Here is a 56,570-nt window from a genome sequence, read left to right on the forward strand (position 1 = left end):
CTGAAATACGGATCACGCACCTCGCCGGACACCGCCAGCGGCAAGGCCTGCGCCTGCTGCCAGCGGCCGTCGACCACGCGCGCCTGCCACAGCCCCCAGCCGGCCTCGCCACGGCGGGCGAAGACGATGCGCTGGCCATCGGCGCTGATCGTGGCCCGGCCCTCGTCGGCACGGGTGGAGACCACGCCCATGCCCTCGATGCCGTACTCGTTCAACGCCATCGCCACCGGGGCAGAGAGTAGACTGGCGGCGAGCACCAGCAGGGTCGGGGCGATACGCATCATCCAGGTCCATGCACGAAAGAGCACCAGTCTAGCCAGCTTGAGGATTCCATGACCGATCGTTACGCCGTCTTCGGACACCCCGTCGCCCACTCGAAGTCGCCGCAGATCCATGCTGCGTTCGGTCGCCAGGAAGGCATCTCCCTCGACTACCGCAGCATCGATCTCGCCCCGGACGCATTCCTGGCCGGGCTGGAGGCGTTCGCCGCCGAGGGCGGTGTCGGTGCCAACGTCACCTCACCGCACAAGGAAGCGGCATTCTCCGTGTGCACCACGCTGACCGCACGCGCGCGCCGCGCCGGCTCGGTCAACACTCTGCTGCGCAAGGGCGACCGCTGGCACGGTGACACCACCGATGGCATCGGTCTGGTGCGCGACCTCACCGACCGCCACGGCCTGGACCTGCGCGGCCGCCGCGTGCTGCTGCTGGGCGCCGGTGGTTCGGCGCGCAGCGTTGCGCCGGCGCTGCTGGATGCCGGCATCACCGAACTGGTGGTGGTCAACCGCACGCCGGAACGCGCCGACGAACTGATCGATGCCATGGGCGAGCCGGGCCGCGCGCTCAGCCGCTACTGGGACGATCTGCGCGACCTCGGAGATTTCGAGCTGATCCTCAACGCCACTTCGGCCGGCCGCGATCGCGACGCCGAGTTCAAGCTGCCGCTGTCGCTGGTCAATTCGATGACCACGGCGGTCGACCTGAACTACGGCGAGGCTGCCATTGCCTTCCTGGCCTGGGCGCGCGCCGCGCAGTGCCGCAACACGGTCGATGGCCTGGGCATGCTGGTCGAGCAGGCGGCCGAGAGCTTCCTGCAGTGGCACGCCGTACGCCCACAGACCGACGCGGTCTACCAGCAGCTGCGCGCCGGAGCCGGTGCCTTCGCCGGGCAGGACTGATCGATGGACAGCCAGGCTCTGATGGTCTCCCTGCTGACCATGGTCGGCGTGCGCCTGCCGGTGCTGATCGCCCTGTGCGTCGGCCTGGTCTGGGTGATGGGCGCGCCGCGCGATCCGGCACGCACCGGCGCGCTGACCGGCCTGCTGCTGTTGCTGGCGTCCAGCATGGGCAGCCTGCTGGCCAACCTGGTGCCGATGTGGATGGTCAGCAAGGGTGACTTCAGTGCGATCTCGCAGCTGAGCACCGTGCTGGGCGTGGTCCACTTCGGCCTGGCCATGCTGGATGCCGTCGGCACGGTACTGCTGGTCTGGGCATTGGTACGGCTGCTGCGGCAGCGCGCTGCGACGCCCTGACCGTGATGGCGGCCTTGGCCGCGTCGGTGGCGTTGCGGGGCGCTCATCCAGCCATGGCGCGACGCTGCTGACCCCGTTCAGCGCCCGCGCATCGGAGCCCGTGGCCGGCCATGCGACAATGACCGGCCTGACCCCGCTACGGTAGTTCTGGCGTGACCGAAACCGTCGCCGCCCCACGCAAGCTCGATGACACCTTGAAGGACGCGATCCGCAAGGCGTACACGACGCTGCAGGCCAATACCCCCGGCTTCTCCACCCGCCGCTCGCAGAGCCAGATGATCGGCGTGGTGTCGCGTGCGCTGTCCACCAGCGGCGGTGTGGGCGTGGTCGAGGCGCCGACCGGCGTGGGCAAGAGCCTGGGCTACCTGACCGCCGGCGTGCCGATTGCCCTGGCCAGCAAGAAGAAGCTGGTGATCAGCACCGGTACCGTGGCGCTGCAGTCGCAGCTGGTCGAGCGCGATATCCCGAACTTCCTCAAGGCAACCGGCCTGGAGGCGACCATCGCCCTGGCCAAGGGCCGTACCCGCTACCTGTGCACGCGCAACGCCGCCGAAGCGCATGGCGAGGGCGCGCAGAACGGCATGTTCGACGACGAGCAGCCGCTGTTCGACCGCCCGCTGGCGCCGATCGAGATGGACATCGCCAAGCGCCTCACCGTGGCCTTCAGCAACGGCAGCTGGGACGGCGACATCGACAACGCACCGGAAACCATCAGCCCCGGTCTGCGCGGGCGCATCACCACGCCGGCCTCGGGCTGTGCGGGGCGGCGCTGTGCATACTCGGCGCAGTGCGCGGTGCTGCGTTCGCGCAACACCGTGCGTGACGCGCAGATCGTGGTCACCAACCACGCGCTGCTGCTGTCGGCGCTGTCCATTGGTGACAGCGACAACGGGCAGCCGATGATCGCCGCGCCGTCGGACATGCTGCTGGTGCTCGACGAAGGCCACCACGTTGGCAATGTGGCCATCGATCAGGGCGCCGCCAGCCTCGCATTGGATGAAATGGCCAAGCGCACCGGCCGCCTGCAGATCCTGATCGCCGGCGCCTACCGCGCGGTCGACAAGGACCGCCTCGGCAACCTGCTGCCGAACGAAGCCATCGACGCGGCCAGCAACGTGGCCAAGGGCCTGCGCATGTTCCGCGACCACGTGGAAGCGGTGTGGATGCCGGCGCCGGCCGATGAGGAACCAATGTGGCGCGCGGCCAACGGGCGCCTGCCCGAGGCCTGGCGCGAGCCGATCGAGGCGCTGGCCGACGATACCCGCAGCCTCTACAACTGGGCGCACGCGGCCACCGCGCAGGTCGCCAAGGGCAAGCCGGACGATCCGGCACGCGAGCGCCTGCAGCGCAACCTGGGCATGGCCCTGGAGATGATCGAGCAGCAGTACAACCTGTGGCAGGTCTGGCGCCGCGAGGACAAGGAAGGCGCGCCGCCGATGGCGCGCTGGGTGACCGCTACCCGTGATGGCGACCTAGTGCTGCATGGCTCGCCGGTGTCGGCCGCGCACGTGCTGCGCAAGCTGTTGTGGGATGAAGTGGATTCGGTGGTGCTGACCTCGGCGACGCTGACCGGCGGCGGCGATTTCCAGGCGCTGGCGATCGACAACGGCATCCCCGAAACCGCCGAGATGGTCTCGTTGTCTTCCCCGTTCGACCTGCCCAACCAGGCCGAGCTGATCGTGCCGCCGTTCCCTGTCACGCCCGATGACCGCGAAGGCCATCCGCGTGAAGTAGCGCGCTACATCGGCAAGGAACTGGACTGGACGAAGGGCTCGATGGTGCTGTTCACCTCGCGCTGGAAGATGGAGAAGGTGGCGGGCCTGATGCCGGCCGCCAAGCGCAAGCAGGTGCTGGTGCAGGGCGAGATGTCGAAGACGCGCATGATCGACGAACACCTGCGCCGCGTGGCCGCCGGCGAGGGTTCGGTGCTGTTCGGGCTCAACTCGTTCGGCGAAGGCCTGGATCTTCCGGGTGAGGCCTGCACCACGGTGGTGATCACCCAGGTACCGTTCGCGGTGCCGACCGATCCGCAGACCGCCACGCTGAGCGAGTGGGTGGAAGCGCGTGGCCTCAATGCGTTCAACCTGATTGCGATTCCGCATGCGCTGCGCACGCTGACCCAGTTCGCCGGCCGCCTGATCCGCACCTCCACCGACACCGGCCGGGTGATCATCCTCGACTCGCGGCTGCTGACCCGTCGTTACGGCAAGCGCATCATCGACGCGCTGCCGCCGTTCAAGCGCACCATCGGCTGACCCTCCTAAAAGGGGACGGAGGGGATTAAGTCGTTTGTGGCACTTACGACTTAATTCCCTCCGTCCCCTTTTCTGTCAATCGCCGAGCAGGGCGGTGTTGCGCACGGCGCCCTTGTCGGCGCTGGTGGCTAGTAGGGCGTAGGCCTTCAGCGCGCTGGTGACCTTGCGCGGGCGCGGTGCACGCGGCTTCCAGCCACGCGCATCGGCGTCGGCGCGGCGTTGGGCCAGCGTGGCGTCGTCCAGCAGCAGGTCGATGCGCCGCGCCGGGATGTCGATGCGGATGCGGTCGCCATCCTCCACCAGACCGATCACACCGCCGCTGGCCGCTTCCGGAGAGACATGGCCGATCGACAGGCCCGAGGTGCCACCGGAGAAACGACCATCGGTCAGCAGCGCACATTGCTTGCCCAGCCCCTTCGACTTCAGGTAACTGGTCGGATACAGCATTTCCTGCATGCCCGGGCCACCCTTCGGGCCTTCGTAGCGGATCACCACCACGTCGCCGGGCTTCACTTCATCGGCGAGGATGCCGGCCACCGCCGCGTCCTGGCTTTCGAACACGCGCGCATTGCCTTCGAACACGTGGATCGATTCGTCCACGCCCGCAGTCTTCACCACGCAGCCGTCGACGGCGAGGTTGCCGCGCAGCACGGCAAGCCCACCTTCCTGCGAATAGGCATGCTCCAGCGCACGGATGCAGCCTTCGGCGCGGTCAACATCCAGCGACGGCCAGCGTGTGGCCTGGCTGAAGGCTTCCTGGGTGGGAATGCCGGCCGGGCCGGCCTTGAAGAACGTGTGCAGGGTGTCGTTGTCGCTGCGCATCACGTCCCAGCGATCCAGTGCTTCGCCGAGCGTGGCGCTGTGCACGGTGGGCACGGAGGTATCCAGCAGCCCGGCGCGGTCCAGCTCCCCGAGGATGCCGAACACACCACCGGCGCGATGCACATCTTCGACGTGGTACCTGGGCGAGTTCGGCGCCACCTTGCACAGTTGTGGCACGCGACGCGACAGTGCGTCGATGTGGGACAGGTCGAAGTCGACCTCCGCTTCCTGCGCGGCAGCCAGCAGGTGCAGGATGGTGTTGGTGGAGCCGCCCATGGCGATGTCCAGGGTCATCGCGTTGGCGAACGCGGCCTGGGTGGCGATGCTACGCGGCAGTGCGCGCGGATCCTCGCCGCCATACCAGCGGTGGCAGAGCTCGACGATCAGGCGGCCGGCACGGCGGAACAGCGCTTCGCGGTCGGCATGGGTGGCCAGAGTGGTGCCGTTGCCGGGCAGCGACAGGCCCAGCGCTTCGGTCAGGCAGTTCATCGAATTGGCGGTGAACATTCCGGAGCACGAACCACAGGTGGGGCAGGCGCTGCGCTCGTACTCGGCTACTTTCTCGTCGCTGGCGCTTTCGTCGGCGGCGATCACCATCGCATCAACCAGATCCAGCTTGTGCTCGGACAGCTTGGTCTTGCCGGCTTCCATCGGTCCGCCGGACACGAACACCACCGGAATGTCCAGGCGCAGTGCGGCCATCAGCATGCCGGGGGTGATCTTGTCGCAGTTGCTGATGCACACCAGCGCATCGGCGCAGTGCGCATTGACCATGTACTCCACCGAGTCGGCGATGATCTCGCGGCTGGGCAGCGAGTACAGCATGCCGTCGTGGCCCATGGCGATGCCGTCGTCCACGGCGATCGTGTTGAATTCCTTGGCGACGCCGCCGACCTGTTCGATCTCGCGCGCGACCAGCTGGCCAAGGTCCTTCAGGTGCACGTGACCGGGCACGAACTGGGTGAAGGAGTTGGCGATGGCGATGATCGGCTTGTGGAAGTCGCCATCCTTCATGCCGGTGGCACGCCACAGGGCGCGGGCGCCGGCCATGTTGCGGCCGGCGGTGGAGGTGCGGGAGCGGTATTCAGGCATGGCTGGCGGAACGGGCGGGCCGTACGACGTGGGGGTCGGTTGATCATGGCCAATTTTTTCGGTTGCTGCTGCAACCACCGGTGGTGGTCCGGCAGGGCTGCGCCCTGCACCTGCCGAATCAACGGCAACGGCAACGGCGTGCATTCCGTGGGATGGCGGGGTGGGTCCGGTGGCGGGGGACGCCGTAAATACGTCCATGTAGGCTCGGTCGCGCCATCCATGGCGCTCACGCCCCCGCAACCGGACCCACCCCGCCTTCGACAGTTGTCCGCGATCTGACAGGGTCGGATCCCGTTGCTGCACAGTGGGCTCTGACCCGATTCTTGCTGTTGGTAGGTGTCGACCTTGGTCGACACGTGGATCCACGCCATGCGTGGATGGAGCGAGGGAGAGAACGACGAAAATGAAAGATCGTTCATCTTTCCCACTTTGCCGATTCCGGTTGTTGGCCGGGATTTGGCATGATGGGGCATTGTTCCGACTTGAAGGCATGAGGCCATGAAACGTTCCCGCACCACCGCGCTGCTGCTGATGAGCGCTGCGCCGCTGCTGTTCACTGCCTGCCAGAAGGAAGAGCAGGTGCAGGTGCAGGAAGGCCTGTATACCTCGGTGGAGGCCTGCACCACGGCTACCGCCGATCCTTCTGCCTGCCGCAATGCATTTGCCGAGGCGCAGAAGAAGTCCGCCGATGCAGCGCCGAAGTACGCGACCAAGGAAGCCTGCCAACAGGACTACAAGCCTGAGCAGTGCGTGCAGCAGCACACCTCGGCCGGTACCTCGTTCATCGGCCCGATGATGATGGGCTTCTTCATGTCGCAGATGCTGAGCAACCGCGGTGGCCTGGCCCCGCAGGCGCCGGCGTCGGCGCCGGCCTACCAGGACAAGAGCGCCGGCTGGGCGCGTCCTGCCCCGGGTGGCAGCGGCGGCCTGAACACCGCCAGCGGCATCGGCGCGGGCAAGGCCGGGCTGGCCCCGGTCAGCAGCGAACCGAACCGTGCGGTGACCGCCAGCCGCAGCGGCTTCGGCAGCACCAGTGCGCGCCGTAGCGGCAGCAGCGTCGGCGGCTGATCAATCCATGCAACGTATCCGTATTGCCGAGCGCGCCCAGTGGCGGGCGCGCGCGGAGGAAGCCGGTTTCCGCTTCCACACCATCGAAGGCCAGCCGTACTGGGATGAAAGCGCGTATTACGCGTTCACCCTGCGCCAGATCGAACAGGACATCGAAGACCCCAGCGCCGAGCTGCATGCGATGGCGATGGACCTGGTTGGCGATGTCATCGGCAGCGAGCGCCTGATGGACCAGCTGGCGATCCCCGCGCATTACCGCGACTGGATCGCCGACAGCTGGCGCCAGCGCCAGCCGCATCTGTACGGGCGCCTGGATCTGGCCTACGACGGCACCGGCCCGGCCAAGCTGTACGAGCTGAACTACGACACGCCGACCTCGCTGTTCGAAGCCAGCTTCTTCCAGTGGCAGTGGCTGGAGGACCAGCGCAATGCCGGCCGCCTGCCGCAGCATGCCGACCAGTTCAATGCGATCCATGAAGCCCTGGTCGAACGCTTCGGCGAACTGGCCACGCAGCTGCCGCCGCCGCTGTACTTCAGTGCGGTGGGCAGCTCGGACGAAGACCGCGGTACGGTCGATTACCTGCGCGACTGCGCCTCGCAGACGGGCCTGCACGGGCAAGCGATCGCCATCGAGGATATCGGCCTGTCCCAAGATGGGCGCTTCACCGCGCTGGACGATACGGTGATCGGCACGCTGTTCAAGCTGTACCCGCTGGAAGACCTGATGGCCGAGGAATTCGGCCGCGCGCTGCCGGGCTCGGGCGTGCAGCTGCTGGAACCGGCGTGGAAGGCGGTGCTGAGCAACAAGGGCATCCTGCCGTTGCTGTGGCAGCGCAACGTTGGGCATCCGAACCTGCTGGAAGCACATTTCGATGACGGCAGCGCGCTGGCCTCGGGTTGGGTGCGCAAGCCGTTGTTCTCGCGCGAAGGTGCCAACATCGAGATGCACCTGGCCGACGGCAGCACGCAGCGCAGCGACGGCCCGTACGACGGTCCGGCCATCCTCCAGCGTGCGCACCCGCTCACCCGCTTCGAAGGCGGTTACCCGCTGATCGGCAGCTGGGTGATCGGCGACCACGCCTGCGGCATAGGCATCCGCGAAGACGACAGCGCGATCACCCGCGACAGCGCGCGCTTCGTGCCGCACGCGATCGTTGATGAGGCGCCGACGCGGATCTACGTCTGATGGCGTCCCCGGTGTGCAGCAACGCCGTTGGTAGATGCCGACCTTGGTCGGCGCCGTTGATTGTGTGCCAACCGAGGTTGGCAACTACCAGAGCAACGGGCCGGTAGCGCCGGGCCATGCCCGGTGTCCACGGCGCTACCGCTCAGAGCAACCCTTCGCGCTTCACCGCCAGGTAGCGTTCCACCAGCGCGGCGGGCAGCGCATCTGCGGTCACATCCAGCACCATCACCCGTTCGGCACGCAGCGCGTCATGCGCCTGCGCGCGCTGTTGCAGGTACAGCGCGGCGGCACCGGCCTGCGCGGCATCCTCGACCGTATGCACCTCGCCCTCCAGCGCGGCATCCAGCTCGCGCTCGCGCAGGCTGGCCACGCACACCAGGTGGCGGCGCTGCAGCAGGCGCACGGCAGCAAGCAGGTCTTCGATGTCTTCATCGCGCACGTTGCTGACCAGCATCACCAGCGCGCGTCGACGCTGGCGCAGTGATACTTCGGTGGCGGCGGCCAGGTAATCGGTGGCCACGGCCTGTGGCTGCAGGTCGTAGCTGGCGCGCAACAGGTGCTGCACCGTGCCCATGCCGCGCTGCGGCGCCACCCAGCGGCGCTCGCCGCCCACCGCGAACAGGCCGGCGGCATCGCCCTGGCGCAGCGCCAGGTAAGCCACCACCAGCGAGGCGTTCAAGGCATGGTCGAAATGCGAGAGCCCGCCTTCGCTGGCCAGCATGCGGCGGCCGCTGTCGAGCATCAGCAGCAGCTGCTGGTTCTTCTCGTCCTGGTACTCGCGCGAGATCAGCTTGCGCGCGCGTGCGGTGGCCTTCCAGTCGAGCTGGCGCAGGCTGTCGCCGATGCGGTACTCGCGCATCTGGTGGAAGTCGGTGCCCTCGCCACGCCGCCGTTTCACATGGGCGCCCACCAGGCGTGAGGCCTGGTCGGCACTGAACAGTGCGAAGCGGGTGAGCGGCACGAAGTTGGGATAGACCCGTACCTCCAGCGCCGGTGGCAGCGTGCGTTGCTGCCACCACAATCGCCACGGCGAGCGGATGCGCAGCTGCACACCCTCGAAGGCAAAGCGGCCGCGCTGCTGCGGCTGCACGTGGTAATGCAGCGAGCTGACATGGCCGGCCCGCAACTGCACGCGCTGCGGCATTGATTCCAGTGGCCAACCGCCCGGCACCAGATCGAACACATGCACGTGCATGGCCTGTTCGCTATGCAGGCGCAGGCCGATCTCGCGACGCACGCCCAGTGCCAGCGCTTCGGGCGCGTCGCGTTCGACGCTGGGCGACGGCCGTCGCCGTTGTCGCCACAGATCAACCAGTGCCAGCACCGCAATCAATGCGCCGGCCAGCGCCCAGCTCCAGCGCGGCAGCGGGCCGCCCAGCACCACGCCACCCAGCACAGCCCAGGCCAACAGCAACGCCAGCAGCAGCGGCGCAGGCCTCATCGGCGCGGCGCTTCGACCTTGGCCAGCAGCGCACCCAGTACGTCGTCGGCATCCTGGCCTTCGATCTGCAGCTCTGGTGCCAGTGCAATGCGGTGGCGCAGGGCAGGGCGGGCGATGTCGCGGACATCATCGGGGGTGACGAAATCACGCGCGGCCAGCACCGCCTGCGCGCGCGAGGCACGTACCAGGGCGATGCTGCCGCGCGGTCCGGCACCAACGGCGATGCCGGGCCACTGCCGGGTGGCGGCCACGATGCGCACCGCGTAGTCGATCACTTCGTCATCGACGGTGATCGCCGCGGTGGCCTGCTGCAACGCCAACAGTTCACCGGCACCGAGTACGCGGGGCACCTGGCTCAGGTCGAAATCGCTGGCGGCACGGCCGCTGGTGATCGCCGCGACCATGCGCTTCTCGTCTTCCAGCTGCGGATAGTCGATCAGCACCTTCAGCAGGAAACGGTCCAGCTGCGCTTCCGGCAGCGGATAGGTGCCTTCCTGTTCCAGCGGGTTCTGCGTGGCCAGCGCCATGAACGGCGGCGCCAGGGTGAAGGCCTTGCCTTCGATGGTGACCTGGCCCTCCTGCATCACTTCCAGCAGCGCGGACTGGGTCTTGGCCGGGGCACGGTTGATTTCATCGGCCAGCAGCAGGTTGGTGAACACCGGGCCACGGCGGATCTTGAAGCTCTCGCTCTTCGGGTCGTACACCGCATGCCCGCTGACGTCGCTGGGCATCAGGTCGGGGGTGAACTGCACGCGGCCATAGTCCAGTTCCAGCGCCTGCGCCAGCGCGCGCACCAGCAGGGTCTTGCCGAGGCCGGGCACGCCTTCGATCAGCACGTGGCCACCGGCCAGCAGGGCGACCAGGATCTGGTCAAGCACATCGGCCTGGCCGATGAAGGCGTGGCCGACGGCCTGGCGGATGGCGTCGACGCGTTCGATCAGGCGGGCGGTGGCGGCCGCCGGAAGTTCAGGGGCATCGGTCATAGCAGGGATCTCATCTGGAGCAGCAAGCGGATGCGCTCGCGCAGGGCGGAGGAATCATGCGGCGAAGGCGGCGTGAGTGCGCTGGTGACACGACTGACCGGCCATTGCAGCACTGCGGCGATGGCCTGGTCACGCGCGGCACCGTCGAGCGCGGCAGCCACGGGTGCACGCAGGCGCAGGCGATGCAGGAACAGCGCCTGCACGGCCTGGTAAAGACGCGCGCCATGGCCGAAGCGCAGCAGCAGTTCGCCACTGGCGCGGACGTGTTCCAGCAGCGAACGGCGCTCGATCACCGGTGCTGGCAGGGCACTGCCGAAGCGTTGCGCACGCGACCACAGCCAGCCGAGGATCGCCAGCAGCAGCGGCACCCACAGTGGCCAGCCCTGGTAGAAGATGCGCGCGCCCAGCGAGGGCGGGCGACTGCCGTACACCAGCCAGACCGTGCCCCGCCCATAGTTGGGATCGAGCAGGTAGCGCGTCAGGTCGCGGTGCGAGAGGTCATGCAGGCCATCGCGGGCGACGGCATCGACTGTGCGGCGGCGCGTTGATGCGTTCGGTCCTTCACCACGCATGACGTCCATGTCCGCCAGCACGTCGATGCGGCCCTTGCCGTGCGGCAGGCGCGCGAACACCAGCCCTTCGTTGCCGCCCCACCGGCGCTCGGCCGTGGCGTTGGCCTGGAAGCCCAGGCTGAAGCGCCGGCCGCCGCAGAACTCGACGTGGCTCGGATCATCGACCACGTGGAAGGGCTGGCAGTCGCTGCCATGGAACAGGCTGTCCACGCCGATCCTGTCCAGCAATGGCCCCTGCGTGCTGCCGGCATCATCCTCGGCCGGAGGTTGCGTGCGCAGCAGCAGATGGCCACCGGTATCCACCCAATCCAGCAGGGCCTGCGCAGTGCGCGGCGGCATGTCGGCGGTGTCCTGCAGCAGCACCAGCGTATCGGTGGCGGCCAGTGGCATCTGTGCCAGGTCCAACCGCTGCCTGGACTGCACCTCGATGCCGTCGGCGCGCAGGGCCTGGCCCAGCACATACAGCGGGTTGTAGCTCGCTTCGCCCTGCGGCGGCAGCACGACGGTCTCGGTCACCTTTTCGTGCGTGCGCAGGAAAAGGATCGTCAGCGGTACCCCGAACAGGACCAGCGCGCCCAGCAGCAATGACCAGAACAGGCGCGGATTCATGCCTGCCACCCGTACTGCTGGCGCAACGTGCTGGCCAACGCGTCGAAATCGCTGCGGGCAGGCAGGCGCCCACCGTAGGCGGCGTACTGCCACATGCGCACGATGCGCGCGAACAGTTCACGGTCGGTGCTGTCGGTCAGACGCCGCGAGGCACGCAGGCACTGTGCTTCGGTCGCACCAGGCGGCAAAGCGATGCCGGTGCGCTCCACCAGCGTGCGTACGCTGGCGCGATACAACAGGGCCAGCGCCTGCCGCGGTCGTCCCTGGTCCCACAGCAGGCCGGCCTGGGTCGCCACATCCGGCGGCAGCACCACCGGCATTTCCACCTGTTCTTCAGTGACCTGCGGTGCCTGCTTTTCTTTGCGGCGGCCGGAACCGCGCAACCACGGCAGCCACAGCCGCGCGGTCAACAGCAGCACCAGCAGCAGGACACCCAGCAGCCCCCACAGGCCCCATTCGGCGATCCGGGCCAGCCACAGCTGGCCGCTCTTGCGCGCCTTGCGGTCTGCGTCGCTGCCGCTGTCCTTCTGCAGATCCTTCTTGTCTTTCTTCTTCTCGGCCGCTTCTTCGATCGGCTTCCATCGGCTGACCTGCCGCGTCGGCCGCTGCAACGGATCTTCGTAAGCGCGGTTCACGGCCTGGCGGAAGCCAGCGGTATCCATCGCCTTGTCGCCGAAGATCACCGCCGGTGTATTGGCCGGATCGTTTTCCGCAGTGGCTGCTTCCTCGGCTTCTTCAGCGTCTTCGTCTTCCTCGGCGCTGGCCGTGGCGGTCTGCCCGGCGTCCGGCGTGTCGGCGTCCTGCGCGTGCGCGGGCGCCAACGGCAGCGCCAGGGACAGCAGCAGCACCAACGAAGAGGCGATGGGCAGCAAGCGTTCGCGCAGGCGGCGCAGGGCGATTTCCACGTCCCACGCTTCCATCTGCGTGCGCCGGTTCAAGTACAGGCCGAAGCCGGCGCCCACGTAGAACGGGCCGATCAGCGCCGCTGCCAGCCAGCACAGCAGGTTGAGGCCAAGCTTGGCCCACGCAGGCGCTTCCACGCTGACCATCGCCCACGCCGCGCGCCAGGATTCGGGCAGCAGTTCCAGGGGAATGAAGATGAAGATGGTTGCGATCGCGCCCACCACCAGCACCAGTTCGAAGGCCAGGCAGATCATCGCCAGCACCAGTGCAGGGCCTGCGGCGCCGGCAGCGACCGCTCGCCGGCGAGCACCGCGCTGTGCGGGCGCATTGCCCTCCAGCAGGTTGACCGGCAGGCACAGGCTGCGCAGACCGCTGAAGCGGCGCCAGCCCAGGTAGCCCCAGAAGCCACTGCCACCCCACTGCCGCTGCGCGCGCAGTGCAGCGCGCGGACCGACCCGCTCGCCGAAGATGCCGCGCGAAAGTACGTACAGCGGTGCGCGCTCGAACAAGGGCTTGCACCACCACATCGCCAGCCAGGCCCAGCCGAAGGCATCCAGCCACCAGGCCAGCGCATTGAACAGCACGAACAACGGCGCACTGGCCAGCAGCCAGCTGCCCCACACACCGCGTGCATGGCGGCGGGTCAGCGCGGTGCCCAGCTCCATTGCTTCCCAGCTGCTGCGCGCGCGCAGCACCACGTCCAGGTGGTCAATCCGCATGGCTGCCTCCGCGTCCACCGCGCCACAGCCACAGCAGCACGCCGGCCCACAGCACACCGGCCACGCTGAACTTCACTGCAGCCGGGATTTCGGCGATGGACGACCAGAACGCTTCCACGAACGCTGCCAGCAGCAGCATGAAGGCCGCGCCCAGGCACAGCCGCGCGCCGATGCGCCCCCCTTCAACCAGCGCATCCAGACGGCGGCGGCGCCCGGGCGCCAGCAGTTTCATGCCCAGCTGCAGGCCGGCACCGCCAGCGATCACGATCGCGGTCAGCTCGAACGCACCATGGCCGACCACGAAGCGCCAGAACGGGCCACCGTGGCCGATGTGCTGCAGATGGCCGGCCACCGCGCCGATGGTGATGCCGTTGAACAACAGCACCAGCAGCGTGCCCAATCCGGCCAGCAGGCCGCTGGCGAAGGTGCGCAGGGCGATGCCGATGTTGTTCATGATGTAGTAGCCGAACATCATCCAGTCGGTGCCGCTGTCGCGGCCCAGGCGCTCGGCGGATGGATCGTACATGCGTTCCATCTCGGCGATCTGGCTGTTGTCCATCAGCAGGTGGATGCTGTCCGGGTACACCTGCACCAGCACGAAGCAGGCCAGCGCGGGCACCGCGAACATCGCCAGCGCCGCCCACATGCTGCGCGCCTGGCTGCGTACCAGCAGCGGGAAATCAGCGACCAGGAATTCCAGTGCGCGCCGCCAGCGGGTGGGTGGCGTGCGGTACAGCACGCCATGGCCGTCCTGCATCAGCTGCTGCAGACGCTGCACCAGCTGCGGGCTGTAGCCGCGTTCGCGGGCCAGCGCCAGCTGCTGGCACAGCCGTCGGTAGCGCTGTGGGAAGCTGACATCGCCGGCCTCCTCTGCACCCGGCTTGCGCCGACGCCGACGCGAGGCACCGGCGCGATGCTGCAGCCACTGCTCCAGGTCATGCCATTCCTGTTGATGGCGGGCGACGAACTGTTCCTGCTTCATCGTCGACCCAGCAACCAGTTGGCCATCGCATACAGGCGCAGCACGCCGACCTGGCCGGACGCACTGGTCAATGGCTCAGCGATGCCGGCCAGCTCCTGCTGGCGCGCGGGAGACAGGCGTGGCGCGCGCTCGGCGAAGGCCATCACTGCCGCCTGTTCCTCCGGCCGCAGCGGTTGCGGCGGGGCCAGCACGCTGTCGATGGTGGCCGGCGGCGGCAGGTAGTGCGGTGGCGAATGCACCACCATCGTGCCGGCAACCAGATCGCCCAGGCGGCGGCCATGCGGATCGAACAGGCTGCTGATCAGGCCCAGCGCGTAGCCGAAGGGCAGCATGTCCACGGTGCGCAGCAGGTTGCGGGTGATCGAAGCCATCCAGCCCACCGGTGCGCCATCCTGTGCCAGCACCCGCAGGCCAAGAACACGTTTGCCGAGGGTGCGGCCCCACAGCGCTTCGCAGACGATGGGGTAGGCCCACATCAGCAGGAACATCAGCGCCATGTACAGGCCGCGGCCGAACTCATCGAGCAGGGCCAGCGGAATGGACAGCGCGGTCAGCGCGCCGAAGCGGACTGCCAGGTCGATCAGCCAGGCCAGGGCGCGCGGCATCGGTCCGGCCGCAGGCAACTGCAGCGGCACGCCTTCCGGCGTTACCACCTCGCGGTAGGTATCGAGCATCGGCGCGGCCATCAGCGCGATGGCCGCCGAAGTGGGCGCTGGAGTCCTCTCCGGCGTGCAGCCACGGGCATGGGGGTCTCGACGGTTCCTGGTCGGGCCCAGACTTTAGCAGAGCCCGGCCACCGGCGATGCGGCCTCAGCCCAGGTACTCGTCCTTCAGCCGCACGTAGTGGTCGGCCGAATAGTGCAGCGACTCGATCTCCTTGTCGCTGAGCGTGCGCGCCGGACGGGCGGGGTTGCCCACCCACAGTTCGCCTTCGCCCACCACCTTGCCCGGGCCGACCACTGCACCGGCACCGACGAAGCCATGGCGCTCGACCCGGGCACCGTCGAGGATGCACGCGCCCATGCCGATCAGGCTGTAATCGCCGATGCTGCAGGCGTGGATGATGCAGCCATGGCCGACAGTCACGCCTTCGCCGATCAGGGTCGGGTAGCCGGCCTTGTTGTACGGGCTGTGGTGGCTGACGTGGATGATGGTGCCGTCCTGCACGTTGGTGCGTGCACCGATGCGGACGAAATTGACGTCGCCGCGGATGACCGTGCCCGGCCAGACCGACACGTCGTCGGCCAGTTCGACATCACCGATGATGGTGCAGGCCGGATCGACATACACGCGCTGGCCGAGCACCGGCATCTTGTCGCGGAAAGGGCGCAGCGGGGTCATCGGTGTCTCCAGCAGATCAGGGCAATCGCGATGATGATACGCGCTCCGCCGATGCCGACCCCGCGGGCGCCTGCCGCGACCGGGATGCTTCATGCATCCGTGTCGACCAAGGTCGACACCTACCAGAGCGGACCGCGAGTAGATCCACGCCATGCGTGGATGGCATTTGCCGATCCCGCGTTACGCCACGCGTCCGCGCCGCGCGCGCTCCAGGTGCACCAGCAGCAGCGAGATCGCCGCCGGGGTCATGCCCGGAATGCGCTGTGCCTGGCCGATGGTCTGCGGACGAACGCGCTCCAGCTTCTGCAGCGCTTCGGCTGACAACCCGCGCACGATGGCGTAGTCGAAATCGCCGGCAATCGGGGTTGCTTCATGCCGCTGCTGGCGCTCGATCTCCTCGCGCTGGCGATCCAGGTAACCGGCGTACTTCACCCCGATCTCTACCTGTTCGGCCACCTTGCCATCGGCCACGGCGGGGCCGAGCGAGGGCACCTGCATCAGCTGCGCGTAATCCAGTTCCGGGCGCTTGATCAGGTCCAGCACGTTGGTTTCGCGGCTGACTGCCACGCCGAGCGTTTCCTGTACTTCGCGGCCCAGCGCATTGGCCGGGGTCGCCCACAGCGCGCCCAGGCGGGTGCGTTCTGCGGTTACGGCGGCCTGCTTGGTTTCGAAGGCACTCCAGCGATGGTCATCGACCAGGCCCATGTCGCGGCCGGCCGGGGTCAGGCGCTGGTCGGCGTTGTCTTCGCGCAGCTGCAGGCGGTATTCGGCGCGGCTGGTGAACATGCGGTACGGCTCGTTGGTGCCGTGGGTGATCAGGTCGTCCACCAGCACGCCGAGGTAGGCTTCGTCGCGACGCGGGCACCAGCCATCCAGGCCACGCACCTGGCGAGCGGCATTGAGGCCGGCCAGCAAGCCCTGCGCGGCCGCTTCTTCGTAACCGGTGGTGCCGTTGATCTGGCCGGCGAAGAACAGGCCGTTGACCAGCTTGGTTTCCAGCGAGGCTTTCAGCCCGCGCGGATCGAAGAAGTCGTATTCGATGGCGTAACCAGGGCGGGTGATGTGCGCGTTGGCGAAACCGCGGATGCTGCGCACCATCTCCAGCTGCACGTCGAACGGCAGCGAAGTGGAAATGCCGTTGGGATAGATCTCGACGATGCCCAGGCCTTCCGGCTCGACGAAGATCTGGTGGCTGGCCTTCTCGGCGAAGCGCACCACCTTGTCTTCGATGGACGGGCAGTAGCGCGGGCCGATGCCTTCGATCTGGCCGCTGTACAGCGGCGAGCGGTGCAGAGCGTCGCGGATGATCTGGTGGGTCTGCTCGCTGGTATGGGTGATCCAGCAGCTGACCTGCTGCGGATGCTCATCCACCGAACCGAGGAAGGACATCACCGGGCGCGGCGTGTCGCCGGGCTGCTCGTCCATCACGCTGTAGTCCAGCGAACGGCCGTCGATGCGCGGCGGCGTGCCGGTCTTCAGGCGGTCCACCTGGAACGGCCGCTCGCGCAGGCGCGCGGCCAGCGTGGTGGCCGGCGGGTCACCCATGCGGCCAGCGGCGTACTGGGTCGGGCCGACGTGGATCTTGCCGGCCAGGAAGGTGCCGGCGGTCAGCACCACGGCCTCGGCGTCGAAACGCAGGCCGGTCTGGGTGATGACCCCGCGCACGTGGTCGCCCTCGATGACCAGGTCATCCACCGCCGCCTGGAACACGGTCAGGTTGGCCTGGCCCTCGACGATGGCGCGGATCGCCATGCGGTACAGGTTGCGGTCGGCCTGGCAGCGGGTGGCGCGCACGGCCGGGCCCTTGGAGGCATTGAGCGTGCGCCACTGGATGCCGGCGCGGTCGGCGGCATGCGCCATCGCACCGCCGAGGGCGTCGATTTCCTTGACCAGATGGCCCTTGCCGATGCCGCCGATGGCCGGGTTGCAGCTCATCGCCCCCACCGTTTCGATGTTGTGGGTCAACAACAGGGTGCGCACGCCGGTACGGGCCGCAGCCAGCGCGGCCTCGGTGCCGGCGTGGCCGCCGCCGATGACGATGACGTCGTAACGATGGAAGGAATCGATCATGGAGGCTGTTCAGCAAGGGGCAGGCGCGGCCGGGGGGCCATGCCGGGGTGGCGATTTTAGCGCCAATCGGGGCAGGGACGCCGGCGCCGGTCGGCTGGCGTCGAAATCAACCCTAAAGTTGGCAGGATATTTGCAGATAACCCAATAGCACCCACCGTGGCTGGCGCCGCAGGCGCTGGTGACCGGAATTGGAACAGGGGCCGGTACAGGCGCACGGTGGGGAAGCAGAGGGGCCGGCAGTCGGGGGACTGTCCGGCCCTGTTTTTTTTTGTGGCTTCCGGGAAAGCGTCATCCACGCATGGCGTGGATCTACTGTCCTGGTGCCCGGGCTGCGACCAGACATGGCGTGAAAACGGCTCCCGCGCGCAGTGTCCAGGTAGATCCACGCCATGCGTGGATGCCGTTGCGGCGCCCCGGAACAACAAACGGCCCCGCAGTGCGGGGCCGTTCGTCTTCAAAGGTGCCGACATCCGACAGGGCCGGAACAGGGGGGATCCAGATGTTCCTGTCGGATATCGACGCAGAGCTGTTTGGGACGTGCCCTTAACGTTTTTGTCACTTTGTGACGCGGGCCGTCACCACCTGCGTAGATTGAGGCTTGGACCGTGTGAAATGCAAGACGGAACAGCCACAACTGTGCGCTATCTCTCTTGATCCATCGCACGCCAGGGGGAACTGTTCATCCTCGGCGCACGCGGAGCCGGAGCCGGTCGTGCCTGCGGCGGCGGCGACGGGCGCTCGACCCGCTGCGCGGGCTGCGGCGGACGACGCATTGAATCCATGTTGCGCCAGGGCGAGCCGCCATTGTTCTGGCGCGGCGGCGGCGGCGGGCGGTTCTCGCCGCCATTGCCCGGACGCGGTGGCGGGCGGTGGTTGTTGTGCGGCGGGCGGTAGATCGGCCGCTGGTAGTACGGGCCGCCGTAGCCGTAATAGCCACCGCCGTAGCCGCCATAGCCACCGTAATACGGGTAGCCGGCGTCATAGGGGTAACCATTGGGGTAGCGGTACTCCACCGACGGCGCACCGTGGTAGTAACCACCGCCGCGGCCACCGACATAGTCGTAAGTGGTGCAACCGGTCAGGGCCAGCAACAGGCCACCGGCAAGCATCAGGCGCGTTTTCATGATGGGTCCCCCCAGAGGACGGGTATGCAGGCAGCTTCAGCCGCCAGCGTTGAATCAGCCCTTAACTCCACCGCCCAGGATGAATGGCGGTGTACGCCAGCATGCTGGCATGACCGATGGCGCCCTCGCCAGCGCGGAGGCATAAGTTAATCTTGCGTCATGAGCGATTCACTGTTGCCCCGCGCTGATGACGTCCTTGCCGCCGCTGCGCGGATAGCGCCCCATGCCAGCGTGACCCCGGTGCTGCGCTCGCGCACGCTGGACGCATTGGCTGGTGCGCGACTGGCGTTCAAGGCCGAGCACCTGCAGCGGGGTGGCGCGTTCAAGTTCCGTGGTGCCTGCAATGCGGTGTGGTCGCTGGATGCCGATCACGCCAGTGCCGGTGTGGTGACCCATTCCTCGGGCAATCACGGCGCCGCCTTGGCGCTGGCTGCCCGCACGCGGGGCATCCCCTGCCACGTGGTGGTGCCCGAAGGGGCGGTGGCCGCCAAGCTGGCCAACATCGCCCGGCATGGTGCCACCCTCTGGCGCTGCCCGGCCACCATCGCCGACCGCGAGGCCACCTGCGCCAAGGTGCAGGCCGATACCGGCGCCACTCTGGTCCACCCGTACACCAACCCCGCAGTGATGGCCGGGCAGGGCACGGCCGCGCTGGAGCTGCTGCACAGTGAGGGTCCGTTCGACGTGCTGGTGGTGCCGGTGGGCGGCGGTGGCCTGGCCAGTGGGACCGCGTTGGCCCTGCAGCACGCAAGCCCGGGCACCCGGCTGGTGCTGGCCGAGCCGGCTGGTGCCGACGACACCGCCCGTTCGCTGGCAACCGGCAAGCGGCAGGAGGCATTTGCCCCGGACACGATCTGCGATGGACTGCGCACGCTGATCGGTGCACCCAACTTCGCGTTGCTGCAGGCCGCAGGTGCCGAGGTCATCGTGGTTGACGATGCCGCCACCGTGGCGGCGATGCGCCTGCTGTGGGACGTGCTCAAGCAGGTGGTCGAACCGTCCTCGGCGATCGTGCTGGCGGCGGTGCTTGCGCAGCCTGCGCGCTTCGCCGGCCTGCGCGTGGGGCTGGTGCTGTCCGGTGGCAATGTCGATCTGCCTGCCCTGCGTTGGGGAGCGCCGTGAGCCGCGGCCGCCATCGCGAACGTACCGGCCTGCTCGGTTGGTTGTGGCGGTTGTTCGTGTTGCTGGTGATCTGGCTGCTGGGCGTGACCGCCTGGATCGTCTGGGTCGGTGAACGCGACCAGGCGGCCAAGGCGGACGCGATCATCGTTCTCGGCGCGGCCGCCTATGATTCAAAGCCCTCGCCGGTGTTTGAAGAACGCATCCGCCATGGCCTGGATCTGTACGACGCCGGCTACGCGCCACTGCTGATCTTCACCGGTGGCTATGGCGGCAGCGGCGCGCGCTTCTCGGAATCGCAGGTGGCCCGGCGCTATGCGCTCAAGCACGGCATTCCCGATGACGCGATCCTCATCGAGACCGCCTCGCGCAATACCGTGCAGAACCTGGTCGAGGCCAAGCGGCTGATGGACCAGCGCAAGCTGCATTCGGTGATCATCGTCAGCGACCCGCTGCACATGGCGCGCGCGCTGCGCCTGAGCAAGGCGCTGGGTATCCAGGCGTTGGCGTCTTCCACGCCGAGCACGCGCTTCCGCAGCTTCCATACCAGCTGGCGCTTCCTGGTGCAGGAGATCTACTTCTTCCACCGTGATCTTGTGCGGCCGCCGCTGAGTTCACCGGCCAATACCTGAGCGGCTGCCGCTGCGCTCGCCGGGCATGGCCCGGCGCTACCCATGACGCGCGCCCGGTAGCGCCGGGCCATGCCCGGCGGCGCCTTCGAATCAGGTCTGCTTGCGCCGGATCGGAATCGCCGACACCGGCACGGAAGCAATGTCATGCCCGCCTTCGCGGATCGGTGCGCCCGGGTCGGGTGCCCAGGCATGGGCGTAGATCACTTCCCAGCTGCTGGGCAGCTTGCCATCGTCACGGCGCATCGGTTCGTACGCCGCCGCGGCCGCCGCAAACCGACCGCGACCGGTCAACGTATGGCGGCGATCGACGCGTGCGTTGGTCGCGCCCATCGCGCGCAGCTCGCGCATCAACGAAGGCAGATCGTCGTAGGTGAGGGTGAACAGGTCGCGGTCGAGTACCGGATCGCGGAAGCCGGCCATCATCAGCGCATCGCCGAACTGGGCGATCTGCGCGAAGCGGCTCACGTGCGGGCGGTCATCGGCGGCGGCGAAGGCTTCATTGAGTTCGATCAGCGTTTCCGGCCCGAAGGTCGAACACAGCAGCAGCCCACCGGGCTTGAGCACGCGGCGGAAACCGGCGAACACCGCCGGCAGGTCATCCACCCACTGCAGGCACAGGTTGCTGAAGATCACATCCACGCTGTTGTCGGCCAACGGCAGCGCGGTCGCATCGGCGGCCAGGCGTTGGAACGGCTTCCACCAGCCGGCCTGGCGCTTGGCCTGGTCCAGCATCGGCAGCGCCACATCCAGCGCGATCACCTGCGCCTTCGGCCAGCGTTTCTTCATCAGCGCGCTGGCATGACCGGTGCCGGCGCCGATATCCAGCACCACGTCCGGCTTGCGCGCCTCCAGGTAATCCAGCGATTCCAGCAGCCGCGACTGCACCTCGCGCTGCAGGGCGGCAGCAGCGTCGTAGCTGCTGGCGGCGCGGGCAAAGGCGCGACGGACATGGCGGGTATCGAAGTGGGACGGCATTGCAGAAGTCTCTTAGAACGTACCGGGGTAGGCGCCGCCGTCGATCAGCAGGTTCTGTCCGGTGAGGTAGCCCGCCTGTGCGCTGCACAGGAAGGCGCAGGCGGCGCCGAATTCGTCCGGCGTACCGAAGCGGCCAGCGGGGATCTGCTGGCGGCGGCGTTCGGCCACAGCCTGCGCATCACCATCCTGCCCCGCGGCGTGGGCGAAGTTGGCGCGCAGGCGGTCGGTATCGAACTGGCCGGGCAGCAGATTGTTGATCGTGACGTTGTGGGCAACGGTGCGCCGCGCCAGCCCGGCGACGAAACCGGTCAGGCCGCTGCGCGCGCCGTTGGACAGGGCCAGCGTATCGATGGGTGCCTTCACCGATGACGAGGTGATGTTGACGATGCGGCCGAAGCCGCGTTCGATCATCGCGTCCACGGTGGCGCGGATCAGCGCGATCGGCGCCAGCATGTTGGCGTCCAGCGCGGCGATCCAGTCGTCGCGCTCGAACGTGCGGAAGTCGCCCGGCGGCGGGCCACCGGCGTTGGTCACCAGGATGTCGACCTGCGGGCAGGCGGCCAGCGCGTGGGCGCGGCCCGCCTCGGTGGTGACGTCGGCGGCGATCGCGCGTACTTCAGCGGCACCGGGCAGCGCGCGCAGTTCCGCAGCCGCGGCCTGCAGCGCAGCGTCACCGCGGGCGACGATGACCACGTTCACGCCTTCGCGCACCAATGCGCGCGCGCAGCCCAGGCCAAGCCCCTTGCTGGCGCCGCAGACCAGTGCCCAGCGGCCGGAAATGCCCAGATCCATGCGTCAGTCCTGCAGAAGCGTTGGGAGGCTCATTGTCCGCCATCGGCCGGTGACAGGCCGGCAACGAAGTGTTGCAGAGCGGCTGCCACTTCATCGGCATGGCCGAGGAAGGGGGCGTGGCCGCCATGGGCGACGGTCAGCGACTGTCCGCCCGGCGCCAGCGCGGCAGCGGCCTGCATCGCGGCCGGCGAGACCAGGCGGTCGCGCTGGCCGGCAATCCACAGGCTGGGCTTGCCCAGTGCGGGCAGGGCGCCGCGCAGGTCGGTGTTCTCCAGCAGCTGCAGGCCCTCGCGCAATGCGCGTTCGGTAGGCGCACCGCGTTCGACCAGGCGCTGGCGCAGGGTGCGCAGTTCCTCGCGGGCATGCGCCGAACCCATCACGTCCAGTGCCAGGAAACGCTCCAGGGTGCCACTGAAGTCCTGCGCCAGGTCACGACCGAACTGCTCGAACACCGACGGCTCCACAGCGTGCGGCCAGTCATCAGCGCGCACGAAGCGCGGCGTGGCGGCGATCATCGCCAGACCACGTACCTTCGGCAGCGTGGCCGCCGCGTGCAGCGCGAACAGGCCACCCAGTGACCAACCGCACCACACCGCCGGCGGTGTGGCCGCGGCAATGGCGTTGACCACGAACGGCAGACGCAGCGGCGTGCTGTCGTCTCGGCTGTGGCCGTGGCCGGGCAGGTCGACCAGATGCAGCGTGAACCGATCGGCCAGACGCTGCACCAGCGGCGCAAATACGCCGCCCTGCAGGGCCCAGCCGTGAATCAGTACCAGGTCCGGCCCATGGCCGGTCACTTCGATATGCATGGGGAACTACACGATCACTCAGGCCAGCGCCGGCAACGACGGCGGCAGCACTTCGCGCGCGGCAAAGGCCACGCGGTCGCGTGCAACGGCGATGGCTTCGACCAGGCCGCGCACCTGTTCGGTGGTGTGCAGCGCGGACAAGGTGACGCGCAGGCGCGCCTTGCCCTCCGGCACGGTCGGTGGGCGGATCGCGCCGACCAGCCAGCCGGCCTGTTCCAGCGCCTGCGACATCGCCACGGCGGTGTGGTCGTCGCCACAGAGCAACGGCTGGATCGGCGTTTCCGATGCCATCAGATCCAGCCCGTGACGGCGCGCTTCGCCGCGGAACAGTGCAATCAGATCGGCCAGCTTCGCGCGCCGCCAATGATCGCGTCGGGCCAGCCGCACCGCTTCCAGCGCGGATGCCGCCAATGCCGGCGCCATGGCGGTGGTGTAGATGTAGGGGCGTGCGGTTTCGGCCAGATGCTCGATCAGGTCTTCGCGGCCGAGCACCAGCGCGCCGGAACCACCGAGCGCCTTGCCCAGGGTGACCAGCTGCAGCGGCACATCGTCCACGCCCAGGCCGGCGGTGGCGACCGCGCCACGGCCATCGCCAAGCACGCCCACGCCATGCGCATCGTCCACGTAGAACAACGCCTGCTGCAGGCGCGCGACCAGCGACAGCGCACGCAGCGGCGCGATATCGCCATCCATGCTGAAGACACCATCGGTGGCCAGCATCGCCGCGCCATCGGGCGCATGCTTGAGCTGGCGCATCGCACCTTCCGCATCCAGGTGCGGGTAGCGGCGCAGGCGCGCGCCGGCCAGCCGCGTGGCATCGAGCAGACTGGCGTGGTTGAGCTTGTCCTGCACGCAGACATCGTTCTCTTCGCTCAGCAACGCCTGCTGCACGGCCAGGTTGGCGGCGAAGCCACTGCCGAACAGCAGCGCACGCGGGTAACCGAGCCACTCGGCCACTTCGCGTTCCAATGCGTCATGCAGCGCGTGGTGGCCGCAGACCAGGTGCGAAGCACCTGCGCCAGCACCTTCGCGCGCGGCGGCGTCCTGCAGTGCGTTGACCACGCTGAACTGCTGGGCCAGGCCCAGGTAATCGTTGCTGCAGAAGCCGGTCAGCCAGCGCCCATCGACTTCCAGGCGCACACCATCGCGACGGGTGACCGTGCGCCGCGGGCGGCGACGGCCTTGTGCATCGCGCAACGCGCGCTGGGCTTGGAGGCGGGCGGTCAGGTCGGGGCGTGCCATGGCGGCTGGATGCGGCGACGGGGCGGCTAGGGTAGCGCGTTGCCGCGACGCCTGCTTGGCCGCCGGCTCAGGCCGCGTGGGCGCAGCCGCAGCCGGGGGCATCGGCGCTGATATCGGCATGCACGGTGCCGCCATGGTCGTGACCGTCGGCGTCTACCTGCACCGCCATCGGCTGCAGGCCCAACCGTGCGAACAGGGCCATGTCGCGCTCGCTTTCCGGGTTGCCGGTGGTCAGCAGCTTGTCGCCATAGAAGATGGAGTTGGCGCCGGCCAGGAAGCACAGCGCCTGCAGTTCGTCACTCATCGCTTCGCGGCCGGCCGACAGCCGCACCATCGAACGCGGCATGGCGATGCGCGCCACGGCGATCATGCGCACGAACTCGAACGGGTCCAGCTCGGCACTGCCATGCAGCGGTGTGCCGGCGACCTGCACCAGCTTGTTGATCGGCACCGAATCGGGATGTGCCGGCAACGTGGCCAGCGCCAGCAGCAAGCCGACGCGCTGCGCGCGCGTTTCACCCATGCCGACGATGCCGCCGCAGCAGGTCTTGAGCCCCGCATCGCGCACATGGCCCAGCGTATCCAGGCGATCCTGGTACTGCCGGGTATGGATGATCGAGTCGTAGTAGTCCGGCGCGGTATCGAGGTTGTGGTTGTAGTAGTCCAGGCCGGCGTCCTTCAACGCGCGCGCCTGCTCGCCACTGAGCATGCCCAGCGTGGCGCAGGTTTCCAGGCCCAGCGCCTTCACTCCGGCGATCATCGCAGCCACCTTCGGAATGTCACGGTCCTTCGGCGAACGCCAGGCCGCACCCATGCAGAAACGCGAAGCACCGGCCGCCTTCGCCTGGAGTGCCTTGGCCAGCACCGCGTCGGTGTCCATCAGCTTCTGTGCGTTGACCCCGGTGCTGTAGCGCTGCGCCTGTGGGCAGTACGCGCAGTCTTCCGGGCAGCCACCGGTCTTCACCGACAGCAGCGTGGAGACCTGTACCTGGGCCGGGTCGAAGTGCTCGCGGTGGACGGCGGCGGCGCGGAACAGCAGTTCCGGAAAGGGCAGGTCGAACAGCGCCTGCAGTTCGTCGTGGTGCCAGTCGTGGCGGATGGCGGTTGCCATGGCGGGACCTTGGAAGGGCTGGAGCGAGGGCGCAGTCTGGGTGGCTCGTGGCGAGCTGTCAACTGTTGCGGATATTGATAAGTTTACATTGCGTCCGAAGTTTAGACTGGGCGCTCACGCAAAGGATTGCCATGAACAACCCATTGATCGCCGTACTGAAGGCCGTGGCGGCGAACGCGCTGCAGGCGACGGCCATTGCCACTGCCTTGATGCTGACCCCCATTCCCGGCATCGCCCTGGCGACGACGCAGTGCGTGCTCCCGGCTGCCGATGGCGATGACATTCCTCCCTCGCCGCCCTCGGTGACGGGGAAGATCGTGAAGATCCACGATCACCGGCTGACGGTCCAGACCAAAGCAGGCTTGGTTCACCGCACTATCGTCAACGAGGGCACTGGTCTGTGGACGGTCTATGGCGGCGGTATCGAGGAGACCGACCTCAAGGTGGGGCAGCACGCATTGATCTGGTTGCAGGATTGCAGGCATGTGGGAAAGGGACCGCAGGTCGCAGCTGTCGTGCAGATCTGCTCGCTTGCCGCCGAAGCATGTGCAGAGCGATAAGGCATCTCGAGGAGATGAGCATGTTCAGAAGTTGCACGACCGTCCTACTGGCCATGGCCGGCGCAGGACTGATCCTTTGTTCGGCGAGGCAGGCGCAGGCCATGCAGGCAAGCACCCCGTATCCCACGGATGCCACAAGTTCCATTGGCCCGACTGCGGCACAAGTCGCGGAGAACGTGCGAATCCGCGAGGCGATCTTCAATGGCGAAGGCGGCAATCCCAGATTCGCCGACTACCCCGTGACAAAGTTCTACAGCGGGCCGACCGCATCGCTGGATCTCAGCGATCCGCGCGCCCGCATGTTCAGGACGCGCCTGTCTGCAGCCCTGAAGGACGGAGAGGTCCGCTTTGCCGGCGAGTACACGCTGGTGGGCTGGGGTTGCGGCACCAGTTGTGTTTCGATGACCTTCGTCAGCAAGCGTACCGGCAAGCTCGCTACGCCATCGCTGGGCGGAGAGCTCGGCCCGATGGTGGTCAAGGTCGATCCGCACAGCGCGCTGGTAGTGGCCGAGGGCGGGGAGTTCGACGACAACTACGCAAGGACCGGCAACTTCGCGTTCTTCTACGTGCTGGAAGGACGCGCGCTCAAGTTGATCCGCAAGGTGCCGTTGCCGGTGGCACTGGGCGAGGAGTGAGCGGCTGGATGGCGTTGCAGGTAACTGCCGTCGCTACGATGCAGTAGAGCGGCCAGCGTGCACGAGCCATGCACCGAGCGGGGCATTGCGTTGAATGCCCGCCCGGCGCATCAGATCACTTCGGCATCAGTACCGTGTCCACGACATGGATCACGCCATTGGACTGCCTGACATCGGCAATGCTGATGGCGGCCTTGCCGCCCTTGGCATCAACCACCCAAAGCGCGCCGTCGTGCAGCTTCACGGTCAGCGGCTCGCCTTCCACGGTTTTCAGCGACACTGTGCCGCCGTGCTTCCTGGCGTCGGCCATCAACTGCTGCGAGGTATGGGTGCCGGCGACCACGTGGTAGGTCAGGATCTTGGTCAGGTCTGCCTTGTGCTCCGGCTTGACCAGAGTGTCGACCGTGCCTGCGGGCAGCTTGGCAAATGCCTCGTTGGTGGGCGCAAAGACCGTGAACGGGCCTTTGCCATTGAGCGTATCCACCAGCCCGGCGGCCTTCACGGCGGCCACCAGCGTGGTGTGGTCCCTGGAGTTGAGGGCGTTCTCGACGATGGTCTTGTTGGGGTACATCGCAGCGCCACCGACCATCACCGTGTCGGCGGCGAAGCTGACCGAGGCGGTGCCGCAGAGCACAGCAAGGCTGGCGGTGAGGGCGATACGTTGAAGAAGAGCGTGCATGGTGCGTCTCCTGGGTACTTCCGCCCCCGGCATGGGGGCATGGAAGGTACGCAGCAGGCAGACCAGCGGATGCACCGCCGTACCTGGAAACGCGCGCGTTGGCTGCACGGTTCAGCGATGAGACGCCGTCGTGAGTGGCCGGCCAGCGTCCGCTCCGGGCGCCCAGCGTCTGCAGTCAGCCTTGTTTGAAGACCGTTCGCTGGCCGATCGTGCTGGTCTTGCGAGCGGCGGACCGACCCAGCCCGGGAATCAGGAAATCAGCGGGGCTGCGACCATGCTTGGTCTTCTCGGCAAGCCAGCGCGGCATCCGGCCGCGGCCCGACCACGTGTTGCGCTTGTTGTCCGGATCGCGGTACTTGGCGGCTACCTTGCCGGGCCTGCGCCGTGCGGCAGGTTTTCTCGCCGGCGCCGTGGCCTCGGCGGGCGCGGTGCCGATCAGTTCCTCGATCGTGTAACCGCATTGCGCAGCGAAGGCGATCAGCTTGCGGCGGACGACGGCCACCGGGCGGCGGCTGGCGACCAGCGCCCTCCGCTGCTCGGCAGCAGTCACAAGGGCGTTCAGTTCGCGCAGGCTCAGGTGTTCAACGTCGATAGTCATGCTGCGGAGAGTCAGGACATCCCGGTTGCCTGTCAAGCAGCGCATGCCACGATCCATCACGCTGGATCGGCTCCCCCGGGCCCCGGGAACGATCGCTTGACGCGCCAACGCGCGCGCCATGAAGATCTACCCCTTCAATCCGGCCGTCAGGAATCGTCCATGTCTGGCTTCATCGGTGATCTGTTGGAAGGGATAGCCAGCTTCGTCTCCGATGTATGGCTGCTGCGTCGGCAGCGCGCCAGCAGGGGCCGGGCGCAAAACACCTGGAAAGAAGACGCAGCGGATATCGCGCTGTTCGATATCCGGGTGATCGGGCTGTCGATCCTCGCGCTTGCTGCCGCCACACTGATGTTCTTCGTGCTCGGGCTGCCGCTCTGGATAAGTCTGGCGCCCGTCGCCGCAGGCGCCGTCTATTTCGGCTACCGATGGATCGCGCTTACGCGCGCCTGACGTCGATCCGTTCGGAGTTTCGTGCACAGCGCTGGTCGACAGTGCACGGTCCCGAAGAGGGAAAAACAAGCGGTTTTGATGAATAATCTGCACCGCCATGCATTGGACAGGTGCATCAACATCAGGATATTGCCCTGATCAGGAACAAGCGAAAGTCTGTTCCCTCTGACCCGGCTGGGACGCTGCAAGCCATTCCCATCTTTGCAAGATTGCGCTCCCAGAATGCGTGCGCTGCATGGTCCTTGCGGAATGTGGCCAGCAACCATTCCCCCGTTGTTGGCCGCACGAGGTCTGCAACCACTGCTGATGCGATGCCTTTACCGCGATGTTTTGGAAGGATGAACAGATCCGCCAACTCTGGCACGCGCCGCCCCTGGAACTCGACGTCATCCACCTGGACGAATCCACACAGCAGGCCATCGAGCCAGAGCAGACGGGTCCACTCGGGTTCTTCCTGCAGGCGAGCCCGGACATCGGCAAGTGCGCAGTCGTAAAGGCCATCGGCACGGATCTCCTCACCGCTCCAGGCAGAGGCTTCGAAGTAGTACAGCTGCATCAGTCTGAAGACCACATCCGCATCCTGCGCGGTTGCTTTGACAAGCGTCAGTCCGTCCATGCAGCAGAGACCCGTCCAGGGCAACCGTGCCCATGGTGATGATAGCTGGCGGCGGATCCGCAGGGATGGCTTGCCGCGCCCTCGGACAGCTCGGGCGTGATGATCACCCGCGATCCCTTCGATCGCGCCCGCTACCATGTGACCCATATCTCGGCCAAGCACGGTCTGGGTATCCGCGTGGTGGAGGGAAAGCGCGCGGTAGCAGGTGCGACGCAGGCTTACGGCCGCGCAAGACGCGGACCCCCAAGGGCAACGCTCCCTGTACTGACATGCATGCAGTCCCTTCACCGATGGGCAGCCTGCGCTTGCAGGGCGATGCTGCGGCATGCGCTTCCCACTGCCTTCTGTCCTCGGTGAACCACTACAGGCTGCCTTTCGCCTGCTGCTGCCCTTGCGCTGCCTGGTCTGCAGCGAGCCCGGCCACGACAGACTCGATCTTTGCCCCGCCTGCCTCGCCGAGCTGCCGTGGGCGGGTCGCGCCTGCCGTCGCTGCGCGCTGCCGCTACCGGATGAAGCCCTGCCCATCTGCGGAACCTGCCGCGATGAGCCGCCAGCGCAGACCGCGACCCATGCCAGTCTGTTGTACCTGCCGCCGGTCGATCAACTGCTGGTCCGCTACAAGTTCCATCAGGATCTGGCTGCCGGACGCCTGCTTGCGCAGTTGATGCTGCGCAACCCGCCGCCATGGTCGTGCGCGCCGCTGGTACCCGTGCCGTTGCACCGGAAACGCCTGCGTCAACGTGGTTACGACCAGGCCGCCGAACTGTGCCGCCTGCTGCAGTTGCCGACGTGGCGTGGGCTGTATCGTCGTCGCCACACCGCCCCGCAGTCCGAACGCAGCGCCGAGCAGCGCCGCGACAACCTGTTCGACGCCTTCGATGTGCGCGGCGCCGTCCCAGCGCGGCTGACCATCGTGGACGACGTGATGACCACCGGCAGTACCGTGCTGGAGATTGCAGAGACGTTGCGGCTGGTGGGCGCAGGAGAGGTGCGTGCATGGGTCTGCGCTCGCGTTCCGTGATCGCCCCTTTCATCCGCAAGGGCTAGGATGGCCATGAACCCGGATCGAAGGAGTGGTCATGAATTCCCCCTTGTCTCCTCTGTTGTCGGCCGTTGGACGCAGCTGGTGGATCCTGCTGCTGTACGGTCTGGTCGCGCTGGGCTTCGGCATCATCGCGATCGGCTGGCCGATGTCGGCCGCCATCGCGCTGGCGTGGACGCTGGGCGTGATGGCCATCGTCGAGGGTGTCATCAGTCTGCTGGCGCTGGTCACCGGTAGCAGCGGCGCCTCGCGCGGCTGGCTGCTGCTCTACGTCGTCGCCTCGCTGGGCTTCGGCATCCTGGCCGTGATCAATCCGCTGGCCACTGCCAGCGTGCTGGTGCTGTTCCTGGCGGCATGGCTGCTGGTGGCGGGTATCTACCGCATCGTCTTCGCCATTCGCGTACGCAAGCAGATCCAGGGTGAGTGGCTGCTGATCCTCAGCGGTGTGCTGGCAATCGTGCTGGGCCTGCTGTTTGCAGCCAACCCGTATGCCGGCGTGGCGGTAACCACGTTGTGGATCGGCATCGGCAGCCTGCTGTACGGCGTGCTGCAGGTGCTGGTGGCGTTCAAGCTGCGCAAGCTGCGCTGAGGTCTACTTCACTGCGGCAGCGCGATGGGTAGCGTCGGCTGAAAGTCGACTGCGCTTTGATCCAGCCATATGACCTCCGCGCTGCGCGCGGAGGTCGACCAAGGTCGACCGCTACCGGGCAAATCCGGCTTCGATCTCTTCCAGTGAGCGGCCCTTGGTTTCCGGCAACCACAATGCAGCCACCAGGAAGAACACGAACGTGCAGCCGGCCCAGAACAGGAACATGCTGGCGTAGCCGTAGTGCCCCACCGTCGGCAGGAAGATCGCGGCAATGGTGGTGGACACGAACTGGTTGATCAGCAGCGCGATGCTCATGCCGTTGGAGCGGATGCGGTTGGGCATCAGCTCGGACAGCGCCAGCCACACGCACACGCCGGGGCCGACCGCGAAGAACGCCACGAACACCAGGATGCAGGCAGCGACCGCCCAGCCATGCGCGGGCGGCGGGATCGGGCCGATGCGCGCCTGCTCGATGCGCAGGGGTGCCTGCGCGGCACTGGCCGGGTCGGCGAACGGATTCAGGTGCACCGTGCGGAAGAACGCGCCGATGACGCTGTCCGGCTGCACGGTGCCGGCGCGTTCGATGCGCAGCTCGCGGTCGGTCAGGTTGTCGCTGCGCAGGGCGCGTACGTTGGTGAAGTCGCCGTAGGCGTAGGACACGGTCAGCTGCAGCGGCCGGCCCTCGCGGTCGACGCTACCGGCAAGACGCTGCCACCGCGCGTCGTCGAGTACCAGTTGCAGGCCGTCGCCACTTACCGCGGCCTGCAGCTGCGGCTGCACGTCGGCGCGGCCTCGTTCGGCCTGGAAGAACAGCGTTGCTGCGGCCAGCAAGGCCACGCAGATGCCACCGCTGCCCAGCATCAGCAGGAACTTGCGGCCCTTGCGGTCGACCAGCAGCAGCGCGACCACGGTCATCACCGCATTGAGCAGCTTGATCGCCACGTCGGCGCCGTTGGCGACCGAGCCGGACAGGCCTGCCTGGTTGAGGATGTTCACCGCATAGGCCAGCACCGAGTTGATGCCGGTGGCCTGGGTGCAGGCCAGCACCACGCAGGCCAGCACGAACGGCACCACGTAGCGGCGGCTGAGCAGCGGGTCGCGCTTGCCGCTGCTGCTGCTCGATTCCGGTGCCTGGATCTGCGCCAGCGTGGGCTCGACGTCGGCAGCGGGCAGCACGCGCTGCAGGCTGCGCCGCGCATCATCGATGCGGCCACGACGCACCAGCCAGCGCGGTGATTCGGACAGCCAGAAGATGCCGGCGCAGAACAGCAGGCCCGGCCCCAGGCAGGTCCAGAAGATGGTGCGCCAGGCATGGTCCTTCACCGTGAACAGTTCCTGCGCCTGCTGCGCGACCGGCAGCGAACGCACGGCTTCTGCGGCGGCGTCCACGGCATGCGCGTGGTACAGGCCGATCAACGCGGCCAGCACCAGGCCGACGGTCAGCAGCAGCTGGAACATCGCCGCACCGCGGCCGCGCCGCTCAGGGCTGAGCACTTCGGCCAGGTACAGCGGAATGACCACGCCGATCAGGCCGCCGCTGACGCCTTGCAGCAGTCGCCCCAGCAGCAGCGGGGTGTAGCCCGACGCCAGCGCCATGATCGGAATGCTGGCGGTGAACAGGATGCCGGCCAGCAGCATCGCACCGCGACGGCCGATGAGGTCGGCGATCATGCCGGCGAACAACGAGGACAGTACGCTGCCCAGCAGCACCGCAGCGACGACGAAACCGAGCTGCTGGCTGCTGAGCTGCCAGGCGTGGCTGGCGGTGGCTTCAAGATAGGGCAGGGCGCCGGCGATGATGCCGATGTCGATGCCGTACAGCAGGCCACCGAGGCCGCCGATGAAGAGCAGATAGCGTACGGGCCAGCGCGGGGCGGTGGAAGCGGGTACGGCAGGTGCAGTGGCTGCGGTCATCGGCGTATTCCTGGAATAACGGGGATGGTGCGTGGCTGATGCAATGCGCTTGCGCGCTTCATGTAGAGCCGAGCGATGCTCGGCTGGCCGCGCGAAGCGCGGCGCGGACGTCGTCGATGTCGGTGCGAAAAGCAGCCGAGCATGGCTCGGCTCTACAGACGTGCGTCGCTTAGTGCAGGTCGATCACGCGGCCACCGACCACCACCTGCTGCAGACGCAGTTCCGCATCCAGTACCACCAGGTCGGCGCGGGCGTCGGGCGCAATGCGGCCGCGATCGCTCAAGCCCAGGTAATCGGCGGGGAAGGTGGACACGCGCTGCGACGCGTCAGCCAGATCCAATCCCACTTGCACCAGATTGCGCAGCGCCTGGTCCATGGTCAGCGCACTGCCGGCCAGCGAGCCGGTGGCCAGGCGCACGCAGCCGCCGCACTTGTGCACGCGCTGCTCGCCCAGCGCGTACTCGCCATCGGGCATGCCAGTGGCGGCGGTCGCGTCGGTCACCGCGTACAGGCGTGGAATCGCGCGTGCGGCCAGACGGATCACGCCGGGGTGGATGTGCTGCAGGTCGGGAATGATCTCGGCGTACTGCGCGTGCGCCAGGGCAGCCGCGGCGATGCCAGGCCGGTAGTGGTCGACGCCGGTCATGCCGTTGAACAGATGGGTGAAGCCGGAAGCACCGGCCTGCAATGCGGCCACGCCTTCCTCGTAGGTGCCGGCGCTGTGGCCGAGCTGCACGCGGATGCCGAGTGCGGACAGCGCGGGAATCAGCGCGGTGTGCTCGCCGATCTCGGGCGCCAGCGTCATCACCCGGATCGGTGCCAGCGCGTGCAGCTGCCGCACCAGCGCCATCGTCGCCTCGATCGTGCGGTTGGGCTGCGCGCCCAGCCGCTGCGGGCTGATGAAGGGGCCTTCCAGGTGCACGCCGGCGATGCAGGCCGCATCGGCATCGGGCGCGGCCATTGTTGCCGCAACGCCCTGCAGCGCGTACTCGATCTCGTCCAGGCCGGCGGTCATGGTGGTCGCCAGCAGCGTGGTGGTGCCGAAGCGCGCATGGGTGCGGGCGATGGTGCGGGCCACATCGCCACCCTGCATCAGGTCCACGCCGGCCGCGCCATGCACGTGCAGGTCGATGAAACCGGGCAGGATCACCGGCAGCTGCAGGTCATCGCCGCCGCTGTGGTCGTCCACCTGCAGTTGGCGCACGTGCGAATCGAACTGGACCTGGCCGCGACGCCAGCCCAGTGGGGTAAGGATGCGGCCGTGCAGGGAGCGGGTGTCGGTCATGCGGGTGGCTCGGCGATGATCACTTCGATGCCCAGCCGCTGCAGCCCCTCGCGGGTTGCCTCGTCGATGCCGGCGTCGGTGATGATGGCGTGGATCTGATCGAGGCGGGCGATGCGGTGCAGGCTGACGCGGCCGAACTTGGAGGCGTCGGTGAGCACCACGATGCGCCGTGCGCGTTCGACCATGCGGTGGTTGAGGCGTGCTTCGGCTTCGTCGTGCGTGGTCAGGCCGAACTGCAGGTCCAGGCCATCCACGCCCAGGAACAGCGTGTCGAAACTGTAGGAGTTGAGGCTGGCTTCGGCCTGGCTGCCCTGCAGCGACAGCGATTGCTGGCGCAGCAGGCCACCGGTCAGCAGCACGGTGATGCCGGCGGCGTTGGCCAGTTCCCAGGCGATGTTCAGGCCATTGGTCATCACCGTCACATCGCGGTGTTCGCGCAGGTGGCGGGCCAAGGTCATAGTGGTGGAGCCGGAGTCGATGATGATGTTGTCACCGGCCTGCACCAGGCGCGCGGCCGCGGTGCCGATGGAATCCTTCAGCGGCAGGTTCAGCGCATCCTTCTCGTGGATGTCCTGTTCCTGCGGCGGCGTTCGCACCAGGGTGGCACCACCGTGGGTACGCGTGGCCAGCCCCTGCGCTTCGAAGTGGGTCAGATCGGCACGGATGGTCACCGCCGACACGCCGAAGCGCTCGACCAGATCGGCTACCTGCACCGAGCCGTGCTCGATCAGCAGCTGCAGGATCTGTTGCCGGCGGGAGCGGGTGTTGCGCATGGCCATTCTCGGTTTCGCAGGGAAAGGTAGAGATTAGCCGTTCGCAAGTACGGCGGCAGCCGAAGTTGCGTTGTGCTTGCGGGATCCGGCCTGGTTGGCGCTGCACGCGCGGGCGTATTCGCCCAGGCACAGGCCGATGCGATGCTGCACCAGGGCGGTAGGCGTATTGGCCAGGGTGCCCTCGCGCACGGCGCGGTACTGCTCCGGCAGATACTGGCTGAGCAGCGCCAGCGGTGGCGCGTGCTGTTCCAGGTTGGCGAACAGTGTCTGCACGGCCTGCAGCAGCGCCGGCTCGCCCCAGTAGTAGCGGCAGCGGTCGCTGAAGGAATAGCTGCGCAGCAGGCGCAGGGTCGCTTCGTCGCCCTGGTAGTAGGACTGCCAGGACTTCGGCTGCGCCACCATCACTTCGTCCAGCACCTGCGGCAGGCGCGAGCACTGTGCGGCCGGCAGCAGCTCGGCTTCGATGGCAGCCAGCGCGAACAGCGCTTCGCGGTAGGCGAAGGTGGCCGCGGGGCCGACCTTGAGGATGGCGAAATGGTCGCGCACCAGGGCATGCAGGCCACTTTCGCGCTGGTAGTCGGTGGAATGCGCTTCGAACACGATGCGCGGCTGTTGTTCGAGGAAGTCGGCCAGTTCACTGGCGGCGGCAGCGTCGTACTCGTGCACGCTGCTGTGGTCGAAGTCCACGCCCGGCTGCACCACCATTGCCAGCACGCGCTGCCATGCATCGCGCAGCTGCGGGGTATCGAAGGCCTGCTGGTGGATGGCCAGGGTCTGTGCGGCGGCGGCCGGCATGGTCACCTGCAGGCCACCGGCCAGCGAGGCTTCGCCACCGGGAATCGGCACTTCGGTGCCGATCACATAGACCGGCGGCGGCAGGCCGTGTTCGGCGGCGGTGCGTTCGGCGATTTCAGCCAGTTCGGCCGAACGTGCAGCGACGATGGCATCGGGCAGCGGCACCGGGTCATCGGCGCAGGACATGCTGCAGTCCAGGTGGATCTTGTGGAAACCAGCGGCAACGTAGGCTTCGATCAGCACGCGCGCATGGGTCATTGCTTCCGCAGCCGGGCGTTTCTGCCAGGCATTCGGGCCGAGGTGGTCGCCGCCGAGGATCAGGCGCTCCCGCGGGAAGCCTTCTTCATCGGCCAAGGTGCCGACGTAGTCGCGGTACTGCGGCGGGGTCATGCCGGTGTAGCCGCCGAACTGGTCGACCTGGTTGGAGGTGGCTTCGATCAGCAGCACGGTATCGTGCGCCAACGCCACGTGCATGGCCGCACGCAGCACCTGTTCATTGCTGCAGCAGACGCTGTACAGGCCGACGTTGGCACCGGCGCGGTGGGAGGCAAGCAGGGTCTGCAACGGGGACATGGTCAAGCTCCGGTCAATCAGGAAAACGAGGGTTGGCAGGCCAGCAGGGCGGCACCGCGTGCGCCACCGGCATCACCGAAGCGCGGTGGCACGATGGGCGGTACCTGCACGCCGTTGAACAGATGCGCGGCGATGGCCGCAGGCAGCAGCTGGTACAGCGGTGCGTACTGGGAAAGACCACCGCCGAGCACGATCACGTGCGGGTCCAGGGCCAGCACCAGTGCGGCGAGGCTGTGGCCAAGCAGATCGCGGTGGATGTCGAGCGCCTGTCGTGCACGCGCGTCGCCGGCTTCGGCCAGGGCGATCACCACGCTGGCATCGGCAGCGCTACCACCGAGGTGGCGCTCGATCATCGCCAGGCCACTACCGGACACGTAGCGTTCCACGCAGCCTTGCAGGCCACAGGCGCAATCGATCAGCGGCAGGCCATGGCGCTGCAGCAGGTGCCCTGGCACGCTCCAGTGGCCCCATTCGCCGGCCAGGCCGTTGAAGCCGGACAGCAGGCGTCCCTGCAGGCAGAAGCCGCCACCGGCACCGGTGCCGAGGATGGCGCCGAACATGCTGGGGTAGCCATCGGCCGCGCCGCCATGCGCTTCAGAGAGCGCGAAACACTGCAGGTCGTTGCCGAAATGCAGCGGGCGCTGCAGGCGTGCCTGCAGATCGCTCGCCACGCATTGGCCGGTCAGCGCAGGAACATTCGCGCTGAGCTGGCGGCCGCTGCGACGATCACGCACGCCGGGCAGGGCGATGCCGATGGCCGCATCGCTGCGACCCAGCGCGGCATCGGCCTCAGCGACCAGTGTCACCACCGCCTGCAGGAAGCCGTCGTAGTCACCCTGCGGAGTGGCCACGCGGCGCCGCCAGGTGACCTGCATCGCCGCATCGCACACCACCAGCTCGGTCTTGGTGCCGCCGATGTCGATGCCGTAGCAGGCGTTGGCGATCAGCTCAGCCATGGTGGATGGTGACACCCTTGACCACGCGGTTGACGGTGCCGTCCGGGAACGGATTGTCCGGGGTCAGGCCAAGTGCGGCCGAACGCTGCAGCGCGTACAGCTGCGCAAAGCCCAGCCACACCGGCGCAAGCCACGGGTCATCCAGGGCAGGCACGGTGAGCGTGTAATCATCATCGGCGCCGATATCCGAATGCGGGCCGATCGACAGCACCTCGCCCGCCACGCCGTCACGGCGCAGTTCTTCCAGCAGATCCTGTTCATAGCGGCGCGCCAGCGGCTGCCCGCTGCGCAACACGACCACCAGAGTGCTGCCGTCCAGCGTGGATTTCGGGCCGTGGCGGAAGCCGAGCGGGGTGTTGGCCAGCGCCAGCACGCGGCCGGCGGTCAGCTCCAGCACCTTCAACGCGGCTTCGCGTGCGAGTGCTTCCAGCGGGCCACTGCCAAGGTAGATCACCCGGTTGAACGGGCGCTGCGCCAGCGCGGCCACCGGTGCGTCCCACTGCGCCAGGCCTTCGCGGGCGAGACCAGCAATCTGCTTCAGGCGCGCGATGCGCGCATCCCACGGCGAACGGTCGAACACGGTCAGTGCGGCCAGCAGCATGCAGGTCAGGCTGCTGGTCATGGCGAAGGCGCGGTCGCAGCTGGCCGACGGCATCAGCAGGGTGCAGGTGTCGGCACGGCCGGCGCCACGACGGGCCAGTTCGCCATCGGCATTGCAGGTGATATCGAGGAAGCGCGCATCATCCACGTCGCTGCGCACGCGGTCCACCGCGGCAACGCTTTCAGGGCTGGAGCCGCTGCGGCCGAACGACACCAGCAGGGTCGGACGGTCGCGCTGCAGGTACAGCGCCGGATGGGTGAGCAGGCTGGTGGTGTGCACCACGCGCACCTCGGCCGGCCACTGCGCGTTGATGGCATCGGCCACCATTTCGGCGATGAAGCCGGAACTGCCGGCGCCGGTGAACAGCACGCGCTGGTTGGGATCATTGAGGCTGTCGCCGAGGAAGGCCTGCAGGCGGTCGCGGGCGCGCGACAGATCCTGTGCAAGGACTTCCCACAGCGCCGGCTGCTGGGCGATTTCGGTAGCGGTATCGGCTCCGCCGCGGCGCTGCCAGGCGGACAGATCGGAAAGCAGGGTGACGTCCATTCGGAGGTTCCAGTTGGGCCAGCGCACCATCTGCGTTTTCTTTCGAAATGTCAAATACCGAAAGTAAAAAGAAAGATATCGCCGTGCCGACTTTCCCGACGCGGCGTGCCGCTGGAAACGAAAGAAACCGCCAGATGCCGTATCGCACAATGCTTAACAGGGGCCTGCAAGCGCTTACACAAAGTATTGCAGCGCAACAACTTTCGTTTCATATAAATATATCTTCCTTTTTCCTTTCAATTTGTTGACATCTTTCGAATCGCTGCCCTAGAGTCGGCCCAACCGCTTTCGAAACGCCCGGTGAACGGGTTGGGAGTCCGTGTGGAAATCTGCGTTCGTCGTTCGCCACTGCTGCTGGCCCTGTTGCCGGCATTGCTGTCGGCGTCCCTGTCGGCCCAGGCCGCACCGGTCGGCAACCTGCGCTCGGTCAGCGCCAGTGCCAGCACCGACGGTGTAAGTGGCTGGGACCTGCAGACCGACAACGGCACCCGCATCCGCATCGAACTGCCGGCCACCGACATCATCCGCGTGCAGGCCGGCCGCAACGGCAAACTGACCGGCGCCGGCGACAAGGCCGCGCCGATTGTGCTGCCGCAGCCCAAGGCCAACGTGCAGGCGCAGCTGGAAGAAGACGCGCAGGAGATCCGCGTGCGTACCGCTGCACTGGTGCTGCATGTACAGCGGCAGCCGCTGCGCCTGCGCCTGGAGCGCCTGGACAACGGCCAGCCCACCGCGCTGTGGCAGGAACTGCAGCCGCTGGATCTGGATGCCGCGCAGAGCGTGCAGGTGCTGTCCTCGCAGGCCGATGAAGGCTATTACGGTGGCGGCCAGCAGAACGGCCGCTACCAGTTCAAGGGCCGCGAGCTGGAAGTCTCGTACTCGGGCGGCTGGGAAGAGGGCGATCGCCCGAGCCCGGCACCGATGCTGCTGAGCAGCCGTGGCTGGGGCATGCTGCGCAACACATGGAGTGACGGCAGCTACGACCTGCGCCAGAGCGACCAGGCCACCCTGCTGCATCGCGAAGACCGCTTCGATGCCTACTACTTCGTTGGCGCCGATCTGCCGAAGCTGATCGAGCGCTACACCCAGCTGACCGGCCGCCCGAACATGGTCGCGCGCTGGGCGCTGTCCTACGGCGATGCCGATTGCTACAACGACGGCGACAACAGCAAGAAGCCCGGCACCGTGCCCGAAGGCTGGAGCGACGGCCCGACCGGCACCACCCCCGATGTGATCGACAGCGTGGCCAAGCAGTACCGCGCCAACGACATGCCCGGCGGCTGGATCCTGCCCAACGATGGCTACGGCTGCGGCTACAAGCAGTTGCCGGAAACCGTGAAGGGCCTGGCCGGATATGGCTTCCGCACCGGCCTGTGGACCGAGAACGGCGTCGACAAGATCGCCTGGGAAGTGGGCAAGGCCGGCAGCCGCGTGCAGAAGCTGGATGTGGCCTGGACCGGCAAGGGCTACCAGTTCGCGATGGATGCCAACCGCCAGGCATTCAACGGCATCCTCGACAATTCCGATTCGCGCCCGTTCCTGTGGACGGTGATGGGCTGGGCCGGCATCCAGCGCTATGCCGTGGCCTGGACCGGCGACCAGAGCAGCAGCTGGGACTACATCCGCTGGCACGTGCCGACCCTGGTGGGTTCGGGCCTGTCCGGCATGGCCTACGCCAGTGGCGATGTGGATGCGATCTTCGGCGGCAGCGCCGAGACCTTCACCCGCGACCTGCAGTGGAAGGCGTTCACTCCCGTGCTGATGGGCATGAGTGGCTGGTCGTCGAACGCACGCAAGCATCCGTGGTGGTACGACGAGCCCTACCGCAGCATCAACCGCGATTACCTGAAGTTGAAGATGCGCCTGACCCCGTACATGTACGGGCTGGTGCACGAGGCCGCGCAGACCGGTGCACCGCCGGTGCGAGGCCTGATGTGGGACAACCCGCGCGATCCGCACGCGCAGGATGAAACCTACAAGTACCAGTTCCTGCTCGGCCGCGACCTGCTGGTCGCGCCGGTGTACCGCAGCCAGGCCGCCAGCCGTGGCTGGCGCCGCGACATCCACCTGCCGGCCGGCGGCTGGATCGACTACTGGGATGGCCGCCGCGTGCAGGCCGCCGCCGATGGCCGCCAGCTTGACCGCCAGGTGGACCTGGCCACGCTGCCGCTGTTCGTGCGTGCCGGTGCGATCCTGCCGATGTACCCGTCGATGCTGTTCGACGGCGAAAAACCCCTCGATGAAGTGACCTTCGATCTGTACCCGCAGGGTGAGTCGCAGTACACGCTGTACGAAGACGATGGCAACACCCGCCGCTACCAGCAGGGCGAGTCGAGCACGCAGCTGATCCGCGTGCAGGCGCCTGCCCAGGGCAGTGGCCCGGTGCAGGTGCAGATCGATCCGGTGCAGGGCCAGTACAACGGCCAGCTGGCGCAGCGCCGCTATGGCCTGCGTGTGCTCAGCCGGCAGGCGCCGCGTGCAGTGCAGGCCGCTGGCCGTACGCTGCCTGCGCTGGCCGACGCGACCGCGTTCAACAGCGCCAACGAGGGCTGGTACTTCGACGCCAAGGAGCGTCGCGGCACCCTGCACGTACGTACCGCTGCGCAGGACATCCGCCAGCCGCTGCAGCTGCAGCTGGACTTCGCCGTCGCCGCAGCGGCCGCCGACGATGCCTACCCGGCCGCACCGGTGCTGGGCCGCGAACTGCCGGCCGACAGCCTGCTGGTGGTCAACCGCCCGGCCGAAGAACCCGGGCATGCGCTGGAAAATGCCTTCGATGATGATCCGGCCACGTGGTTCCGCAGCGTGCGCAACCAGGCCGTGCGCACCGGCGCCCATGAGTGGGTGATCGGCTTCGGCGAACGCAGGATGATCGATGGCATCGACATCGCACCGCGCAACGACAAGAACTGGAAGCACGGCCAGGTGCGCGACTACGAGGTGTACCTCGGCGACAGCAATGGCGAGTGGGGCGAACCCATCGCCCGCGGCCACCTGCAGCTGAAGGAAGGCGTGCAGCGCATCGACTTCCCGGCCCACGCCGGCCGCCTGCTGCGCTTCCGCGTGCTGAGCGTGCAGAACCCCGAAGGTGATGGCGCCAGCAGTACCGATCCGATGGTGACTGCCGCGCAGGGCAGTGCGCGTGCCTTCGATGCGCTGCAACCGCGCGACGTCGGCCCGATTGCCCTGTCCACCTTCCACATCCTTGAACACCAGGAACCGGAGCGACCGGCCCGGCAGCGCTATCTCTCCGAGCTGCCGGTGCCGGCCGCGCTGGCCAGCCAGGTGCGCGCCGACAAGGCGTTCACTGGCGACGCCGGCATGCGCATGAACGGCCTGCAGTTCCGCCGTGGCCTCGGCGTGGCCGCCAACAGCCGCATCGACCTGCGCCTGCAGGGTGGCTGGCGCCTGCTGCGCGCCGACCTCGGCATCGACGACGCCTGCCGCACGGCCGGTGGCCTGCAGTTCCAGGTCTGGGGTGACAACCACCTGCTGTACGACAGCGGCCTGGTGAAGGCGCCCGGTGTGGTCAAGCCTGAGCTGGATATCCGTGGCCTTTCCACCCTGAGCCTGCGCACGCTGGGTGCGCAGGGCAGCCAACCCGCCCAGGTCTGTGCCAACTGGGCCAACGCCGTGCTGATCGGCCAGGAGGGCGACTCCGCCAGCATCGTCGCCCCATGACCGCCACGTAACACCGCTCCTCCCCCGCCCATTCCGACTACGGCTTCACCACGACTGTGGGGGCCGTGGCCCGGGAGCGTTTTGCCCGCCGATCCACCATTCGCGCCGCACCCCTGCCAGGAGAGAACCCCGATGTTGCCCGCCCGCCACCACCGCCCCCCCTGTCGCTCGATCGCACCGCTGTCGCTGGCCATTGCCGGCGTGCTGCTGTCGGTCGCCGTTCCTGCCTTCGCCCAGGAGAGCAAGGACAAGGCCACCGACCTGGCCCGCATCGAGGTCACCGGTTCCAACATCCGCCGCACCGACGTTGAAACCGCCTCGCCGGTGCAGGTGATCAGCAAGCAGGACATCCAGAACATGGGTGCGCGCACGCTGCTGCAGGTGCTCGACAACCTGCCGGCCGCACGGCCAGCGCAGCAGGATTCGCGCTCGCTGTTCACCGGTTCCGACGGCGCATCGCAGGCCAACCTGCGCGGCCTCGGCGCACAAGGCACGCTGGTGCTGTTGAATGGCCGTCGCCTGTCGTACTACGGCGCGCCGGCGGGCTTCCAGACCCAGTTCGTCAACATCGACGCGATTCCCGCCGCCGCCATCGAACGCATGGAAGTGCTGACCGACGGCGCCTCGGCCGTGTACGGCACCGACGCAGTGGCCGGCGTGATCAACGTGATCACCAAGCGCAACTTCCAGGGCGCGGAGATCAGTTTCACCAACGACACCTCCTCGCGTATCGATTCCTACGGCGAGCGCCAGGCCAGCATCACCGCCGGCTTCGGTGACCTTGCCGAGAACCGCTTCAACATCTACGGCGCGGTGAACATGTACCGTCGCGACGCGATTCCGCTGGCCGACTTCTATGACAAGCGCCCGGACCAGTACTACGTCAACAACCCCAACTACCTGAACAACCTGCGCCTGGGCGTGGGCAGCAAGCCGGGTGAGTTCAACCCGGGCAGCTATTTCGCGTTCGATCCGGTCACCGGCCGCCGCGTGCAGGAAGCCGCGCCGGGCTGCAAGAACGTGCTGACCAGTGAAGCGGCCGGCCCGCGTTGCGTCTGGGAAACCTGGATGAACAACGAGATCGACGCGGGCGCCAAATCCGAGCGCAACACCGCCTACCTCAACGGCACTTTCCTGGTGGGCGACAGCACCGAGATCTTCGCCGAGGCCACCTATACCGATATCGACCTGCGTGCCAACGGCGGTACGCCGCGCAGCTACGGCACCACTACCGGAAACCCGACCAGCTGGTTCTCGCGCGATACCGGCAACAACGTCAACCAGTTCCTGTATCCGTTCCTGGGCCCGAACAACGAGTACAACCACGCCAGTCCCCAGCTGAAGGCCATGATGGGTGGCGTGGTCGGCCTGCAGTACCTGCTGCAGGACGCCGGAGCAAACTACTTCGGCCAGCGCAACACCGACAAAAGCTACCGCGTGCTGACCGGCGCGCGTGGCAACGTCGGTGACTGGAACTGGGAAACCGCGTTCGCCACTGCCGGCACGCACTCGACCACTTACCAGACGATCAACGTCAACGTGAAGGGCTTCGAGAAGGCCTTCGGTCCGTACAGCATCGACCCGGGCACGGGCCGGGTGATCATTTCCGATCATCCGGCGTACAAGTTCGGTGAGATCAGCGAGGCCAACGGCGCACTGATCCGCGAAGCGTTCCCGACCTTCGACATCCAGTCGTGGACGCGCCTGCATACCCTGGACGGCAAGATCGAGGGCCCGCTGTTCAAGCTGCCGGCCGGTGACATGCGCGCCGCGTTCGGCTTCAACGCCAGCCGCGAAACCTTCTACACCCCCGGCAACGCCGACGCGGCCGCCGGCCTGATCACCCAGCAGGGTGGCTCGTGGTTCGATGGCGCGCGCAACACCTATGCACTGTTCGCGGAAACGGTGGCGCCGATCACCGAGAAGCTGGAGCTGGACGCGGCCGTGCGCGTGGACAAGTACCCGAACTTCAGCGCCAACGTCGCGCCGAAGATCGGCTTCAAGTACCAGGCGTTCGACCAGCTGATGCTGCGCGGTACCTATTCCACCGGCTTCCGGGCCCCCAGCCTGGCCGAGTCCGGCAACGGCGGCGTGTACGCGCAGCTGGGTGGCTTCCGCGATGAACTGCGCTGCGCCGAGACCAACGCCATCGCCAACCTGCTGCTGAAATCGCAGCGCGGCGGTGATGTTGACCTGGGCAAGAGCCTGCTCAACGTGGACTGCAGCCGCACCGTGGCGCGCATGACCCAGCCGAACCAGAACCTGAAGCCGGAGAAGGCGAAGATCGCCACGTTGGGCTTCGTCTATGAGCCGGCCACCTGGCTGTCGGTGTCGGCCGACTACTGGTTCATCTACCGCGACAACGAGATCGTCGCCCCGGATTACCGCCGCGCCGAAGACATCATCTCGTCGTCGCGCTCGCCGATCACCGACAGCGATCGCGCCAATCTGGCCGTACTGTCGGCGATGTGCGCCGACCCGGCCAGTGGCGTCAGCTGCCCGGGAACGCTGCCGGGCTACTCGGCCGGCAACGTGGCCAGCGTGGTGGGCCAGTACAAGAACCGCGGCAAGACCCTGATCGATGGCTTCGACATCGATGCGCGCAGCCGCTTCTCGCTGGGTGAATGGGGTGGGCTGAACATTGGTCTGGCCGCGACCATCGCCAACCGCAACCGCTTCTACATGGATGAACAGAACGGCTGGTTCTACGGCGACGTGGTGGGCTATTACAACAACCCGCGCCTGCGCGCGACGCTGAATGCCGACTGGACCTACAAGCAGGTCACCACCAGCATGTTCGTCAACTACGTGGGCGGCACCAAGTGGGCCACCGACCAGGTCGACGAAGTGAGCAACAACAAGGAGACCTGCACCGGCGGCTACCTGGCACTGCAGAAGAGCAAGTGCGATGGTGCACCGTCGTGGTGGACCGCCAACATGAGCGTCACCTGGCGCCCGGACGATGCCTGGAACCTGAGCTTCACGGTCAAGAACCTGTTCAACCGCCTGCCGTTCTACGACCCGAACAGCTTCCTGGGTGACTCCAGTGACTACGCCACCATCTTCGGCCGTGGTTACAGTGTGACCATCGGCTACCGGTTCAAGTAATTCCGTTTGCGTGACCAGGCGCGCTGGCCGAGGCTGGCGCGCCTTCAAGAGGAGAGTGTTTGCCATGAAGCGTAGGGAATTCATCGCGGCCAGTGCCGCTGTCGCCGCCAGCAGCCTGCTGCCGCAGACCCCGGCATGGGCACGTGGCCGCAAGGTACGCCTGGCCGTGATCGGTACCGGCATGCGTGGTCTTGTGCTGCTGAAGGAACTGGTGCGTCGCGACGACGTTGAAGTCGTTGCCCTGTGCGATATCGAGCCGATCATGCTCGGTCGCGCGGTGGAGATGGTCAGCAAGGCGGGCAAGCCTGCGCCGAAGACCTACGGCCAGGACCGTGACAGCAATGCCTGGAAGCGCCTGCTGGAGCAGAAGGGCATCGACGGCGTGATCATCGCCACGCCGTGGGAATACCACGCACCGATGGCGATTGCCGCGATGCAGGCCGGCGTGGCCGTGGGCTGCGAGGTGGTGGCCGGCATCACCCTGCAGGACCACTGGGACGTGCTGAAGACGCAGCTGTCCACCGGCACCCCGTACATGCTGCTGGAAAACGTCTGCTACCGCCGCGACGTGATGGCCGCGCTGCAGATGGTGCGGCAGGGCCTGTTCGGCGAGCTGGTACACCTGCAGGCCGGTTACCAGCACGACCTGCGCGGGGTGAAGTTCAATTCCGGCGACCCGAACCAGCCTTACGACAGCGGCGTGGAATTCGGCCCCAAGGGCTGGAGCGAAGCACGCTGGCGCACCGAGCATTCGGTGGAGCGCAATGGCGAGCTCTACCCCAGCCACGGCATCGGCCCCTGCGCGATGTATACCGGCATCAACCGCGGCAACCGCTTCACCCACATCAACGCGTTCGCCACCAAGGCACGCGGCCTGCACGACTACACCGTGGCCAAGAGTGGTGGCACCACCCACCCGAGCACCAAGGTGAAGTTCAAGCTCGGCGACATCGTCACCACCACGCTGGCCTGCGAGAACGGCGAGACCATCCTGCTGCAGCACGACACCTCGCTGCCGCGACCGTATTCGATGGGCTTCCGCGTGCAGGGCACCAAGGGCCTGTGGATGGACGTGAACCATTCGATCCACATCGAAGGCCGCAGCCCGCCGCACCAGTGGGAAGAGTTCAAGAAGTACCAGGACCAGTACGAACACCCGCTGTGGAAGCAGAATGCCGACACTGCAGCGAGTGCGGGACACGGCGGCATGGACTGGTTCGTGATCCATGCGTTCGTGGAAGCGCTGAAGGCCAAGGCACCGATGCCGATCGACATCTACGACGCAGTGACATGGAGTGCGATTACCCCGTTGAGCGAGCAGTCGATCGCCAACAGTTTCCAGACGCTGGAGTTCCCGGATTTCACTGCGGGGTTGTGGCAGAAGCGCAAGCCGGTTTTTGCGTTTGACGGGAAGTATTGAGGATTGCACCCTTCCACGTTGTGACGGAAACGCCGGGCACTGCCCGGCGTTTTTGTATGCGCCTATCGCGTAGCTTTGATCTGCGCCAACCGCGCGCCGGACGCTCTCGCATGCGGTACGCGGAACATGGCTCCGGGTTGGACGAGCTCGGCTTGCTGCATCATTTTTGGCCACCATTCCAGCAGCCGCGCTGCGCGATCATAGTGACTGAGCGTGCCCCACCCCCTGGCAAGTACAAAGACCGTCAAACCGAGGCGTGCGATGGCGTCACGTTCAACAGGTTTGCGCTGATGATGATCCTGAGTGACGTGAACGCGGATGCCGCGTTGGATGGCTGCCTCGAACAATTCCAGATCAGTGGTACCTGGTTTCACGAATTCCCTTACGTGAAGCACCTCATGATCATAACCGCGTGCAATGGCATCGATCGCCCTAGCAAGAGCAGGCGGAAGATTCTCGTCGATCTGCGCCTTCAAGATACCGCCCGACCCTCGAACTGCAGCGCTTTCCTCACTGCAGCCAGAGGCAGGTCAAACAATCGGGCGACCTGCCGCGCGTCGCCGCCTTCGGCTTGCAAGGCTTCGACGATGGCGATCGTAGGAACACCCGATTCGGAGAGAATGGGTTGACCGAAGCTTCGCTTTGGATCAAATACAACTGCCCGTGAACCTTTCATGGGGAACCATCGTTCGGCGCGATCATCGATTCCCAGTTCGATTCCATCGCGCAGAGATGGCGCGATGACTTTGCGCATGACGTCCTGACGTTTCACAACGTCAACCAAGGCAGCGTCTCCGCTTTCGTCCAGAAGCTCCATGAAGATCCGCCGGCCATCGGTCTTGAAGCTCGTACTGGTGAAGGGATAGTCCTTGCCCAGCCGCTCGTGAAGTTCCGCGATGGTCCGTCGGATCAGGTTGAGTGGTACGCCACATGCAACAAACGTGCGTATGAAGCGGAGTTCGATGAGGTCGCGGAAGCCGATCCCATCAATGTCCGATCCAGCCCACTGCGACGACCAGAGGGGCGGATGTTCCTGGACATTGCCGTGACGTCGGCTTTCGTATCCCTTGATCCAGCGCCTGAGCTCGGATGGTTTGCCGCCAATGAAGCGCGCGGCATCGGCGTACGAATAGAGGCCGAGACCAAGGCTGTCTGGAGCTGGCAGGGCGATTCCCATTCGGGTGAGTCTACCCAATGTAGGAGAAACAACGAGTGCGGGACTTCATCCTGTGCCATGGATGTCTCAGGCAATGAGACAGAAAGCACGCTTCGACGTCTGCTGGCATCTACAGCCAGTTCAAACCCGTCATGGAGTTAAGGATGGCGCGCCCGGAGGGATTCGAACCCCCGACCAATGGCTTCGGAAGCCACTACTCTATCCGGCTGAGCTACGAGCGCGTGGTGGAACCGCCGCGCCGTCGGCCAGGGCCGGGGCGGGCATCGCAACGCAATGAGGCGGTGCGGGATGGGCATTCTATCCAGTTTCGCCGCACAAATCTCCCCCCGCCGGCAAAGTCGGTCAGAAGGCACAGGAGTATCCTAGTGCCATGGCTGATACCCCTCTTTCCGCGCCGCATCCGGCGCCGACGCCGCGCTGGCGGCATTACTGGAGTCTGATGCGCGCCGATCGCCCGATCGGCACGCTGCTGCTGCTGTGGCCCACCTGGTGGGCCTTGTGGCTGGCCGCGGGCGGCCTGCCGCCGTTGTGGACCCTGTTCGTGTTCACCGCCGGCGTCTGGCTGACCCGCTCGGCCGGCTGCGTCATCAACGACTACGCCGACCGCTGGCTCGACCCGCATGTGGAGCGCACCAAGGCGCGGCCGCTGGCGACCGGCGCGATCAGTGGCCGCGCTGCGCTGGCACTGTTCGCGGTGCTGATGCTGGTGGCCTTCGGCCTGGTGTTGACCCTGAACGGCCTGACCATCGCCCTCAGCTTCATCGGCGTGTTCCTGGCGGCCAGCTATCCCTACCTGAAGCGCTACACCCATCTGCCGCAGGTCTATCTGGGCATGTCGTTCGGCTGGGGCATCCCGATGGCCTTCGCGGCCGTGCAGGGCGAAGTGCCGATGCTGGGCTGGCTGCTGTATGCCGGCAACATCCTGTGGTCCACCGCCTACGACACCTGGTACGCCATGGTCGACCGCGAGGATGATCTGAAGATGGGATCGCACTCCACCGCGATCCTGTTCGGCGAACTGGACCTGGTCATCCAGGGCGTGCTGTACGCGCTGTTCCTGGCCACGATGGCGCTGGTGGGCGTGCGCGGCGGGCTGGGCGGGTACTACCTGGCCGGCGTAGCGGTGGCGACGCTGCTGGTGGTGTACGAGTTCTGGATCTGCCGTAACCGCGAGCGTGGGCCGTGCTTCAAGGCCTTCCTGCACAACAACTGGGTGGGTGCCGCGCTGTTTGCCGGCATCGCCGTGGAACTGGCGCTGCGTTGAGCCCAAGGCATGGTAGAGCCGGCCGCTGGCCGGCTGCACCCGTATGCGATCCCGAGGTTGCCGGCCAGCGGCCGGCACTACCGTCATGCCCGCCACCTACGACCAATAGGTGGCAGACAGCCCGCACCCCACCACCCAGAATCAGGCCATCGAACCTGGGAGGGTAGGTGATGGCTTCGACGGCAGCAGTACAGGACGGCTGGATGGCGCGCGCAGCATTGCGCTCGGCCGCCTGGGCGGAAAAATGGTTCCCCGATGCCTACGTGTTCGCGGTGCTCGGCGTGGTCATCGTCGCGGTGGCGGCGATGGGCTTTGGCGCCACTCCGCAGGCCACCGCCAGCGCCTTCGGCGACGGCTTCTGGAGCCTGATTCCCTTCACCATGCAGATGGCCTTCGTGGTCATCGGTGGCTATGCCTTGGCTACTGCGCCGGTGGTGGCGCGCTTCATCGACTTCCTCGCCCGCGTACCGCGCACAGGTCGCGGCGCAGTGGTGTACGTCGGTCTGGTCAGCATGCTGGCCTCGCTGCTCAGCTGGGGCTTCTCACTGGTGTTCGGTGGTCTGCTGGTGCGTGCACTGGCCCGCCGCACCGAGCTGCGCATGGACTACCGTGCTGCCGGTGCCTCGGCCTATCTGGGGCTGGGCGCGGTGTGGGCGATGGGCCTGAGTTCGTCGGCTGCACAGCTGCAGGCCAATCCGGCCAGCATGCCGCCGGGGCTGGTGGAGATCACCGGCGTACTGCCGTTCACCGAAACCATCTTCCTGTGGCAGTCGATTGTGCTGACCGCCGTGTTGATCCTGGTTTCGTTGCTGATCGCCTGGTTGACCGCTCCGGCCGCCGGCAGTGCGCGCACAGCCGAGGATTTCCCGGGTGCCGCGCAGGCCGAGCCGGAACCGCTGCAGCGCCGCACGCGGCCCGGTGAGTGGCTGGAATACAGCCCGTTGCTGACCGTGCTGCTCTCGTTGCTGGCCTTCGGCTGGCTGTTCAACGAGTTCGCCAACAAGCCCCTGGTCAGCGCAATTGCCAACCTCAACACCTACAACTTCATGTTCATCTCGCTGGGCCTGCTGCTGCACTGGCGCCCGCGCAGCTTCCTCAACGCGGTGGCCAAGGCGGTACCCAGCACCACCGGTGTGCTTATCCAGTTCCCGCTGTACGGCGGCATCGCAATGATCCTCACCCACGCCGCCGGTGGCGATGGCCAGACCCTGGCGCATCGGCTGTCGAGCCTGTTCGTGCACGTGGCCAGCACCGATACGTTCGCGCTGGTGATGGGCGTGTATTCGGCGGTGCTGGGCTTCTTCGTGCCGTCCGGTGGCGGCAAGTGGATCATCGAAGCGCCGTACGTGATGCAGGCCGCGAACGAGCTGAAGGCGCACCTGGGCTGGGCGGTGCAGGTCTACAACGCGGCCGAGGCACTGCCGAACCTGATCAACCCGTTCTGGATGCTGCCGCTGCTGGGTGTGCTCGGCCTGAAGGCCCGCGACATCGTCGGCTTCACCTTCATCCAGCTGCTGGTGCACATCCCGCTGGTGCTGGGCCTGCTGTGGCTGCTGGGGATGACGCTGGTCTATGTGCCGCCGGTGATGCCGTAACGGGTGCAGCGCCGAGCCCGCGCTCGATCCGCAAACCTGCCTGCGTGCTGCAGACGGGACCGAAGGGGCAGGCCCCTCTGCGCGCGCTACGCCGGTGCAGGCTGCTGAATGCGTTCGTTTCCGGCTGCAGCATGACCACATTCCAAACCCGCATGAATCCTTCAGTGGCTTGTGCCGCAAGGGCTGGCGCGGGTTCATTCACGCGCGTACACACAGGTGTAGCCCGCTCACAACGCATGGTTAACCAATCGCTGCCGACGATGGCCCCGTCCACCGCATTCCGCGCGTGGCATTTGGAGATCGGACATGGCACAGCAGAACCAGAACCCGAACCAGAAGCAGCAGGGCCAGCAGAACCAGCAGGATCAGCAGCAGGAACGCGGCCGCGACCAGCAGCAGCAACAGCAGCAGGAACAGCAGAAGCGCAACCAGAACCAGCAGCAGGGCGGGCAGGACGAGGAAGAGTGATCCTGGCAGCCGCCATCCATCACCGACGAAGCCCCGCCCCGTGCGGGGCTTCGCTTATTCGAGCACGCCGATCCGCTGCAGCACCGTCGCTGCGGCCATGTCGTTGGGGTTGGTACCGGGCAGGCCCTGCGGTACGTCCAGGCCCATGCCGCGATACAGATCAACCCAATGCTGGGAGATCTCACCGGTCTGCGGGTTGCGGAAGTTCATCGGCTGCAGCGCGAACACATGGTGCGCACGGAATGCGCGTTCGATGAAGTCCGAGCAGTAGTAGCTTTCGTCGTTCAACACATAGGCGGTGTTGTACGGCTTGCCCAGCATCGTGCGTGCGGTGGCCACTGCATCGGTGATGGCATTCCTTGGCGGCGCGCGCAGGCGATAGACCACGACCTGCCGTTGCTTGCCACGCGCATCCTGGCGGAACTGGTCCAGCGTCTGCCGGCGCGAGCCCTTCTCATCGGCGTGCAGCACCTCCCAGCCCTGCGGTGCCGACGCCACCAGCGCGACATGGTCGAAGCTGGGCGCCCCTTGCTTTCCCGTCGCATCGTCGATGGCCGCGCTCAGGCCACCGTGACCCGCGGTGACGAACAGCAGGTCGCCTTCACGGACCTCGATCGCCATCGCCAAGGCTGGCCACAGGGCGGGCAACAGCAGGCCGATCAGGAGCAGGAGGCGGCGCATGGGCATCTCGAACAGGCGGGAAGGCGCGATTGTAGGGGGCAGGATAGGATGGCGCGACCAAACCGGAATCAGGATGATCCCATGAAGCTCCGCCGTTCCCTTGCGCTGCTGGCATCCGCCCTTGGCCTGGCGCTGTCCGCCTGCACGCCTGCGCCGCAGCCAGCACCAGCGCCAGCGCCTGCTGAAGCCCCGGCCCCTGCAGCGGCACCTGCCAGCACAGCGACGGCGGTGGAACCCGCCCCCGCAGTGGCGACCGCGGCGTGCCCCCATCCGGCGTTCGATACCTTCCTGAAGCACTTCGGCAACGAGATCACCCTGCAGGAAAAGGCCACCGCCGATCCGCTGCTGGACAGCTACGTTGACGCCGGCGCCGAGCCTGAGCCGCGCACAGTGGAACGCCCGGTTGCATTGGCCGATGTCGAATGGCCGGTGATGCCCGATCCAGCCGGGCTGGCCGGGCAGGGCCGGGAGATGCAGGTGACGGCCGTGGCCGATGGGCAGATGCAGGTGCAGATCCGCACGCCGGACAGCAGCGACCAGCAGACCTACACCTTCGCGCAGAAGCCGTGCTGGACACTGGTCAAGCGTGAAGACGAGTCGATCTGAGGCCAGATCGGGACAGGCGCGGACCGTCGGCGGCTGCTAGGCTCGAAGCCCGATCAAGGCACGGAGACGCCGATGCAGGCCCGCAGGATGCGCACCACTACCGTAGTCATCGCCACGCTGTGGGCGATGACCACCTCCCTCGGCGCCCACGCACAGTCGCTGCACGCCGATGACCGCGCTTACTTCCCCAGCGCCGCCGCCGAACAGGCGGCACGGGTCACCCTGGGCGAGCGCGTTGAGGCATTGCAGAGCGCCACGGCGGGCGCGCCGGCCACGCGCTTCCGCCAGGCCGAAGCGCTGCAGGCACAGTGCATGCGTCACCATGCGTATCTGCATCTGCAGGCCGCGCGCAACGCACGTGATCGTCGCCCGGCGCAGGCGCTGGATCAGGTGATGGGGCTGTGCAGCCGTATCGCCCGTACCGGCAGGGCCGCCCTGCGTGAGGCGCCGGCGGATGCCCCCTGGCTGGCGTCCTATGGATTCCTGCGCGCCCGCGCGCTGCAGGAAGGCGCGGCGCCGGCCAATGCGCAGCTGGATGATGCCGTGGATGCACTGGCCGATCCGGCGCTGGATACGTTCGCGCGCCTGCGTCGGCAGATCATGCACAGCGCGGAATTCCCGCGTATCGAAGGTGCTGGCCGCAGCTGGGATACCGGCGCCGACAAGCAGGCCCTGGCCCAGCATCCCGACCGCGCGCTGCGTGAGGCCGGCTGGAAGGGGTACTGGCAGGGCGTGCAGTCGCGCCGTGAACCGATGGCGTCGGTACTGCTGGGCCTGGTGCAGGTGAATGATGCCGCCGCGCGTCTGCAGGGCGACGGCTCGGCCACCGCACGCGGCTATCGACGCATGGGCATGGATACGCAGACGGTCGACGCGACGCTGGCGGCGATCGAGCGCCACGCGGCAGAGCGTCGTGGATACCAGGACATGCTGCTGCAGCACGCCGGGCGCAGCGGTGTGATGTCGCCGCAGTTGTGGGATACCACCGTGCCGGATGCTGGCTATACGCCACCGGTGCTGAGCCTGGAACAGCTGCGCGATACCGCTGCCGACGCCATGCAGCCGCTGGGGCCGGAGTATGTCGCCGAGCTGCGCGCGCTGCTGGATCCTGCGCACAAGCGCATGGACCTGGCCACCGTGCTGGGCAGCCGCAGCCAGGACGCGTTCCATATATTCGCACCGGACACGCCGGCGCTGCTGTTCGTGGGGCTGCGCAGCGGCGATCTGGAAAGTGACGTGGAGATCGCCCATGAAGCAGGTCATGCCATGCATGGGCAGTGGATGCTGCGCGGGCATGCCTCGCCATTGCATCTCAATGGCAGTGCGTGGATGACCGAGGCGTTCGCCATCTACAACGAGCTGCGCTTCCGTGACCAGTTGTACCAGCAGGCGCAGGATCCGCGCGCCAAGGCGTACTACCTGAAGTCGCTGCTCGACGACATGGTGTTGCAGCTGTTCACGTCCTCTGAGGAGGCGCAGCTGGAGCAGTCGATCTACCAGGGCGTGGCCAGCAATACGTTGGGCACCGCCGACGATCTGGACGCGCTCACCGGCCAGGTGCTGGCGCGCTACGGCCAGCAGCCGCAGCGCTATCCGCAGCTGCGCAGCACCTGGATCGGCAAGCGCCTGATGTATGACGACCCGCAGTATCTGGTCAATTATCTCTATGCCGGATTGCTGGCGGTGCAGCTGTATGTGCAGGACCAGCAGGATCCGGAGGGCTTCCGCCAGCGCTATCTGACCGTACTGGGTGAGGGCTTTGACCGCGCACCGCAGGAACAGGTGGCGCAGTTGCTGGGTCATGTACCGGACTGGCCGGCACTGGTCGACGCCGATCTGCAGGTGTTCGCACAGAACGCTGCCCGGCTGCAGGCGCTGTATGCGCAGATCGAGGCAGGGCAGGGCACATGAGCCGCGTGCCGCAGGCGCACGTTGCCAGGACGTGGGCGTGGCTTGCGTTGCTGCTCTGCCTGCTGCCGCTGCTGGCGTTGGCGGCAGCCCCGATCCCTGCGTTGAATGACCCGGTGGTGGACACCGCAGATGCACTGTCGGCCAGCACCCGCACCACGCTGCGCGAGCAGGCCTTGCAGCTGCAGGCACGCAAGGGCGCGCAGCTGCAGGTGCTGGTGGTGCCGAGCGTTGGCGAGGAAGGCATCGAAGTCTACGCGCAGCGAGTCTTCGACCAATGGCAGCTGGGCCGCGCCGGTATCGATGATGGCGTGCTGCTGCTGGTGGCGGTGCAGGATCGTCGCGTACGCATCCAGACCGGTTATGGCCTGGAAGGCACCATCCCCGATGCCTATGCCGCGCGCATCATCGACAAGGCGATCGTGCCGCGCCTGCGCGAGGGAGACCTGGACCAGGGCGTGCTGGACGGCACCGCGGTGCTGGTGGCGCTGGTCGATGGCGAGCAACTGCCACCCTGGGACGATTCATTGGCACGCAACGTGTTGCCGCCAGATTGGCGCACCGGGGATTCGGTTGTTGCCCTGACGTTGCTGGCGGGCTTCCTCGCCGGTCTATGGCGATCGCCACCGCGTCTGCTGGCGACCAGGACCGAAGCCGAGTTCACCGGTAACCGCCGCGAGCGGCGGCGCAAGGCACTGGCAGCCAATGCGGCGGTGCCCAGGCCGACGTGGCCGACCTTACCTGCCTGGGGCCGGCCGCTGCTGGTGACGGCGGTGATTGCCGCGGGGCTGCTGTCTGCGACGCTGCTGCTGCCACGCCACGTGCTGCCGGCGCTGTTCTTCGTGATGGTGCCCGCCGTACCGGTGGCGACCCTGCTGGGCTGGTGCTGGCATCGCAGCCGCGGCGTACGCATCGTGCTGTACGGCATGCTGGCCGTCAGCACCGGCTTCTTCGCGGTGATGCTGGCGCGTGGTCAGTTGCCGCCCAGCCTTGCGCTGCACACGCTGCTGAACCTGGCGGTCGGCATCGCCGCCATGCTGGTGTTCTTCCTGGTGCAGGCCGGTCGTGCGCGCTGGCGGAAGAACCGCAACAGCTTCGCCATCCGCGTGGTGGTGCTGGTGCTGCTGACCGCTGGATATGCGCTGGGCGCACTGTTGGCCATCGACCGTGCCGGCGACGAGAACGCCCGCGTGCTGGCGACGATCGTGTCCAGCGTCGGCACGCTGTTCCTGTACTTCATCTGGGTGTTCACCCTGCTGCCCGGCGAGAAAGCCCGCGGCGGCCGCGGTTCGTCCCGAGGCTACCGTTCCTCCTCCAGCACTTCGTCGTCCAGTTCGTCCTCGAGCAGTTCCAGCGACTGGTCCGGTGGTGGTGGCCGCAGCGGCGGCGGTGGCGCCTCGGGCAGCTGGTAGCTCAGGCCGCCTGCGCCCGCCAGCCCAGCGCGGCATCGTGCAGTTCGCCGCTGCCGCTCACTTCGCTCACCTGCAGCTGCAGTCCCTGCGCGTTGGGCAGGTCCTTCAGCTCGGGGAACCAACGGCGATCAGCGGCGACCACGATCAGCAGCCCCTCGTCATCGCCCATCGGCGCGAACTGTGGCGACGGCGTGCTGATCGGCTGCAGGCCGAAACGCTGGCTGGACTGCTCGCGTACCGCATCGACATCATGGCTGGGCAGGCCGACCTCGCTCAGGCAGGTCAGTTCGCTGCCATGGAAGGCACCGCTGCGTTCGCTGGCCGGCAAGCGCCTGCGGCCGATCAGCTCCAGGATCAGGCCATCTGGACCGGTGAAATACACCGACTGCGATTGCCAACTGCTTTCCAGAGCGAAGTAATCGAGGCCTTCGGGGTTGCGTTGAAAGGGCGTGCGTACACGCAGCCAGGTCATGGCATCGGCGAAGCGGTTGTCCGGCACATTGAAGGCCAGGTGCACGCCGCCGACCGCGTGGTCGCCCGCAGGTTGCAGCTGGATCGTGCTCCAGCCGATGCGGACCTGGTCACCGGCCACCTCCAGTTGCAGCACGTCGCGGAACCAGGCGGCAACGCGGGTGACGTCGGATACCGGCAGGGTGAGGTGCAGCAGGCGCATGGTCGATCCTCCGTGTAACGCTGGGTGCAGTGTAGTCCCGCGCACCTTCGCGTCGCGTCATCACCTGCGCAACGAATCGTTACTGCCAGCCGCAGCGTCGAGCCGTGCTCGACAGCTTCTACCGCAGTGCCTCACCGAAGAAGCGCACCGCGTCTTCCACCGCCACGGCATGCGTCTGCTCCTTCGGTACCGCAGTCATGCACAGCGACTGCAGCCGCTCCTTCGCCAGCGGCGTGCAGGCAGACAGGAAATCATAGTGGCCAACACCGGGCAGCGCGTGAAGCGTTGCTTTCGGAATCAGCGCCGCCGCCACATCACCATTGGTCGCTGGTGGCGCAACGTCATCAGCAGCGCCCAATACGATCGCCACCGGCTGCTGCAGCGCCTTCAGCTGCTCCGGTGTGAATGCCTGCACGATGGCCGGCGCCAGCACGAACACGGCGCGGACACCGGGAATCGAGCGATCATCCTGTGCGTGCTGCACGTAGGGCTGCAGTTGCGGCGATGCTGCTGCAGCAAGACGCACCTCCATCGTATGTGTGGCCGCTTCCTGCTGCGGTCTGCATACGCCGTCGTCCGCGTGCGC

49 protein-coding genes, 1 tRNA gene and 2 pseudogenes (1 of these 52 running past the window's edge) are annotated in these 56,570 nt (G+C 67.1%); 21 read left to right on the plus strand and 31 right to left on the minus strand.

Annotated elements, in window-relative coordinates; translation table 11 throughout:
• A pseudogene (locus tag AC27VL_RS12515) lies at window positions 1-284 on the minus strand (hypothetical protein); the annotation flags it as partial.
• 48 nt (window positions 285-332) lie between these two features.
• Here AC27VL_RS12515 and aroE point away from each other — a divergent pair.
• The 3 genes and pseudogenes from aroE to dinG all read left to right on the plus strand — a co-directional run.
• Window positions 333-1,178: a shikimate dehydrogenase gene (aroE, locus tag AC27VL_RS12520; RefSeq protein WP_205404502.1), complete on the plus strand. Its 846-nt coding sequence runs from the start codon at window positions 333-335 to the stop codon at window positions 1,176-1,178.
• Between the two features lie 3 nt (window positions 1,179-1,181).
• Window positions 1,182-1,532, plus strand: a complete 351-nt coding sequence (locus tag AC27VL_RS12525) for a hypothetical protein (RefSeq protein WP_108265742.1) — start codon at window positions 1,182-1,184, stop codon at window positions 1,530-1,532.
• Window positions 1,533-1,729: 197 nt separating this feature from the next.
• Window positions 1,730-3,787 (plus strand): annotated as a pseudogene (gene dinG, locus AC27VL_RS12530) (ATP-dependent DNA helicase DinG); the annotation flags it as partial.
• A gap of 75 nt (window positions 3,788-3,862) precedes the next feature.
• Here dinG and ilvD read toward each other — a convergent pair.
• The gene (ilvD, locus tag AC27VL_RS12535; protein ID WP_488766708.1) at window positions 3,863-5,701 is read right to left on the minus strand and encodes a dihydroxy-acid dehydratase; all 1,839 of its coding nucleotides are present in this window, start codon (window positions 5,699-5,701) and stop codon (window positions 3,863-3,865) included.
• Between the two features lie 498 nt (window positions 5,702-6,199).
• Here ilvD and AC27VL_RS12540 point away from each other — a divergent pair, with 498 nt between their 5' ends.
• On the plus strand, window positions 6,200-6,769 hold the full coding sequence (locus tag AC27VL_RS12540; RefSeq protein ID WP_089237645.1) for a DUF1190 domain-containing protein: 570 nt from the start codon (window positions 6,200-6,202) through the stop codon (window positions 6,767-6,769).
• Between the two features lie 7 nt (window positions 6,770-6,776).
• Entirely contained in the window at window positions 6,777-7,955 is a 1,179-nt protein-coding gene (locus AC27VL_RS12545; RefSeq protein ID WP_100553944.1) for a glutathionylspermidine synthase family protein, read from the plus strand.
• Window positions 7,956-8,097: 142 nt separating this feature from the next.
• On the opposite strand, the gene AC27VL_RS12550 is transcribed toward AC27VL_RS12545, so the two are convergent.
• The 9 genes from AC27VL_RS12550 to AC27VL_RS12590 form a co-directional block, all read right to left on the minus strand.
• Window positions 8,098-9,396: a DUF58 domain-containing protein gene (locus AC27VL_RS12550; RefSeq protein ID WP_100553943.1), complete on the minus strand. Its 1,299-nt coding sequence runs from the start codon at window positions 9,394-9,396 to the stop codon at window positions 8,098-8,100.
• Window positions 9,393-10,379 (minus strand): AAA family ATPase, encoded by a 987-nt coding sequence (locus AC27VL_RS12555; protein WP_100553942.1) that lies wholly within the window; start codon window positions 10,377-10,379, stop codon window positions 9,393-9,395. Before AC27VL_RS12555 ends, AC27VL_RS12550 begins: the two co-directional genes overlap by 4 nt.
• Window positions 10,376-11,560, minus strand: a complete 1,185-nt coding sequence (locus AC27VL_RS12560; protein ID WP_100553941.1) for a DUF4350 domain-containing protein — start codon at window positions 11,558-11,560, stop codon at window positions 10,376-10,378. The genes AC27VL_RS12555 and AC27VL_RS12560 overlap by 4 nt, the downstream gene beginning before the upstream one ends.
• Window positions 11,557-13,182, minus strand: coding sequence for a DUF4129 domain-containing protein (locus AC27VL_RS12565; RefSeq protein ID WP_100553940.1), 1,626 nt, complete (start codon window positions 13,180-13,182; stop codon window positions 11,557-11,559). Before AC27VL_RS12565 ends, AC27VL_RS12560 begins: the two co-directional genes overlap by 4 nt.
• Window positions 13,172-14,164, minus strand: a complete 993-nt coding sequence (locus AC27VL_RS12570; protein ID WP_191077644.1) for a stage II sporulation protein M — start codon at window positions 14,162-14,164, stop codon at window positions 13,172-13,174. The genes AC27VL_RS12565 and AC27VL_RS12570 overlap by 11 nt, the downstream gene beginning before the upstream one ends.
• Window positions 14,161-14,850: an RDD family protein gene (locus tag AC27VL_RS12575; RefSeq protein WP_089237631.1), complete on the minus strand. Its 690-nt coding sequence runs from the start codon at window positions 14,848-14,850 to the stop codon at window positions 14,161-14,163. Before AC27VL_RS12575 ends, AC27VL_RS12570 begins: the two co-directional genes overlap by 4 nt.
• A 124-nt stretch (window positions 14,851-14,974) precedes the next feature.
• Window positions 14,975-15,505: a gamma carbonic anhydrase family protein gene (locus tag AC27VL_RS12580; RefSeq protein ID WP_099819819.1), complete on the minus strand. Its 531-nt coding sequence runs from the start codon at window positions 15,503-15,505 to the stop codon at window positions 14,975-14,977.
• Between the two features lie 180 nt (window positions 15,506-15,685).
• Window positions 15,686-17,575 (minus strand): tRNA uridine-5-carboxymethylaminomethyl(34) synthesis enzyme MnmG, encoded by a 1,890-nt coding sequence (mnmG, locus tag AC27VL_RS12585; protein ID WP_488766712.1) that lies wholly within the window; start codon window positions 17,573-17,575, stop codon window positions 15,686-15,688.
• Between the two features lie 641 nt (window positions 17,576-18,216).
• Window positions 18,217-18,699, minus strand: a complete 483-nt coding sequence (locus tag AC27VL_RS12590) for a hypothetical protein (RefSeq protein ID WP_191077646.1) — start codon at window positions 18,697-18,699, stop codon at window positions 18,217-18,219.
• A 159-nt stretch (window positions 18,700-18,858) separates the two neighbouring features.
• On the opposite strand from AC27VL_RS12590, the gene AC27VL_RS12595 reads away from it, so the two are divergent.
• Together AC27VL_RS12595 and AC27VL_RS12600 are read left to right on the plus strand one after the other, a co-directional pair.
• Window positions 18,859-19,821, plus strand: a complete 963-nt coding sequence (locus tag AC27VL_RS12595; protein WP_191077647.1) for a pyridoxal-phosphate dependent enzyme — start codon at window positions 18,859-18,861, stop codon at window positions 19,819-19,821.
• Window positions 19,806-20,450 (plus strand): YdcF family protein, encoded by a 645-nt coding sequence (locus AC27VL_RS12600; RefSeq protein WP_223880050.1) that lies wholly within the window; start codon window positions 19,806-19,808, stop codon window positions 20,448-20,450. Before AC27VL_RS12595 ends, AC27VL_RS12600 begins: the two co-directional genes overlap by 16 nt.
• 90 nt (window positions 20,451-20,540) lie before the next feature.
• Here the strand turns inward: AC27VL_RS12600 and bioC are convergent, their stop codons facing one another.
• The 5 genes from bioC to bioB all read right to left on the minus strand — a co-directional run bounded on the left by bioC (window position 20,541) and on the right by bioB (window position 25,379).
• A complete protein-coding gene (gene bioC / locus AC27VL_RS12605; protein WP_488766715.1) occupies window positions 20,541-21,425 on the minus strand; it encodes a malonyl-ACP O-methyltransferase BioC in 885 nt (294 codons plus the stop codon).
• A gap of 12 nt (window positions 21,426-21,437) precedes the next feature.
• A complete protein-coding gene (locus AC27VL_RS12610; RefSeq protein ID WP_488766717.1) occupies window positions 21,438-22,217 on the minus strand; it encodes an SDR family oxidoreductase in 780 nt (259 codons plus the stop codon).
• Between the two features lie 29 nt (window positions 22,218-22,246).
• Window positions 22,247-23,026, minus strand: a complete 780-nt coding sequence (bioH, locus tag AC27VL_RS12615) for a pimeloyl-ACP methyl ester esterase BioH (RefSeq protein WP_100553933.1) — start codon at window positions 23,024-23,026, stop codon at window positions 22,247-22,249.
• Window positions 23,027-23,044: 18 nt separating this feature from the next.
• A complete protein-coding gene (gene bioF / locus AC27VL_RS12620; protein WP_100553932.1) occupies window positions 23,045-24,268 on the minus strand; it encodes an 8-amino-7-oxononanoate synthase in 1,224 nt (407 codons plus the stop codon).
• A gap of 67 nt (window positions 24,269-24,335) precedes the next feature.
• On the minus strand, window positions 24,336-25,379 hold the full coding sequence (gene bioB, locus AC27VL_RS12625) for a biotin synthase BioB (protein WP_488766719.1): 1,044 nt from the start codon (window positions 25,377-25,379) through the stop codon (window positions 24,336-24,338).
• A gap of 131 nt (window positions 25,380-25,510) precedes the next feature.
• Between bioB and AC27VL_RS12630 the strand changes: the two genes are divergently transcribed.
• On the plus strand, window positions 25,511-25,939 hold the full coding sequence (locus tag AC27VL_RS12630; RefSeq protein WP_191077653.1) for a hypothetical protein: 429 nt from the start codon (window positions 25,511-25,513) through the stop codon (window positions 25,937-25,939).
• Window positions 25,940-25,959: 20 nt separating this feature from the next.
• Window positions 25,960-26,574 carry a hypothetical protein gene (locus tag AC27VL_RS12635; RefSeq protein ID WP_488766721.1) on the plus strand — a complete coding sequence of 205 codons (615 nt, stop codon included), beginning with the start codon at window positions 25,960-25,962 and terminating at the stop codon, window positions 26,572-26,574.
• A 115-nt stretch (window positions 26,575-26,689) separates the two neighbouring features.
• Here AC27VL_RS12635 and AC27VL_RS12640 read toward each other — a convergent pair whose 3' ends face one another.
• Window positions 26,690-27,253, minus strand: a complete 564-nt coding sequence (locus AC27VL_RS12640) for a fasciclin domain-containing protein (RefSeq protein WP_089237606.1) — start codon at window positions 27,251-27,253, stop codon at window positions 26,690-26,692.
• A gap of 175 nt (window positions 27,254-27,428) precedes the next feature.
• Complete coding sequence (locus AC27VL_RS12645) at window positions 27,429-27,896, minus strand: H-NS histone family protein (protein ID WP_223880052.1); 468 nt, start codon at window positions 27,894-27,896, stop codon at window positions 27,429-27,431.
• Between the two features lie 114 nt (window positions 27,897-28,010).
• Between AC27VL_RS12645 and AC27VL_RS12650 the strand changes: the two genes are divergently transcribed.
• Window positions 28,011-28,301 carry a hypothetical protein gene (locus AC27VL_RS12650; protein ID WP_488766723.1) on the plus strand — a complete coding sequence of 97 codons (291 nt, stop codon included), beginning with the start codon at window positions 28,011-28,013 and terminating at the stop codon, window positions 28,299-28,301.
• A 121-nt stretch (window positions 28,302-28,422) separates the two neighbouring features.
• Here the strand turns inward: AC27VL_RS12650 and AC27VL_RS12655 are convergent, their stop codons facing one another.
• Entirely contained in the window at window positions 28,423-28,917 is a 495-nt protein-coding gene (locus AC27VL_RS12655) for a GNAT family N-acetyltransferase (protein ID WP_488766725.1), read from the minus strand.
• A gap of 325 nt (window positions 28,918-29,242) precedes the next feature.
• On the opposite strand from AC27VL_RS12655, the gene AC27VL_RS12660 reads away from it, so the two are divergent.
• Both AC27VL_RS12660 and AC27VL_RS12665 read left to right on the plus strand, forming a co-directional pair.
• Window positions 29,243-29,938: a ComF family protein gene (locus AC27VL_RS12660; protein WP_191077656.1), complete on the plus strand. Its 696-nt coding sequence runs from the start codon at window positions 29,243-29,245 to the stop codon at window positions 29,936-29,938.
• 58 nt (window positions 29,939-29,996) lie between these two features.
• On the plus strand, window positions 29,997-30,548 hold the full coding sequence (locus AC27VL_RS12665) for an HdeD family acid-resistance protein (RefSeq protein ID WP_100553923.1): 552 nt from the start codon (window positions 29,997-29,999) through the stop codon (window positions 30,546-30,548).
• A gap of 111 nt (window positions 30,549-30,659) precedes the next feature.
• Here AC27VL_RS12665 and AC27VL_RS12670 read toward each other — a convergent pair whose 3' ends face one another.
• The 6 genes from AC27VL_RS12670 to AC27VL_RS12695 all read right to left on the minus strand — a co-directional run bounded on the left by AC27VL_RS12670 (window position 30,660) and on the right by AC27VL_RS12695 (window position 37,991).
• Window positions 30,660-32,462 (minus strand): MFS transporter, encoded by a 1,803-nt coding sequence (locus AC27VL_RS12670; protein WP_488766727.1) that lies wholly within the window; start codon window positions 32,460-32,462, stop codon window positions 30,660-30,662.
• 169 nt (window positions 32,463-32,631) lie between these two features.
• On the minus strand, window positions 32,632-33,747 hold the full coding sequence (locus AC27VL_RS12675; RefSeq protein ID WP_488766729.1) for an N-acetylglucosamine-6-phosphate deacetylase: 1,116 nt from the start codon (window positions 33,745-33,747) through the stop codon (window positions 32,632-32,634).
• The gene (locus AC27VL_RS12680) at window positions 33,744-34,520 is read right to left on the minus strand and encodes a DeoR family transcriptional regulator (RefSeq protein WP_099819958.1); all 777 of its coding nucleotides are present in this window, start codon (window positions 34,518-34,520) and stop codon (window positions 33,744-33,746) included. Before AC27VL_RS12680 ends, AC27VL_RS12675 begins: the two co-directional genes overlap by 4 nt.
• A gap of 33 nt (window positions 34,521-34,553) precedes the next feature.
• Window positions 34,554-35,888 (minus strand): D-tagatose-bisphosphate aldolase, class II, non-catalytic subunit, encoded by a 1,335-nt coding sequence (locus AC27VL_RS12685; protein ID WP_488766731.1) that lies wholly within the window; start codon window positions 35,886-35,888, stop codon window positions 34,554-34,556.
• A 17-nt stretch (window positions 35,889-35,905) separates the two neighbouring features.
• Window positions 35,906-36,844 carry an ROK family protein gene (locus AC27VL_RS12690; protein WP_100553919.1) on the minus strand — a complete coding sequence of 313 codons (939 nt, stop codon included), beginning with the start codon at window positions 36,842-36,844 and terminating at the stop codon, window positions 35,906-35,908.
• The gene (locus AC27VL_RS12695; RefSeq protein ID WP_488766733.1) at window positions 36,837-37,991 is read right to left on the minus strand and encodes an SIS domain-containing protein; all 1,155 of its coding nucleotides are present in this window, start codon (window positions 37,989-37,991) and stop codon (window positions 36,837-36,839) included. Before AC27VL_RS12695 ends, AC27VL_RS12690 begins: the two co-directional genes overlap by 8 nt.
• A 321-nt stretch (window positions 37,992-38,312) precedes the next feature.
• Here AC27VL_RS12695 and AC27VL_RS12700 point away from each other — a divergent pair, with 321 nt between their 5' ends.
• From AC27VL_RS12700 to AC27VL_RS12710, 3 genes are all read left to right on the plus strand, one after another.
• On the plus strand, window positions 38,313-41,672 hold the full coding sequence (locus AC27VL_RS12700) for a TIM-barrel domain-containing protein (RefSeq protein ID WP_488766813.1): 3,360 nt from the start codon (window positions 38,313-38,315) through the stop codon (window positions 41,670-41,672).
• 132 nt (window positions 41,673-41,804) lie between these two features.
• Window positions 41,805-44,780, plus strand: coding sequence for a TonB-dependent receptor domain-containing protein (locus tag AC27VL_RS12705; RefSeq protein WP_488766735.1), 2,976 nt, complete (start codon window positions 41,805-41,807; stop codon window positions 44,778-44,780).
• 64 nt (window positions 44,781-44,844) lie between these two features.
• On the plus strand, window positions 44,845-46,200 hold the full coding sequence (locus AC27VL_RS12710) for a Gfo/Idh/MocA family protein (RefSeq protein ID WP_488766737.1): 1,356 nt from the start codon (window positions 44,845-44,847) through the stop codon (window positions 46,198-46,200).
• A gap of 62 nt (window positions 46,201-46,262) precedes the next feature.
• Here the strand turns inward: AC27VL_RS12710 and AC27VL_RS12715 are convergent, their stop codons facing one another.
• The 3 genes from AC27VL_RS12715 to AC27VL_RS12725 form a co-directional block, all read right to left on the minus strand.
• Window positions 46,263-46,676: a DUF5615 family PIN-like protein gene (locus tag AC27VL_RS12715; RefSeq protein ID WP_488766739.1), complete on the minus strand. Its 414-nt coding sequence runs from the start codon at window positions 46,674-46,676 to the stop codon at window positions 46,263-46,265.
• Window positions 46,673-47,377, minus strand: a complete 705-nt coding sequence (locus AC27VL_RS12720; RefSeq protein WP_488766741.1) for a DUF433 domain-containing protein — start codon at window positions 47,375-47,377, stop codon at window positions 46,673-46,675. The genes AC27VL_RS12715 and AC27VL_RS12720 overlap by 4 nt, the downstream gene beginning before the upstream one ends.
• 144 nt (window positions 47,378-47,521) lie before the next feature.
• Window positions 47,522-47,598, minus strand: a tRNA-Arg gene (locus AC27VL_RS12725).
• A 149-nt stretch (window positions 47,599-47,747) separates the two neighbouring features.
• Between AC27VL_RS12725 and ubiA the strand changes: the two genes are divergently transcribed.
• The 3 genes from ubiA to AC27VL_RS12740 all read left to right on the plus strand — a co-directional run bounded on the left by ubiA (window position 47,748) and on the right by AC27VL_RS12740 (window position 50,704).
• The gene (gene ubiA, locus AC27VL_RS12730) at window positions 47,748-48,641 is read left to right on the plus strand and encodes a 4-hydroxybenzoate octaprenyltransferase (protein WP_488766743.1); all 894 of its coding nucleotides are present in this window, start codon (window positions 47,748-47,750) and stop codon (window positions 48,639-48,641) included.
• A gap of 170 nt (window positions 48,642-48,811) precedes the next feature.
• Window positions 48,812-50,236 (plus strand): short-chain fatty acid transporter, encoded by a 1,425-nt coding sequence (locus AC27VL_RS12735; protein ID WP_488766744.1) that lies wholly within the window; start codon window positions 48,812-48,814, stop codon window positions 50,234-50,236.
• 306 nt (window positions 50,237-50,542) lie between these two features.
• A complete protein-coding gene (locus tag AC27VL_RS12740; protein ID WP_165378361.1) occupies window positions 50,543-50,704 on the plus strand; it encodes a hypothetical protein in 162 nt (53 codons plus the stop codon).
• Between the two features lie 54 nt (window positions 50,705-50,758).
• On the opposite strand, the gene AC27VL_RS12745 is transcribed toward AC27VL_RS12740, so the two are convergent.
• Window positions 50,759-51,385 carry a YiiX/YebB-like N1pC/P60 family cysteine hydrolase gene (locus tag AC27VL_RS12745; RefSeq protein ID WP_100553909.1) on the minus strand — a complete coding sequence of 209 codons (627 nt, stop codon included), beginning with the start codon at window positions 51,383-51,385 and terminating at the stop codon, window positions 50,759-50,761.
• Window positions 51,386-51,466: 81 nt separating this feature from the next.
• Between AC27VL_RS12745 and AC27VL_RS12750 the strand changes: the two genes are divergently transcribed.
• From AC27VL_RS12750 to AC27VL_RS12760, 3 genes are all read left to right on the plus strand, one after another.
• Window positions 51,467-51,991: a hypothetical protein gene (locus AC27VL_RS12750; RefSeq protein ID WP_488766746.1), complete on the plus strand. Its 525-nt coding sequence runs from the start codon at window positions 51,467-51,469 to the stop codon at window positions 51,989-51,991.
• Between the two features lie 72 nt (window positions 51,992-52,063).
• Window positions 52,064-53,902, plus strand: a complete 1,839-nt coding sequence (locus tag AC27VL_RS12755) for a M3 family metallopeptidase (protein WP_488766748.1) — start codon at window positions 52,064-52,066, stop codon at window positions 53,900-53,902.
• A complete protein-coding gene (locus AC27VL_RS12760; RefSeq protein WP_488766750.1) occupies window positions 53,899-55,311 on the plus strand; it encodes a TPM domain-containing protein in 1,413 nt (470 codons plus the stop codon). Before AC27VL_RS12755 ends, AC27VL_RS12760 begins: the two co-directional genes overlap by 4 nt.
• Window position 55,312: 1 nt before the next feature.
• Here AC27VL_RS12760 and AC27VL_RS12765 read toward each other — a convergent pair whose 3' ends face one another.
• Both AC27VL_RS12765 and AC27VL_RS12770 read right to left on the minus strand, forming a co-directional pair.
• The gene (locus tag AC27VL_RS12765; protein WP_488766751.1) at window positions 55,313-55,984 is read right to left on the minus strand and encodes a VOC family protein; all 672 of its coding nucleotides are present in this window, start codon (window positions 55,982-55,984) and stop codon (window positions 55,313-55,315) included.
• A 118-nt stretch (window positions 55,985-56,102) separates the two neighbouring features.
• Window positions 56,103-56,570, minus strand: partial view of an alpha/beta hydrolase family protein gene (locus AC27VL_RS12770; protein WP_488766815.1) — the 3' end only. It continues 594 nt past the right edge of the window; only the last 468 of its 1,062 coding nucleotides appear in the window; its start codon lies off the right edge, out of view; its stop codon occupies window positions 56,103-56,105.

The sequence above is a fragment of the Stenotrophomonas sp. 14P6.2.3 genome (assembly GCF_057799055.1).

Bases quoted from the DNA above. Each gene is read 5' to 3' on its own strand.
- aroE (WP_205404502.1), top strand. From the start codon at position 333: ATGACCGATCGTTACGCCGTCTTCGGACACCCCGTCGCCCACTCGAAG.
- AC27VL_RS12525 (WP_108265742.1), top strand. From the start codon at position 1,182: ATGGACAGCCAGGCTCTGATGGTCTCCCTGCTGACCATGGTCGGCGTG.
- ilvD (WP_488766708.1), bottom strand. From the start codon at position 5,701: ATGCCTGAATACCGCTCCCGCACCTCCACCGCCGGCCGCAACATGGCC.
- AC27VL_RS12540 (WP_089237645.1), top strand. From the start codon at position 6,200: ATGAAACGTTCCCGCACCACCGCGCTGCTGCTGATGAGCGCTGCGCCG.
- AC27VL_RS12545 (WP_100553944.1), top strand. From the start codon at position 6,777: ATGCAACGTATCCGTATTGCCGAGCGCGCCCAGTGGCGGGCGCGCGCG.
- AC27VL_RS12550 (WP_100553943.1), bottom strand. From the start codon at position 9,396: ATGAGGCCTGCGCCGCTGCTGCTGGCGTTGCTGTTGGCCTGGGCTGTG.
- AC27VL_RS12555 (WP_100553942.1), bottom strand. From the start codon at position 10,379: ATGACCGATGCCCCTGAACTTCCGGCGGCCGCCACCGCCCGCCTGATC.
- AC27VL_RS12560 (WP_100553941.1), bottom strand. From the start codon at position 11,560: ATGAATCCGCGCCTGTTCTGGTCATTGCTGCTGGGCGCGCTGGTCCTG.
- AC27VL_RS12565 (WP_100553940.1), bottom strand. From the start codon at position 13,182: ATGCGGATTGACCACCTGGACGTGGTGCTGCGCGCGCGCAGCAGCTGG.
- AC27VL_RS12570 (WP_191077644.1), bottom strand. From the start codon at position 14,164: ATGAAGCAGGAACAGTTCGTCGCCCGCCATCAACAGGAATGGCATGAC.
- AC27VL_RS12575 (WP_089237631.1), bottom strand. From the start codon at position 14,850: ATGGCCGCGCCGATGCTCGATACCTACCGCGAGGTGGTAACGCCGGAA.
- AC27VL_RS12580 (WP_099819819.1), bottom strand. From the start codon at position 15,505: ATGACCCCGCTGCGCCCTTTCCGCGACAAGATGCCGGTGCTCGGCCAG.
- mnmG (WP_488766712.1), bottom strand. From the start codon at position 17,575: ATGATCGATTCCTTCCATCGTTACGACGTCATCGTCATCGGCGGCGGC.
- AC27VL_RS12590 (WP_191077646.1), bottom strand. From the start codon at position 18,699: ATGAAAACGCGCCTGATGCTTGCCGGTGGCCTGTTGCTGGCCCTGACC.
- AC27VL_RS12595 (WP_191077647.1), top strand. From the start codon at position 18,859: ATGAGCGATTCACTGTTGCCCCGCGCTGATGACGTCCTTGCCGCCGCT.
- bioC (WP_488766715.1), bottom strand. From the start codon at position 21,425: ATGCCGTCCCACTTCGATACCCGCCATGTCCGTCGCGCCTTTGCCCGC.
- AC27VL_RS12610 (WP_488766717.1), bottom strand. From the start codon at position 22,217: ATGGATCTGGGCATTTCCGGCCGCTGGGCACTGGTCTGCGGCGCCAGC.
- bioH (WP_100553933.1), bottom strand. From the start codon at position 23,026: ATGCATATCGAAGTGACCGGCCATGGGCCGGACCTGGTACTGATTCAC.
- bioF (WP_100553932.1), bottom strand. From the start codon at position 24,268: ATGGCACGCCCCGACCTGACCGCCCGCCTCCAAGCCCAGCGCGCGTTG.
- bioB (WP_488766719.1), bottom strand. From the start codon at position 25,379: ATGGCAACCGCCATCCGCCACGACTGGCACCACGACGAACTGCAGGCG.
- AC27VL_RS12630 (WP_191077653.1), top strand. From the start codon at position 25,511: ATGAACAACCCATTGATCGCCGTACTGAAGGCCGTGGCGGCGAACGCG.
- AC27VL_RS12635 (WP_488766721.1), top strand. From the start codon at position 25,960: ATGTTCAGAAGTTGCACGACCGTCCTACTGGCCATGGCCGGCGCAGGA.
- AC27VL_RS12640 (WP_089237606.1), bottom strand. From the start codon at position 27,253: ATGCACGCTCTTCTTCAACGTATCGCCCTCACCGCCAGCCTTGCTGTG.
- AC27VL_RS12645 (WP_223880052.1), bottom strand. From the start codon at position 27,896: ATGCGCTGCTTGACAGGCAACCGGGATGTCCTGACTCTCCGCAGCATG.
- AC27VL_RS12650 (WP_488766723.1), top strand. From the start codon at position 28,011: ATGTCTGGCTTCATCGGTGATCTGTTGGAAGGGATAGCCAGCTTCGTC.
- AC27VL_RS12655 (WP_488766725.1), bottom strand. From the start codon at position 28,917: ATGGACGGACTGACGCTTGTCAAAGCAACCGCGCAGGATGCGGATGTG.
- AC27VL_RS12660 (WP_191077656.1), top strand. From the start codon at position 29,243: ATGCGCTTCCCACTGCCTTCTGTCCTCGGTGAACCACTACAGGCTGCC.
- AC27VL_RS12665 (WP_100553923.1), top strand. From the start codon at position 29,997: ATGAATTCCCCCTTGTCTCCTCTGTTGTCGGCCGTTGGACGCAGCTGG.
- AC27VL_RS12670 (WP_488766727.1), bottom strand. From the start codon at position 32,462: ATGACCGCAGCCACTGCACCTGCCGTACCCGCTTCCACCGCCCCGCGC.
- AC27VL_RS12675 (WP_488766729.1), bottom strand. From the start codon at position 33,747: ATGACCGACACCCGCTCCCTGCACGGCCGCATCCTTACCCCACTGGGC.
- AC27VL_RS12680 (WP_099819958.1), bottom strand. From the start codon at position 34,520: ATGCGCAACACCCGCTCCCGCCGGCAACAGATCCTGCAGCTGCTGATC.
- AC27VL_RS12685 (WP_488766731.1), bottom strand. From the start codon at position 35,888: ATGTCCCCGTTGCAGACCCTGCTTGCCTCCCACCGCGCCGGTGCCAAC.
- AC27VL_RS12690 (WP_100553919.1), bottom strand. From the start codon at position 36,844: ATGGCTGAGCTGATCGCCAACGCCTGCTACGGCATCGACATCGGCGGC.
- AC27VL_RS12695 (WP_488766733.1), bottom strand. From the start codon at position 37,991: ATGGACGTCACCCTGCTTTCCGATCTGTCCGCCTGGCAGCGCCGCGGC.
- AC27VL_RS12705 (WP_488766735.1), top strand. From the start codon at position 41,805: ATGTTGCCCGCCCGCCACCACCGCCCCCCCTGTCGCTCGATCGCACCG.
- AC27VL_RS12710 (WP_488766737.1), top strand. From the start codon at position 44,845: ATGAAGCGTAGGGAATTCATCGCGGCCAGTGCCGCTGTCGCCGCCAGC.
- AC27VL_RS12720 (WP_488766741.1), bottom strand. From the start codon at position 47,377: ATGGGAATCGCCCTGCCAGCTCCAGACAGCCTTGGTCTCGGCCTCTAT.
- ubiA (WP_488766743.1), top strand. From the start codon at position 47,748: ATGGCTGATACCCCTCTTTCCGCGCCGCATCCGGCGCCGACGCCGCGC.
- AC27VL_RS12735 (WP_488766744.1), top strand. From the start codon at position 48,812: ATGGCTTCGACGGCAGCAGTACAGGACGGCTGGATGGCGCGCGCAGCA.
- AC27VL_RS12740 (WP_165378361.1), top strand. From the start codon at position 50,543: ATGGCACAGCAGAACCAGAACCCGAACCAGAAGCAGCAGGGCCAGCAG.
- AC27VL_RS12745 (WP_100553909.1), bottom strand. From the start codon at position 51,385: ATGCGCCGCCTCCTGCTCCTGATCGGCCTGCTGTTGCCCGCCCTGTGG.
- AC27VL_RS12750 (WP_488766746.1), top strand. From the start codon at position 51,467: ATGAAGCTCCGCCGTTCCCTTGCGCTGCTGGCATCCGCCCTTGGCCTG.
- AC27VL_RS12755 (WP_488766748.1), top strand. From the start codon at position 52,064: ATGCAGGCCCGCAGGATGCGCACCACTACCGTAGTCATCGCCACGCTG.
- AC27VL_RS12760 (WP_488766750.1), top strand. From the start codon at position 53,899: ATGAGCCGCGTGCCGCAGGCGCACGTTGCCAGGACGTGGGCGTGGCTT.
- AC27VL_RS12765 (WP_488766751.1), bottom strand. From the start codon at position 55,984: ATGCGCCTGCTGCACCTCACCCTGCCGGTATCCGACGTCACCCGCGTT.